At 40.4% G+C, this 42,619-nt stretch carries 36 protein-coding genes (1 of these 36 cut by a window edge); 18 read left to right on the top strand and 18 right to left on the bottom strand.

Features of this window, described 5'->3' with window-relative positions; genetic code table 11:
- The 7 genes from ACOQO5_RS19845 to ACOQO5_RS19815 form a co-directional block, all read left to right on the top strand.
- Positions 1–472, top strand: a 472-nt coding sequence (locus ACOQO5_RS19845; RefSeq protein WP_420583427.1) for a hypothetical protein, incomplete at its 5' end; no start/stop codon positions are given.
- Between the two features lie 59 nt (positions 473–531).
- On the top strand, positions 532–882 hold the full coding sequence (locus tag ACOQO5_RS19840; protein ID WP_420583426.1) for a nuclear transport factor 2 family protein: 351 nt from the start codon (positions 532–534) through the stop codon (positions 880–882).
- An 81-nt stretch (positions 883–963) separates the two neighbouring features.
- A complete protein-coding gene (locus ACOQO5_RS19835; protein ID WP_420583425.1) occupies positions 964–1,386 on the top strand; it encodes a hypothetical protein in 423 nt (140 codons plus the stop codon).
- Positions 1,387–1,668: 282 nt separating this feature from the next.
- Positions 1,669–3,051 (top strand): hypothetical protein, encoded by a 1,383-nt coding sequence (locus tag ACOQO5_RS19830; RefSeq protein WP_420583424.1) that lies wholly within the window; start codon positions 1,669–1,671, stop codon positions 3,049–3,051.
- Positions 3,052–3,235: 184 nt separating this feature from the next.
- A complete protein-coding gene (locus ACOQO5_RS19825) occupies positions 3,236–4,312 on the top strand; it encodes a DKNYY domain-containing protein (protein ID WP_420583423.1) in 1,077 nt (358 codons plus the stop codon).
- Between the two features lie 729 nt (positions 4,313–5,041).
- Positions 5,042–10,090, top strand: coding sequence for an ELWxxDGT repeat protein (locus ACOQO5_RS19820; RefSeq protein ID WP_420583422.1), 5,049 nt, complete (start codon positions 5,042–5,044; stop codon positions 10,088–10,090).
- Between the two features lie 3 nt (positions 10,091–10,093).
- Entirely contained in the window at positions 10,094–10,528 is a 435-nt protein-coding gene (locus ACOQO5_RS19815; protein ID WP_420583421.1) for a hypothetical protein, read from the top strand.
- 10 nt (positions 10,529–10,538) lie between these two features.
- On the opposite strand, the gene ACOQO5_RS19810 is transcribed toward ACOQO5_RS19815, so the two are convergent.
- The 3 genes from ACOQO5_RS19810 to ACOQO5_RS19800 form a co-directional block, all read right to left on the bottom strand.
- Positions 10,539–11,537: a metal-dependent hydrolase gene (locus ACOQO5_RS19810; RefSeq protein ID WP_420583420.1), complete on the bottom strand. Its 999-nt coding sequence runs from the start codon at positions 11,535–11,537 to the stop codon at positions 10,539–10,541.
- Between the two features lie 13 nt (positions 11,538–11,550).
- On the bottom strand, positions 11,551–12,018 hold the full coding sequence (locus tag ACOQO5_RS19805) for a hypothetical protein (RefSeq protein WP_420583419.1): 468 nt from the start codon (positions 12,016–12,018) through the stop codon (positions 11,551–11,553).
- A gap of 329 nt (positions 12,019–12,347) precedes the next feature.
- A complete protein-coding gene (locus ACOQO5_RS19800) occupies positions 12,348–13,397 on the bottom strand; it encodes a S66 peptidase family protein (RefSeq protein WP_420583418.1) in 1,050 nt (349 codons plus the stop codon).
- A 73-nt stretch (positions 13,398–13,470) separates the two neighbouring features.
- Between ACOQO5_RS19800 and ACOQO5_RS19795 the strand changes: the two genes are divergently transcribed.
- Positions 13,471–14,169 (top strand): SemiSWEET family transporter, encoded by a 699-nt coding sequence (locus ACOQO5_RS19795; protein WP_420583417.1) that lies wholly within the window; start codon positions 13,471–13,473, stop codon positions 14,167–14,169.
- Positions 14,170–14,223: 54 nt separating this feature from the next.
- Here ACOQO5_RS19795 and ACOQO5_RS19790 read toward each other — a convergent pair whose 3' ends face one another.
- The 3 genes from ACOQO5_RS19790 to ACOQO5_RS19780 are packed head-to-tail and all read right to left on the bottom strand — an operon-like array spanning position 14,224 to position 17,893.
- The gene (locus ACOQO5_RS19790) at positions 14,224–15,060 is read right to left on the bottom strand and encodes a DUF4625 domain-containing protein (protein ID WP_420583416.1); all 837 of its coding nucleotides are present in this window, start codon (positions 15,058–15,060) and stop codon (positions 14,224–14,226) included.
- A 45-nt stretch (positions 15,061–15,105) separates the two neighbouring features.
- Positions 15,106–17,463 carry a TonB-dependent receptor gene (locus tag ACOQO5_RS19785; protein WP_420583415.1) on the bottom strand — a complete coding sequence of 786 codons (2,358 nt, stop codon included), beginning with the start codon at positions 17,461–17,463 and terminating at the stop codon, positions 15,106–15,108.
- A 4-nt stretch (positions 17,464–17,467) separates the two neighbouring features.
- Positions 17,468–17,893 carry a Fur family transcriptional regulator gene (locus ACOQO5_RS19780; RefSeq protein WP_420583414.1) on the bottom strand — a complete coding sequence of 142 codons (426 nt, stop codon included), beginning with the start codon at positions 17,891–17,893 and terminating at the stop codon, positions 17,468–17,470.
- Positions 17,894–18,060: 167 nt separating this feature from the next.
- On the opposite strand from ACOQO5_RS19780, the gene ACOQO5_RS19775 reads away from it, so the two are divergent.
- The 4 genes from ACOQO5_RS19775 (at position 18,061) to ACOQO5_RS19760 (ending at position 21,123) form a co-directional block, all read left to right on the top strand.
- The gene (locus ACOQO5_RS19775) at positions 18,061–18,438 is read left to right on the top strand and encodes a BlaI/MecI/CopY family transcriptional regulator (RefSeq protein ID WP_420583441.1); all 378 of its coding nucleotides are present in this window, start codon (positions 18,061–18,063) and stop codon (positions 18,436–18,438) included.
- Positions 18,428–19,678: a M56 family metallopeptidase gene (locus tag ACOQO5_RS19770; protein WP_420583413.1), complete on the top strand. Its 1,251-nt coding sequence runs from the start codon at positions 18,428–18,430 to the stop codon at positions 19,676–19,678. Before ACOQO5_RS19775 ends, ACOQO5_RS19770 begins: the two co-directional genes overlap by 11 nt.
- 142 nt (positions 19,679–19,820) lie before the next feature.
- Positions 19,821–20,618 (top strand): hypothetical protein, encoded by a 798-nt coding sequence (locus tag ACOQO5_RS19765; protein WP_420583412.1) that lies wholly within the window; start codon positions 19,821–19,823, stop codon positions 20,616–20,618.
- Positions 20,608–21,123 carry a hypothetical protein gene (locus ACOQO5_RS19760; RefSeq protein WP_420583411.1) on the top strand — a complete coding sequence of 172 codons (516 nt, stop codon included), beginning with the start codon at positions 20,608–20,610 and terminating at the stop codon, positions 21,121–21,123. Before ACOQO5_RS19765 ends, ACOQO5_RS19760 begins: the two co-directional genes overlap by 11 nt.
- Here the strand turns inward: ACOQO5_RS19760 and ACOQO5_RS19755 are convergent, their stop codons facing one another.
- From ACOQO5_RS19755 to infC, 6 genes are all read right to left on the bottom strand, one after another.
- Positions 21,124–21,768, bottom strand: a complete 645-nt coding sequence (locus ACOQO5_RS19755; RefSeq protein ID WP_420583410.1) for a hypothetical protein — start codon at positions 21,766–21,768, stop codon at positions 21,124–21,126.
- Positions 21,769–21,772: 4 nt separating this feature from the next.
- Positions 21,773–22,408, bottom strand: a complete 636-nt coding sequence (locus ACOQO5_RS19750) for a DUF998 domain-containing protein (protein WP_420583409.1) — start codon at positions 22,406–22,408, stop codon at positions 21,773–21,775.
- Positions 22,409–22,473: 65 nt separating this feature from the next.
- Positions 22,474–23,331, bottom strand: coding sequence for a TolB family protein (locus ACOQO5_RS19745; RefSeq protein ID WP_420583408.1), 858 nt, complete (start codon positions 23,329–23,331; stop codon positions 22,474–22,476).
- A 145-nt stretch (positions 23,332–23,476) separates the two neighbouring features.
- Positions 23,477–23,821 (bottom strand): 50S ribosomal protein L20, encoded by a 345-nt coding sequence (gene rplT / locus ACOQO5_RS19740; RefSeq protein ID WP_420583407.1) that lies wholly within the window; start codon positions 23,819–23,821, stop codon positions 23,477–23,479.
- 100 nt (positions 23,822–23,921) lie between these two features.
- Positions 23,922–24,116 carry a 50S ribosomal protein L35 gene (gene rpmI / locus ACOQO5_RS19735; RefSeq protein WP_420583406.1) on the bottom strand — a complete coding sequence of 65 codons (195 nt, stop codon included), beginning with the start codon at positions 24,114–24,116 and terminating at the stop codon, positions 23,922–23,924.
- Positions 24,117–24,136: 20 nt separating this feature from the next.
- Positions 24,137–24,697 carry a translation initiation factor IF-3 gene (gene infC, locus ACOQO5_RS19730; protein WP_420583440.1) on the bottom strand — a complete coding sequence of 187 codons (561 nt, stop codon included), beginning with the start codon at positions 24,695–24,697 and terminating at the stop codon, positions 24,137–24,139.
- A 315-nt stretch (positions 24,698–25,012) separates the two neighbouring features.
- On the opposite strand from infC, the gene ACOQO5_RS19725 reads away from it, so the two are divergent.
- From ACOQO5_RS19725 to nadE, 4 genes are read left to right on the top strand one after another with little or no spacing between them, the layout of a single operon-like run.
- Positions 25,013–25,249 (top strand): acyl carrier protein, encoded by a 237-nt coding sequence (locus tag ACOQO5_RS19725; RefSeq protein WP_084373960.1) that lies wholly within the window; start codon positions 25,013–25,015, stop codon positions 25,247–25,249.
- A 32-nt stretch (positions 25,250–25,281) separates the two neighbouring features.
- The gene (fabF, locus tag ACOQO5_RS19720; RefSeq protein ID WP_420583405.1) at positions 25,282–26,535 is read left to right on the top strand and encodes a beta-ketoacyl-ACP synthase II; all 1,254 of its coding nucleotides are present in this window, start codon (positions 25,282–25,284) and stop codon (positions 26,533–26,535) included.
- A gap of 23 nt (positions 26,536–26,558) precedes the next feature.
- Positions 26,559–27,275 (top strand): ribonuclease III, encoded by a 717-nt coding sequence (gene rnc, locus ACOQO5_RS19715; protein WP_420583439.1) that lies wholly within the window; start codon positions 26,559–26,561, stop codon positions 27,273–27,275.
- An 18-nt stretch (positions 27,276–27,293) separates the two neighbouring features.
- Positions 27,294–29,156, top strand: a complete 1,863-nt coding sequence (gene nadE, locus ACOQO5_RS19710; RefSeq protein WP_420583404.1) for an NAD(+) synthase — start codon at positions 27,294–27,296, stop codon at positions 29,154–29,156.
- Here the strand turns inward: nadE and ACOQO5_RS19705 are convergent.
- On the bottom strand, positions 29,153–29,647 hold the full coding sequence (locus ACOQO5_RS19705) for a hypothetical protein (protein ID WP_420583403.1): 495 nt from the start codon (positions 29,645–29,647) through the stop codon (positions 29,153–29,155). The genes nadE and ACOQO5_RS19705 overlap by 4 nt on opposite strands.
- 148 nt (positions 29,648–29,795) lie before the next feature.
- On the opposite strand from ACOQO5_RS19705, the gene smc reads away from it, so the two are divergent.
- Positions 29,796–33,344, top strand: coding sequence for a chromosome segregation protein SMC (gene smc / locus ACOQO5_RS19700; protein ID WP_420583402.1), 3,549 nt, complete (start codon positions 29,796–29,798; stop codon positions 33,342–33,344).
- On the opposite strand, the gene ACOQO5_RS19695 is transcribed toward smc, so the two are convergent.
- Positions 33,286–34,542: a hypothetical protein gene (locus ACOQO5_RS19695; RefSeq protein ID WP_420583401.1), complete on the bottom strand. Its 1,257-nt coding sequence runs from the start codon at positions 34,540–34,542 to the stop codon at positions 33,286–33,288. The two genes, smc and ACOQO5_RS19695, sit on opposite strands and share 59 nt — an antisense overlap.
- Positions 34,543–34,720: 178 nt before the next feature.
- Here ACOQO5_RS19695 and ACOQO5_RS19690 point away from each other — a divergent pair, with 178 nt between their 5' ends.
- Positions 34,721–37,084 (top strand): family 20 glycosylhydrolase, encoded by a 2,364-nt coding sequence (locus ACOQO5_RS19690; RefSeq protein ID WP_420583400.1) that lies wholly within the window; start codon positions 34,721–34,723, stop codon positions 37,082–37,084.
- A gap of 14 nt (positions 37,085–37,098) precedes the next feature.
- Here the strand turns inward: ACOQO5_RS19690 and ACOQO5_RS19685 are convergent, their stop codons facing one another.
- From ACOQO5_RS19685 to ACOQO5_RS19670, 4 genes are all read right to left on the bottom strand, one after another.
- On the bottom strand, positions 37,099–37,647 hold the full coding sequence (locus tag ACOQO5_RS19685; protein WP_420583399.1) for a hypothetical protein: 549 nt from the start codon (positions 37,645–37,647) through the stop codon (positions 37,099–37,101).
- A 150-nt stretch (positions 37,648–37,797) separates the two neighbouring features.
- On the bottom strand, positions 37,798–39,309 hold the full coding sequence (locus ACOQO5_RS19680; RefSeq protein ID WP_420583398.1) for a M28 family peptidase: 1,512 nt from the start codon (positions 39,307–39,309) through the stop codon (positions 37,798–37,800).
- Between the two features lie 72 nt (positions 39,310–39,381).
- The gene (locus tag ACOQO5_RS19675; protein WP_420583397.1) at positions 39,382–40,134 is read right to left on the bottom strand and encodes a sulfite exporter TauE/SafE family protein; all 753 of its coding nucleotides are present in this window, start codon (positions 40,132–40,134) and stop codon (positions 39,382–39,384) included.
- 89 nt (positions 40,135–40,223) lie between these two features.
- A protein-coding gene (locus ACOQO5_RS19670) for an ABC transporter permease (RefSeq protein WP_420583438.1) crosses the window boundary here: on the bottom strand, positions 40,224–42,619 show its 3' portion. Its footprint extends 16 nt past the window's final position; 2,396 of the gene's 2,412 nt are visible here — the last part of the coding sequence; its start codon lies beyond the right edge, outside the window; its stop codon occupies positions 40,224–40,226.

The following is a 42,619-nucleotide window of genomic DNA, read 5'->3' as shown; positions in this document are numbered from 1 at the left end:
CAACGCTACTTTCGATCATCTGGATGAACACGACCTTTGGCACGATCGCCTGAGCCTGAAAATCTCCAGAAGAAAAGTAAACAAACCCATAGACGAAGCTTGTGCCTATCTGTACGGCGGCAGCTGGGGCTTAAGCTGGGAAGAAATATTTGATCAGTTCTACGAAAAAGTAGCCAGCAACAAGAAAACAGATTGGACTTCACTCAAAGAAGAACCTCTGAACTTCGCAGCCACCCGAGCCGAACATCTGATGGCCGATTATGTAGTCAATGCCCTCATCGTCCAGCAAATAGAAAATGAAAAAGGTTTTGACGGCGTGTGGGATTTTCTCAACTGTGGTCCTTTCGAAAAAGGAAACACCAACTACTATGCCGCACTGGAAAAACTAACTGGCATCTCACAAAAAGACTATAACAAAGCCATCTGGAAGTTGATCGACCAACAAAATCAATTGACCCTGGCGAACAACTAAGCTGAGATTCAATATTTATCTCATAGCTTTATAGTATTCATCAAATCAAAAGCTGTGACATGAGACCTAAAGAATTAATCAATCAGTGGATCGATCTATTCAACCAAGGAAATGCAGAGCAACTAGCTGAGCTCTATCATCTGGATGCAGTCAATCATCAGGTAGCCAACGAACCTGTAGAAGGTAAGGAAGCCATTCAGGCCATGTTTGCCGCAGAGTTTCAGGCGGCCGAAATGACCTGCATTCCTGAAAACTTGTTTGAAGATGGCGACTGGGCCATCCTCGAATGGAAAGACCCTATGGGACTGCGCGGCTGCGGCTTCTTCCATATCATTGACGACAAGATCAAGTTTCAGCGTGGCTATTGGGACAAGTTGTCTTTCATGAATTTGTACAATCCAAAAAATTGAAAACTTGATGCAACCTATTTGGGGGCATGTGCATCTGGGCTTTAGTTTTCAATTTATCCTATTCATAAAAACTCAAAAATTATGACGACTAACCTCACACCCCCCAAATGGAGACAACACATCATGCGCGTACTATTCTTACTGATTCTGGTAGGTTTAGGGCCTGACCATTGGGTGGCCGTATTTTCTCCTAGCCAAGTGCCAGACCCCATGTCCGGCGTTACGATAAGTTTTTATGCGGCCTTCGCATTTTTATGTCTTTTGGGGATTCGGTTTCCCTTAAAATTTATTCCCCTCCTCTTGATCCAGCTGGTGTACAAATCGGCGTGGGTCATAGGCACCTACTTACCCGCCAAAAACGCCGGCCTGCTCGACGACAACTACGAATCCTGGTTTTGGTCGATGGCTCCAGGCATTGTGATCGATCTGTTGGTTATTCCATGGGGGTATGTCTATCAGGAGTACCTCAAAGACTTTTTTGTTTGGAAAAAAGTTGCTGCATAGGGCGAATCATTCGCTTGCCTTATTGCTACACATTTACTACTTTGGGCATCGGTCTGGTCAGCAGCCAGTCGATGCCTGTTTTTTTTATTGCAGGTGATGAATACGCTAGCCTAACCGCAGCCATTCTGAGAAATAAAAATAAACTTTAAAAAAAGGCTTAACCGTTCTTTTTATTTGGATTGAGCTATGATTTTAAGCAAAATCAAATGATCAAAAACATAATATGGATAACACACATTGTGTTAGCCGCATGTTGTGCACCATCGAAAATTTTAGAGCTAAATGAAAAATATTGCGGGAGTAGGTTTTGAAATCCCAAGTGAAGATGATGATTATATCAGATTTGATGATACGACCTCTCTCTCAGATCATGACATTATTATTTTCTCTCCGAACATGGAGGACACATATTACAACTATGACCATGATGATTACGAAGGAAAGAGTTTGTACAATAAATCTTCTTCTTCAAGAATAATTGATCAAACAAAACATTGGCATAAAGAACTTAATAGCTTCCTTAAGAGTGGTAAAACACTATTTGTAATTCTTAAAGAAAAAAGGGACTTTTTTATTTATAGTGGGGAGAAAAGCTTTAGTGGTACAGGTAAAAGTCAAAGAACCACATTTCATGTCAGACCGCATTCCAATTATTCATTTATCCCATTCAACCTTAAAGTATCCAATGCTTCGGGAAAATTGATAAATGTAGAAAATTCGGTATTCACACCCTTTTTCAATGACTTTAAGGAATTTATAAATTACGAAGCATATATCGAACAAGAAGGATTAAATCCATTGTTCTCAACAAGAAACAAAGACAAAGTCCTTGGTGCTTATAGCAATGTTGAAAATGGGTTAATAATCTACTTACCTCATTTAGACTTCAATTCCGATTCCTTAACAAAGAATAACGAGGAATTCGAAGAAGAATGGAATTCGAAAGGATTGCAAGTTGGCAAAAGATTTATTCAATCGCTGATTAAGATCGAGAAATCCTTAAGAAAAGAAGAAGAAAAGACTCCAAAACCGACTTGGGTTGAAAATAAATCTTTCGCATTAAAACAGGCAGAAAAAACTAAAAAGCAAATAAACAATAACAATGAGAAGATTAAGATCCTTGAGAAATCTAACCAGAAGCTTCAAAAGGAATTAGAAGAACAAGAAAGTCTTAAAGACTTATTGTATGAAACTGGTAAACCACTAGAACAGGCAGTGATTAAGGCCTTAAAAATTCTAGGGTTTGAGGCCGAAAATTATGATGATGGAACTCTTGAGCTTGATCAAGTTATCATTGGCCCTGAAAACATAAGATACATTGGGGAATGCGAAGGAAAGGATAAAAAGGATATTGATATTGGGAAGTTTAGACAACTTCTTGATGCTCTTAGTGAAGATTTTGAAAGAGAAGAAATCGAAGAAAAAGCCTTTGGATTACTTTTTGGAAATCCTAAAAGGTTTACTGAACCTGACAAAAGAGGTTCGGGTTTCACTACTAAATGTATTACAGGTGCAGAACGGGAAAAGATTGGGTTAATAAAGACCAGCTCATTGTTTGATGCATGCAGACGAATTATCGAACAAAAAGATGATGGTTACAAGTTGAAATGTAGAAATGCAATATTTGAACAACTTGGTGGACTCATTGAGTTTCCTAAAAAATAAAACGGTGCCCCCACTGGCGCAAGTTTAGCGAAGCGTAACTTGTGACTTTTCACTTCATACGGCATCTCTCCACTAACTCTAAGGTGAGTGAAAAAAACGAATAAGAAGGCTACTTGAAGCCATCCCTTTCTATAAATTTGACGCTCTAGTCAAATACATACCCATCACAATAAATCAACCACATATGTCAACCTTTAGCATTGGAGTTATCATCACTGTAGTCATCGCCGGATTGCTGCTGTTTGTAGCCTGCAGACCTTTTTCAGGACCGGTCGATGAGGCTCTTTCGGACAACTACTACTACAATCGTGACAAAAGTGCGGTCCAGTACAGCCCCATGGGCAACTGGTTTGAGCTGGGCAATACCAAGATGAATGCTGATGTGGCTTCCTTTCAAGTACTTGGGCGAGATTATGCCAAAGACAAGGACAAAGTGTATTACAAAGACGAGGACATCACCGCTCAGGTCGACCATGCTACCTTTCATGTCGACGACTACCTGGGCTTTGATAAGGCTCATGTCTATGTTCCGCAAGAAATTGCTCACGGGCGAATGTCCGACCAACCCATGCCCAAAGAAACCATGCTCAGGATAGAAGGTGCCAACCCTGCCACCTTTGAACTGATTGATTATGACTGGAGCAAGGATGATCAAATGTACTTTTACAACTACCGACCCATAGCAGTGGACTATGCGTCCTTCGAAGTGCTCAATAACGTATGCAGCAAAGACAAAAACGAAGTCTTCTTGCACAAGCAACATGAGATTATTTCTTCTCCCATAGATGTCGCTAGTGCGCGGGTGATAGACGACCACTACGTCGCGGACAAGGACTATATCTATTCGTTTAAGAATTGGATCGAAGACATGGACGACGCCTTGATCAAGATACCTGTGAAGGATCTTGAAACCATCAAAGTCTTGAAGCATGATTACTTGCTGGTAGATGACAAGGTATATCATGACAACAAGCTCATGCCTATGGCAGATAGGGCTACTTTCAAGCTTTGGAAGGACACTTATTATGCTGCCGACAAAAACTACATTTATTATTCAGACCACCCCATGGAAGGAGCAGATGTAGAGACTTTTTATGTGTATGATTATCCAGCGTACACCAAAGACAAAAACCAGGTATATTTCGATGGCAAAGTGTTGGAAGGGGTTGATCTGGAGACATTCGGTCCTAAGGATGAAGATGGCTTTTTGTTTAAAGACAAGAATCATGTGTATAGAGGAGGCGAGGTTGTGACGGATTAAATCTACTGCAATGATGCAAACTCTTTTCTTTCAACCTCATTGATTAAAATGGGAATAGAAAACTTTGATGATCAACATATAATTTTCCTAACCGAAGCTTTCCGTTCATTTCATCTTTGATGAAGAAACGAATCAAAGAAGTCAAGGCATTCATTTCTTAACGCTTTTCTCAACTCAAAATCAGGGAATAAAAGAAACTCGCCCAAATCAATTGATAAATGAAACACTACTTGATTGATGGTCTCAGACAGCCTTTTATTTCTTTTCTAATTATGAGTTGAGAAAAACTAAAATGAATGAAAGCCGACCTACCCAATACAAATCCACTGTTTAAGCGAAGCGACGACCCGCCGAAGCAGTTTGGATTTAAGTGCAGTAAAAAGCTGAATTTTAGCAGTTTATCCGTTCACCACTGAGATCACAGCCTAGGTTTATTTTCCCAAAGTATTCTGAAAAATGAGGCTGTAGCAAGTATCAATTCAAAAAATGGTTCGTAAACTATTTAGTGTAATTCACAAAGTTTTTCACTCCATTCATAAAGAATCAATCATTTAATGATTCTGCTACTAGTAACTTCAGTAGATCTACAGTACATCTAATGGTTGAATTGGATTAACCACCAAAAGCACCATTAATCGATCCACTCAAAGCAGAACTTACCAAAACTTCAGCAGGTGCGGTCATTTCAGTGTTATTCGCCTATGGTCAGATGATGAAATCAAAATGAAAATGAAAAAAGCACAGGTATTCTCAGCAACAGCAGCAATTATAAACTTGAGGAAAGTAGATAAGCACAAACCATTCTCCAATCGAGCATTGAAGGTGATCATGGGGTTATTGATTCTCTACTTTCACACGCCATTCTTGGCATCGGCTCAGCTCTCTTTGTTAAAAGACATCAATCAAACACCAAACACTACACCTTACTCAATCGCCGATATTTCGAGTAGTCCTATGAAATTCTTTGAATCTGGTGGGTGGATTTATTTTACAGCGATCGGCTCTGAAGGGAGAGAGCTTTGGAAAACGGACAAGACTCCTAATGGAACAGTCTTGGTCAAGGACATTAACCCTGGCCCAGCTCCATCCGACCCAAAAGGATTCTTTGAATTTGGTGGTGAGGTATACTTTTTAGCCAATGACGGCATCTATGGTGTGGAATTGTGGAAAATGGACGGAACTACTGATGGAACCACATTGGTGAAAGATATCAACCCCGGTATCGCGAATGGGCCTGTATATTGTGATTACTGTGGCGATGCCAAGTCATTTATAGAAATGAACGGAAAATTTTATTTCACTGCCAACAATGGAGCACAAGGGAATGAACTGTGGGAGTCTGATGGTACTGAATCGGGAACTCAATTGGTCAAAGACATCAATCCAGGATCTAACAGCGCGAGTCCATCTCAATTCGTCTTTTACGACAATAAGATTTTTTTTACAGTCTATTTGCCATCCACTGGAAATGAACTTTGGTATTCAGATGGAACAGCAGCAGGAACGCACATGCTCATGGAAATGGTACCGGGATCTAGTGGAGGTAATCCTAATCATTTAACCGTGGTAAATGGTCAACTCATTTTCACGGCATCTGATAGTTCCAATGATTACGAGCTCTATAAAACTGATGGTACTCCAGAAGGGACAGAACTAATCCTAAATATCAATCCATCCACCTCTTCTTCTCCAAATTTCTTCACCCCGATGAACGATGTATTGTATTTTTATGCCAATGATGGCACCCATGGTAACGAGCTTTGGAAAAGTGACGGTACCACTGCCGGCACCGTTCTGGTCAAAGACGTCGAACCAGAAGCCAATAGTTCCTATCCAGATAAATTTGTGGTATCAAACGGTACCTTGTATATGCGAATCCATACCTCTGCCCACGGCAGTGAACTATGGAAAAGTGACGGCACGGAAGCCGGAACTGTTTTGGTCAAAGACATCGTAGCTGGTCCTGGTACTTCAAATGTGCAACAAGTCGCTGCAGCCGATGGTATCGTTTACTTTTCGGCATCGGTATCAGGAGCTGGTATTGAATTGTGGAAGAGCGATGGAACAGAGGGAGGTACGGTTCAGGTAAAAGATATCAATCCAGGCAACGATAACTCTTATCCTTCTTCATTTCTTGCATCTGGTAGTTCAGTAGTATTCTCGGCACAAGTCGACGATTCGGGCTATGAGCTTTGGATATCTGATGGCACTGAAGGTGGCACTCAGATCATCAAAGACATATTAGAACCCAGCGAAGGTTCTTTGACAGGTTTTCACAAGAGAGTGGGATCCAACGTTATTTTCACCGCTGATGATGGAGTCAATGGCAATGAACTATGGATCACTGATGGAACAACAATCGGTACCACCATGATTAAAGACATTTCCCCTGGCGCTAGTTCGTCTTCCTTCAATCAGTTTACTGAATTCAACGGGCTCTTATATTTTCATTGTAACAATGACCTTTGGCGATCCGATGGTACCGAGTCCGGCACTTACGAATTGATAAATGGGGGTATTGGATATAGCATGGCAGGCGCGTCAGGTTCTATATTCTTCGCCAGGTATGACCCAACTAATGGCAATGAACTATGGAAAAGTGATGGCACAATTCCTGGCACTGTAAAAGTGAAAGACATAGATGCTACAGGCACGAATTCTTCGCCAAATAATCTGACCAATGTCAACGGAACTCTTTTCTTTACCGACAATGATGGCGTAAATGGCACGGAACTTTGGAAAAGTGATGGTACGGAAGAGGGAACTCAGCTCGTTAAAAATATTAACCCAAGTACTGGAAGTGTTTATAGTTTCAGACTGTTTTCAGCCATTGGCAATACATTATTTTTCTATGCCGACGATGGCGTCAATGGTACTGAATTATGGAAGAGTGATGGCACTGATGCAGGTACTGTTCTGGTCAAGGATATTTATCCAGGTTCTTCTGGTTCATTCTTTTCACACCGACATGCAGTTAAGGATGGTAAATTATACTTCGGTGCCAATTCTCCAGGTAAAGGGCAGGAATTGTGGGTAACAGATGGAACATCCGATGGTACCGCTTTAGTCAAGGATATCGTACCCGGTGGCACCGCCTCCGGACCTGACTTGTATATGGAATTAGGAGGGCAATTGTATTTTGTAATCAACAAACCAAATGGTCAGAATTATCTATGGACGACAGACGGCACAACAGACGGTACGGTTGAAATCACACATTTAGGAGTCAGATATATGCAATCACTAATTGTAGGCAACAATGTGGCCTATTTTGTAGGTGAACCTAACTTCGCTTGGAGAACTTGGCGAACCGATGGGACAGTAGCAGGTACTTTTGGTGTTTCAGATGATGAAGCGTATACCATGGATATTATCAGTGGAGATGAGGCTTTGATAAATGTGGTAAACAAAACCAAAGGAAGGGAGCTTTACAAATACACTCCCGAACCTAAGATACCAGAAATAACAATATTGAGAACCTATGACGAGCTACAAACCTCAGACAGTTACGATTATGGAACGGTTGAGACATTGTCCAACGAAGGTGGTGTTGGGTTTGCCATAAAAAATTCCGGAAATGCCAACTTATTAATTAGTGATATTTCGATTTCAGGGACCCATGCCGCTGATTTTACGCTAAACCAATCACAAACTGCTGACAAAATACACCCGGGTGCAGCCACAACGTTCTCTATCTCATTTTCACCTCAAGCATTAGGCGCCAGGAACGCCAAGGTGACCATCCTTTCTGACGATGACGATGAAGCTACATTTGAAATTGATTTGTTCGGTGAAGGAATTCCTCAATCTCAAATCATTACTTTTTTGCCGCTCGATGAAAAAAACTATGGCGACGCCAACTTCAATCTAACAGCCACGGCCTCTTCCAATTTAGCAGTAACCTATGTCAGTAGCAATGAAGCTGTGGCCACGGTGGTAAATCAGACTGTAACTATTGTCGGTGTAGGAGAAACCAACATTACTGCTTCTCAAATTGGAGGTGGTATTTATTCCGCAGCCGATGATGTAATACAAAAGCTGACCGTCAATAAACGTGACCTGATGGCCAAAGCGAATAGCACAAGTAAAATTTATGGAGAAGCTAACCCAACATTTACAATATCCTACACTTCATTTGTAAATGATGATGATGCCGCATCTATTGCCGTACCTCCGCTGATATCCACAAGCGCGGACGAATTAAGTTCGGTGGGTGAATATGACATCAATCTATCGGGTGGTAGCGACGAGAATTACAATATTATCCTTGAAGAAACAAAAGGTATTTTGACGATAGATAAGAAAGAGCTCCACGTAAAAGGTCAAGATGCCAGTAGAATCTATGGAGAAGATGATCCTGAGTTTGAATTAGCCTACACTGGTTATATCAATGACGATGATGAAGATGATCTGGAAGAATTACCAGTAGCCTACACACTCACAGATGCTACAACCTCTGTGGGCGACTACGACATTTTAATTTCTGGAGGGTTAGACAATAACTACACTATAGTTCAGGACATCAACACTGGAACACTATCCATTGAGCAAGCGAGTCAGGAGATTATGTTCGCCGAATTGCCTACCAAATACCTTAGTGACCCAGATTTTAATTTGACTGCCACCTCAACTTCAAGTCTTAATGTCACATACAACAGCAGCAATTTGGCTGTAGCCACCATCACCAATGGAGTAGTCCATTTGGTGGGACCAGGTATCACAACGATTACCGCTTCACAGGCGGGTAACCAGAACTTTTCTGCAGCCACAGACGTAATGCAGCAACTGAGTGTAAGTGTATTACAAACCATAACATTTAATGAATTAGAGTCAGTGACTTTTGGCAAGGAGCCATTTTCACTTGAGGCCAATGCGACCTCTTCCCTCGAAGTAGTATTCACAAGCGAAGACCCCACTGTAGCCAGTATATCCGGGAAGACAGTCACTATCGTAGGTGCCGGTACAACCACGATCACTGCCAGTCAACCAGGCAATGAAGACTACGAACCGGCAGCCGCTGTAGCACGCCAATTAACGGTGAAAAAAGCTGAACAAACAATTACTTTTGACCAGACATCAGATCAGCTAGAAGGTGGTTCAGATTTTAATCTATCGGGTTCTTCCACGTCAAATCTTACATTGGCATTTAGCTCTCCATCGGATAAAATCACCATTGATGGCGATATTGTAACTATACTCGCTCCAGGAAGGTTGACAATTACAGCTAGCCAACCAGGTAGTAACAATTACCTGGCAGCCGAGCCCGTAGAACAATCCATATGCATCAACCCTCTTGCGCCGACCATATCAACTGACCTATCCGACATCACAGCTCCGGTACTTACCTCCAGTGCAACATCCGGAAACCAATGGTATTTCAACAGTGAACCCATCTCTGGAGCTACTTCTTCATCCTTAATTGTTGATGCAAGAGGCGTTTTTCAAGTTTTATATGCTGTAGATGATTGTATGAGTGAATTGTCTGAGGCCAAATCTTTCATAGTTACCGAGACCCCACCAAACAAACCCATGCAAAAAGAGGTTCAATTATTCCCTAATCCGGTTGATGAGGTCTTGTCCATAGCTCTCAACGGATTTGATACCAGTTCAGAAGTACAGATTAATATTCTGGATGGAACAGGTAAACTTAGGCAAGCAATAAGAAGTAATGGAGGCCTGGTATTGTCTTTAACCATACATGACTTTGCCCCCGGCCTGTATATGGTTCAAATGTCTCAAGGTCAGCATTTTCAGCAAGTCAAATTTTTAAAAAAATAACCTATGACTAATATTTTCAAAACATATTTATTGATAGCCACCCTGCTAATCTGTAGTGTATCTTGTACTGATGAAGAACTTTCGAAAGAGGAAATAACCAAGCAAAAATTAACTGAATCGCCTTGGGGGGACCCGGTGGTGTTGGTTGATGGTGTAGACGAGTCAGCCACGTATCTTGATTTCAGCATTGATTTTTCCGATGGAACTTATACCAGCGAAAATGGCGAACCCATCTGGGCGAGCTCCGGTACTTGGGAATTTAAGGACAACACCGGGAGTGTAATGATTTTAGATGGAGATCTTGAAGTCACCGTGAATGCCGTAGATGCAGAATCACTTGAACTAGCCTTGCAATGGGAACAAACCACATTTGAATTAGAAGGAAGAACCCGTTCAATTTTCGGTAGACATCTTTTTTTTATGAGAAAAATGAGATAATGAAATGGTTTTAATTCCCTTTCATTCGCTTCCACAATTCAGCCAGTAGTTTTTTGCCATCCCGTTTACTTTTAGGCACTTCGGTAAATGTGACCTGACCAGACTTGGCTACTTCGATGCGATAACTAAATACGAAATCTTGCGCTTGAGGCTGTAGACTTAAGAGACCAAATCGTAAATCATTGAAATATAACTGTCCTTCTTTTTGACTGATGATGTACCACCCTTCGGAGATGGCAATCATTCGCTGAACGGGTGCTTCGTCTATCAATTCCCCTAATAGCTGATGATTTTTTGGATAGGATTCAAAGGTGATCGGCTGTGAGTCAAGTAAGGAATAGTTTGCCAACAGATAAGCGTCTTCCGTTTCTACATTGGCACTCCACAGGATCGTATTCATGGGAGATGGTCTGGTGTCTAATTCGGCGTAGTCAATGTGCTGCGCCTCTAGTGCTACTTCAAACTGCCTATAGGCCAACCCCTTCAGTAGAAAAGTAAGCAGCAGGTAACCCGAGCTCACATACAGTCCCATCCGATTGTAAAACTGGCGCTTAGGATTCGTTCGTTTTTGAATCATTGCTAAAATCAAAAACACCAAGAAAGGCAAGGTGTACAGAGGATCGATTACGAAGATGGTTTTGAATGCCAGTCTCAAATCGAAAGGCCAAAACAGCTGAGTGCCCCAGGTGGTGTGTGCATCGAGGATGGGGTGAGTGATAAACGCCCAGAAGAATAGCCAAGACCAGCTTTTGTAATCCTTTAGCTTTTCATAGCGAGACAACAGCCACCCAAAAACGGGTGCGAAAACCACAGAAAACACTATGGAGTGCGTGAACCCACGATGAACGGCCAGTGCAGTAACCGTATCCGTAACATGCGAAGCCAGTACATCCAGGTCCGGTATGGTTCCGGCGATGGCACCATAGAGCATGGCTTTGTTGCCTACCTTTATTCCTAATACCGCTTCGCCTACGGCCGCCCCTAATACGATTTGAGTTACTGAATCCATGAGTTAAAATTCTTTAGGAACCTGAAGAATCCTTTTTAGCAATGGCCAAGATCAAAAACAGCAAAGACAAACATTCTATGACGATCCTGCCCCAATGCCAATTGGCCCAGGTGACCAATTCATTTTTTAATTCTATTTCGCTGAAGGCAGACTGAAAGAAGGCTTGATTTGTGGATTTGAAGTAGATATAAAAACAGGAAACAAACAAAATAGCCAGCACAGTGGAAACCATGGCAAAGCGGAATCCTGGAGATTGGGTTTTATAAAAGTAAATGGATATCCCAATAGGAATCAAAAGCGCGATAATTGTCAGAATGGTATAAAAACGATTGATCGTCGGGCCAAATGTCTGATAGTAGTCGTAAAAATCACTCGAGGACATGGATTGCCAATATGGCACCAGTAGTGCGCCTTCTGTAACTTGGCTTCCTACAAATATTGAAAATACGGTTACAAGAAGGTAATTAGTTTGTTTTTTCATAGTTCGCATGAGCTATTGTTTGTTGTAAGAATGAACCAAGCAAGTGTATAAAACCCATACGTCTATTTATTGACCGCTATCAAGGTATTCATTATTACCTTTTCAGGTAATAGGTAAACTCATTTGCAATAGAAGCACTTTTGATGAAAACCATCCTGTGTAAAAGCAACAATATTTCAAAAAATTGGTTGATTACGGGTATTATATGGCATATAATTAAACCCGTCAGGCCCGTGGACTTAGAATTTAAGCAAGGAGAACCTAAGCATTATACATAAGGGGAATATCATATTCCGCTGTGCTACATTCGCAATGACCACTTGATCGAATCAATGTACCCCACTCTCCAACAACTTCAAACTCCCTTTTTCGACATCCAACTCGGCCTGTACACCAAAAGGCAATGTAGCATTGTCATCGATATGGCCAATAGGCAAACCATAACTTACAGGTATCTTAAAATTGCCAAACCTGTCTTTCAAGACATTTTCAAGACTGGTGGACAACGCAAAATCAGGATCGGTGGGTTTTGTTTCACAACCTCGGAATACACCCATGGCTATACCCCTGGCATTCGCCAGCTTGCCGGAATTAAGCAGCTGCGTCAGCATGCGATCCACACGATAGGGTGACTCCCCTATTTCTTCTATGCATACAATTTTGTCCCTAAAATCAATATCATAAGGTGTGCCCATCATGGAACACATGAGACTGAGGTTGCCGCCAACCAGGGCACCTTGAGCCACTCCACTAACCATAGGCAAATATTGAAACGCAGGATCCTTATTTTCCTCCCACGCCTTAGGTCTTTCAATCTTTGGTGCTTTGCCTTTCATCAGTACCTGCTCAAATCCCTTTTCGGTAAATTCTGAATATTCTGAAGCCCCAACAGGGCCATGAAAACAAACCAATCCTGTCTTTTGGTGAATACCATACAGCAAAGCGGTGATGTCACTATAGCCGATCATTACTTTCGGGTTGGCTTTGATTAGATCATAATTGATATCGGGCAACAGCCGACCGGAACCATAGCCACCTCGGGCGCAGACGATCCCATCTATGTTTGGATCTTCGAACATTTGGTGTAGATCGTTGAGTCGCTGCTGATCGGTGCCGGCTAAAAAGCCTTTGCGCACACTCATATTGTCCGTGTACTGCACTTCAAAGCCCAAGTTCTCCAGATTCGCCACCGCCTTTTCAAAGGCTTGCCTGGTCACGGCACTCGCCGGGGTGATTAGCCCAATTGTATCTCCTTTTTTGAGCGCTTTGGGTTTAATTAATGATAGCCCCTCATTGGTTTCAGCATTTGCTGCATTTAAGGTCAGCATAGTAGCCGCAGAGGCCACTGCTGATTTTTTGACAAAACTTCTTCGATCCATGGGATCGAAAATAAGGAAATCAGACAGCATTTGGTCATATATTTTACAATAAGAGAATGAAATATAAATTCTTATGTCAGATTTGCGTCACATCATTCTTATTGATTTCATGATAGATATTTCACCGCTTTTTGGTTATGCTGCTGTAGCACTTACGATTTCTAGCTTTGTTCCTCAAGTTTGGCAATCATTGAAAACCCGTTCTGTGGAAGATCTTTCACTGTGGACATTGATCATTTTCGTATGTTCGTCTAGCTGTTGGTTGACCTATGGTGTTCTCATATTCGATATACCTATTATCCTGACCAATACCATTGTATTCACCTTACAAATGGCTTTACTAGTTTTAAAATTGAAGCACAATGGGCCTCGCCAACCTAAAACAAAAATTGAGCATGTGGCCATATGGGTAAAGGATTTGGAAATAATGAGTGCGTTTTATTCAAAATACTTTCAAGCAGAAAAGGGAAATAGATATGAAAATCCTTCTAAAAATTTCTCGTCTTACTTCCTTCGATTTGATCATCGAAAGACCCGCATCGAATTAATGCACAACCCTGAATATTTGCCAAAAATTGAGGAAGGATATAAATTCAATGGTCTGGCGCACTTAGCTTTTTCAGTTGGCAATAGACAACATGTAGACGAACTAACTAATCATTTGAGAGAAGACGGCTATACCGTACTTGGAGAACCCAGAACTACAGGTGATGGCTACTATGAAAGTGTAGTTGCCGATCCTGAAGGAAATGCCATTGAGATTACGATCTAAAAAAAAGAGGGCTATGAGCCCTCTTTTTTAACCTAACCGTATAAAAACGATCATTTAATCAAAATGAATTTCTATAGCATTTCGGCTGATGTTTCCATCTTCATCTGTCGCGCGAACGATCAAATACAAATGCTCTCCTTCTTCTAATTCGTCCAGATCAGATTGACTTACAACGATAGATTCGTTTGCCAACAAGTCCTGCAACATAACAGATGTCTCTCCCTCTACTTCATATTCTTCTTCAAAGATTTCATCTTCGAGCACACGGCCATGGTCATGTCCTTCATGATCACTTTCTTCTTCCATATGACCAACTACAACTTGAACATGATCTAATTTTCCAGACTCACTTTCTACCTCGCCATAAATGGCTAGAGCTTCACCCACTACGCCTTCTAGTTCTTCAATTTCTATGTCACTGTCATCAGTAAAATGAATATGAGGGGCATCTTCACTCGTAATCCATATTTCAATTTCAACATTAGAATCATCTTGAAATGATGTAGCATTTCCAGCTGCATCAATAGCTTGCACGATGAAGTGATAAGGTCCGGCAGTGGCAGTTGCTGGAATTTCAATTTCCTGATGCATATGTACATCTGTACCTTCTGTCTCATAGCTTTCGCTAAAATTGAATTTTTCTAAAGTTCTGCCATGTGCATGCCCATCAAAATTATCATGTATTGTAATACTATAAGTAGCCAAATCCACATCATCTTCCAGGTCTCCATGTACTTCCATGGTGCTCCCAGCTGCAATAGACTCTCCACTAACAGGGTCTTCTAAAGTAATAACAGGAGCTGTTGTATCTACTACATCATTATCATCTTCACAAGAAAACAACGCAGGCACAATTAAAATGGCCATCAGCCAAATTTTCATCTTTTTCATTTGAGTATTTTATAATGCAACAATATTGCAATATTAATACTAATGTTACTTAATTGCAAAAGGTATTTGAAAGGAAATCACAAAGTTTCTGCCCTGCTCGGGTAAGTTGAGCAAACGATACCGGCTCAAATGGTTGAAATACTTTTTGTCCAATAAATTTTGCGCTGAAAACGCCAGTTGACCTATCGTATTTTCGCCTAATCGGAGTCCCATGCCTACATTCATCCCTAGCAACCAATAACCAGGCGTGGTGTTCTCATTTCTATCCACTCGATTTTGGTCAAACACCCATTTGACATTGGTTCCCAAATGTATGTCTTCAAAGAAAGAATGATTTATTTCAAAGCCATATTCCAACTCAGTATAGAGCGATCCAGGAGGTGTAAACGGTAGTGGCAGTTTAGTATCCAGATTGTAATTGTAGACAAATTCATAAGCTGCTCTCCAGTGCAAAGCTTCAATTGGGTGATACTCCATGGCAATTTCTGTACCTGCAAAGAACGCATCATTCTGTCGATACTGATAAATCTGACCACTTTCAGCAGGCAAAAAAGGATTGAAGCCCGATGAAAACTGAGTCGTGGCTGCGAGGTAGATAAAGTCCTTGAAATAAGAAGTAAAAGGAGTAACAACTAAGCTAAAATCTCTTTCTTGATAACTTAAACTAAAGTCAAACTGCACCCCTCGCTCAGTAGTCAAATTGCTATCTCCCAGTTCATACCTGAACGTACCATGATGCAATCCATTAATAGAGAGTTCATTAGGCGACGGAACGCGATAGCTGGTGCCCAGGTTCGTTTTCAGATTGAGCTGTTCGCTTGGATAATAGGACAAACCCAGTGCTCCGGAAACATTAAAATACGTTCGATTAATATCTTCATTGTACTGAAAAAAATCCGTGCCGTCGGACTCACTATAATCAGTGATATCTCTGATGGCATAGTCTACTCTCATCCCCCCAGTAGCAGTGAAGCGTTTGGCCCAGCTATATTCTTCATACAAAAACAATCCAAAATTGCTACTTCTGAACTCAGGCAATAAAAAAGCAAAACCGTCCCAGTCGTGCCACTGGTACTGTCCCTGAAGACCAATTATTCTAGTATGTGATTCAGAAGCTTGCCAGAAATAACGAGAATTGACACTTAGAGTCTGCAGGTCCAAGCCATGCTCCAACGTACCGTCCGGCCCTTCTTCCTGACCGTGAGCAGTTGGGTCAGAGTGCTCTTCCCGCTGGTTTCGTTGATAGCCCCAATCCATTTCAAGCCACCGCTTGCCAATCAGTATATTAGAATTAGAAGCCACCTTCAAGTGATTAGTTTTCTGATAAGGGATATCGATATTTCGATACGAACCATCATGCTCCAATTGATAAGACCTTGGGATTCCTACGGCACCTACAAACAACCCAGCTCTTTGATTGAAATTGCTCACCGTGAGTGTAGAATACCCCCAATTCTTTTTGATCCCCGACATCAAGGTGAAGTTTCTTTCCTTACCTGCAGTATTTTTTAGGCGTTCATTGTAAATAGGAAGGGTATATCCATTGTAGGTAAATTGGTCAGCTGGCACTTTATAATCACCAAAATCTTGCGTACTAAATCTTCCACGGTACACCCAATCATTCTTTTTGCCTTGTACCACCGTAGATGTACCAAATAGGTGGTTGTTAGATTTGTATATTCCTTGTATGGAGCCTTCTATTTCCTTGTCTTGCGGTATTGCCGGTGGGAAAATATTTATAACTCCTCCCAAACCATCGGATCCATACATCAACGAGCCTGGCCCTTTGATCACCTCCACCCTTCCCGGTTCGAACATGTCAATTTCCAGTCCATGGTCAGTTCCCCATTGTTGGCCTTCTTGTTTCACTCCTTTGTCGTTTACTATCACACGATTGAAACTCATCCCTCTGATCACAGGCTTGGAAATACCTACCCCGGTATTGATTGCGCTGATACCTGGAATATCTTCTAAGGAATTAACGAATGTTCCTTTTCTATTTTTTGCCAAAAACTCCGCATCCAATATCTCCATGGCCAGCGTTTGCTCTTTCGGTCCGGTTTTATAGTGATTAGATTCAACGACAATCTCGCTCAATTCCAAAGTCGTACTCTCGAGATATATGGTCAGGTTTTCATTCTGTCTCACACTTTTGACCATAGTGCGAGCTTTAAATCCCATGTAGCTAATATGCAAGTGGTAAGTAGCCGGACGGATACCTTCAAACAAAAACTTCCCATCGATATCCGTGACTTTAGTGACGTCCAGTTCATGGATGCTCACAATCGCTCCAGGCAATGGTTCCTTATTTTCCGTATCATACACCACTCCAGTCAACTGCACCTGAGACCAGCCAGCTGTTTGGATCATCAGCCCTACAATCAACCCAAAAACATATTTCATGATCTTACCCCGCGTTACAAGTTCCACAAACGCCATTGACTATAACGTCTACTGCACCCATCTTATAATCTTGTGGAAGGTGGATATTGGGCAATGCTATAGACTCCTCAATGCATTCCAATTGACCACATGAATTACATTTGAAATGGAGGTGGTCATGATGATGTTCGTCGGGGCTACAGGTATCGAAACAAATTCCATAGGATGCAATGCCGCTGTCACTGGGGATTTTATGCAGAACACCACTATCAATAAAACTATGAAGCGTTCGATAGAGCGTTACGCGATCGTAGGCAGTCAATTCCTCTTCCAAATCCCTTTGTGAAAGTGCCTGCTTCCTGTTGATAAACAGATCCAACACATCCAAGCGACAGTCCGTAACCCGCAATCCGTGTCTTTTAAGTATTTCCTTACGTCCCTTTGTTTCCATGTATGCAAAGATAGCTTACTTGCAATTCAATTGCATTACTGAAATAAATATTTTTAAGCCTGTTTACACCTCCTACAGGACTAAAACCAATACTTTAGTTAAATAATTATCTTTTTAGTTGTATAACTAATTATATAGTTATAAGATTGTGAAGAAATTAGAATATGATGAAAGAACTCACAAAAGCAGAAGAACAAGTAATGAAAGTACTCTGGCAGATAGAACGTGGAGTAGTGCACGATATCATTGCCAAGCTTCCAGACCCTAAGCCAGCTTACAATACGGTTTCAACCATTGTAAGAATTCTCGAAACCAAGGAATTTGTGAATCACAAGGCCTACGGTAAAACTTATGAATACTTCCCCATCGTAGCTAAAAAAGACTACTCTAAGTTCTACTTGTCCAACTTTATGGATGGCTACTTTGGAGGTTCCTTTAAGAATTTGGTATCCTTCTTCGCTGAAGAGAACAATTTGGATGTGAATGAATTAAATGAGTTAGTTGAATTAGCAAAAAAAGACACTAAACCTGGCCATGATAAATAGTATACCCAACTATCTGTTTGAATCAAGCATTGCACTAGGTGTATTTAGCTTATTCTATCTCATAGCACTCCAACGAGAGAAGTCTTTCAAATTCAATCGCTTCTATTTATTAGGTAGCGTTGGCCTTTCATTAATCATTCCATTGATCTCCTTTAGCTTTGAAAGCTTACCATCTTCTTTCGTAGCAGGTACAATTTTTCTAGATCCAGTAGCCATGGGGGCTAACTCTACCTCCCAAGGGTTGAATTTCCTCTCCTACTTACCTTGGATATACATTTCTGCTTCAACCATTCTACTGGCCAAATTGATTGGAAGGACCACAACGCTATTATTGAACAGGCATCAATCACAAAAGAAAGATCAGTTACGTCTACGAATCGTTACAGACAGTGCTGAAGCCTATACTTTTCTCGATACTGTTTTTTTAGGCAGTCAACTTTCCACCGATGAGCAAAACGTCATACTCAGCCATGAGAAAGTACATGCCAAGGAATGGCACTCCTTAGATATTCTATTCTTTGAATTGATTACTGCCCTGCTATGGATCAACCCGTTTGTATATATCATCAAGAAATTAGCACGAATCAATCATGAATATCTAGCAGATGCCCAAGCGATCCAAAACGCGAATAGGGAGTCCTATATTCAAACCCTGGCGGCACATACCATCCGATCACAAGGCTATGAATTGGCACACACCTTTCACACCTCGTCGACACTAAATAGAATTAAAATGATAAATCAACAAAACAATCAAACTATGAAAATCAAACAAATAATCCCTTTCGTCTTAGCATTAGGGTTAGTACTGACCTTTGGATGCGAAGATGCTGTAGAACAGCTCAGTGAAATGAATGATCCAGAAGCAGCAAAAGCCATCGCACAAGTTCAAACATCGACCGTAAAAAAAGCAGAAGGTCTGGAGGGAGTATATGACCAAGTGGAAGTCCTACCCGATCCCAGCGGCGGTATGACTGAGTTTTATCAATGGGTCGCTGAGCATATGGAATACCCTACACAGGCCAGAAAAGAGGGCATAGAAGGCAAAGTGTTCATCCAATTCATAGTAGACGAAACTGGACAACTCACTGAAGTAAAATCTATCAAAGGCATTGGTGCCGGCTGTGATGCTGAGGCTGTACGAGTCATGAAATCTGCTGCAAAATGGGCCCCAGGTCAGGTGGATGGCAAGCCAGTAAAAGTACGTATGATACTGCCTGTAACATTCAAATTGAGTTAATTCTCCTGACACAGTAAAAATTGAGGCTTTGGTCCGACCAGGATCAAAGCCTTTTTTATCCCTTGCCTTATTTCTCGTCATTTTGAATCAAAAACCCGACCTTATATTTTGAATTAATTATCACTGTATTATCATTGGCACTGTGAAAGGATGGAAACTTCTGATATGGGTGCTTGTGATACTGTTTATCAATAAATCAGTGATTATATCCCTGTGGAAAGAAACATCCAATTTTGCTCTTACATCCTGTGAAGAAATCAGCTACACAAGTAATCAGAAGATTCAGCATCAACGTGCTTGGGAAGATCGAAAATACCAGATGGACTATTGCTTGTCCTATGAAATAGGAAATCAGCAGCACGAAAAATCCTCACAATTCAAAAACGATCTATCCGATCCAAAGGCACACTCCTACCCGCAATTCTGGGGTAAAGTCTACAGGCAATTAGCCGAATCCGATCAAGTTTATCTAGAACAAGTAATAGATTCTTTAAGTCTATTATCAGAATCAGATTCATTAGACTATTCGTCCTTTGCCCATGCCGTCGTAAAAATGGTTCAGGATATCCCTTACCAATATATTGTATCTGGTCCCTGTACAAACGAACATAAGGATCACCCCTGCTATAGCAACCAACGCTATGGCCTAACATCCCCAGTCGAATTCTTATATACGCTAAAAGGAGATTGTGATTCCCGAACTGTATTGATATATACATTGCTCAGACACTTTAATTATGATCCTGTCATTCTAATCAGCAAAGAATACAGGCATTCTATGCTTGCATTGAATATTCCAGCAGCTGGAGAGTTTCTATCCATTGCAGGCGAAAAATACTACTTTTGGGAGACCACGGCAACGGGCTGGGAACCCGGAATCATTCCACCTGGAATGGATAACAAAAAATATTGGGATATAGCTTTAAAACATGAACTCTAACGTATTCTTTTTAGGTATCATAGAAATTCTCTCAGCTATCAGTATGGGGCTGGTCATTTTATCTACGACCTACAAAATCCTCAAATGGTATGGAAAGAAAAGGTTCAATATTGGACATAACAACTTAGCCTATAGCATTTTCATAGCCAGTGTACTATTTGGCATGGGCTTGATGGTAAGTGGCACCATCGAACCTATTGTTTCTTCCTTTAGATTGTTATCTAATTCTGAAGAAAGCAGTACCCAGCTATTTCTCTCTTTTTTATTTAGAGGTGGACTTTATATCCTAATTGCTTATTCTGCCGGACTAGCCATAAGTTTGATGGGTATTATGATTTATTCAAAACTAACACCCATCGATGAGTTCGTGGAAATGAAAAACAACAATATTGGTGTTGCGATTATTTCCAGTGCTATTATTATTACTTTAATTCTTCTCACAAAAGATGGTGTAGCACTGGTCATAGAATCCCTAATCCCTTACCCTGAGTTACCACCCCGGTAGTTAATTTTGTTGATCAACGAAAAGAAGTGTATCTGAAAAGATATTGTTAGCTATCAGTCGGCTAAATTCATTAGTCGTCCATTGGACTTCGAAATAATCTTCTTCATTGTTAGAAAGAATAGGATTAATGTCTTGTTCAATCATGGCGTCTATGTTTGGATAAGTGACTACTACTTTTTGTTGTTCTGTCACTCCCATCAAAAATAATTCCCACCAGTCATTGTCACCTTTCACATTGAGCACAAACTGATCCCCCACTTGTCGAAGAAATGCCTTCCTTCCAAGTTGGACTTCTAAAATTTCTCTGATTTCATAATAAATAGAATCATTCTTAATCTCAAACGTGGTACCAACTCCTAAGATCTGTTGCCTAATAGAATCATACGGATATACTTTATCCCCAATAAATAAAGCATATGCGGTTGTATCTCTTTTAGTATAGGGCAAGGACAACGTACTATATTCTATGTTGGCAAAAAAATACTTAGCCACTATCAATGAATCTTGCCCATCCGTCCAAACTCCTTGAAATGGCTCTGGAAATGCATATATATTTCGTGCATTAATCGGCTGAGGTCGGTCAAAGTATTGTTGACTACATGCCGATGAAATTACCAAAAGAATAATCAATAATTTAACATACATAGTATCAAGATTTATGACTATCAGCCAAAATTGCCCCGCCTTTTGTCAACCAAGAAAAACCAAAGGCAATTAAAGCAGCTGTTTCTGCCCAGAAAGTATATTCGAAATCCGACTCTGGCCAGAGCATACTAAATAATGGGATACTAACGATACAAAAAATAATGGCCCACCCACAAAATCTATAAATCCGATCTCGTGACTTCTTTTCAGGCGTTCTGTTTGAATCATCATCATCCTTGGTCTTGGTAAAGAGCACCAAAGAGAAAATAGCAAAAGTGAGAAACAATGAAGCCGCACAGGCATAATGAACCCAACCTATCGCGTCAATATCCCCAACCTTTGTTGTGGGAAACCATGCCACACCAATAGCAAAGACTCCAGCGCAATTGCCTGCCCAATCATCTCTCCAGTCAAATCCAGTATAGAAAAACATAAAAAGAGCTACAGCACACAAAGCACCAATAAAAACACGGCCCATGGTAGAATAATAATAATGGCTGATAGATTCCCATGAATTACCATCCAAAACATGCGTTCCAATAAGCAGTATAAATGGTAATAAGACACCTATCCATCCAACGGTTTTGCGCAAAGCAAGATAAGAATACGTGTGATCAAGGTACTTTTTAGGAGTAGACATGGTAAGTTAGGTTTGGTTGTAGATAATGGAAGTTAGAAAAACTAACGATAACTAACAACCTCTCATTAATTCAACTCCACCACCACAATCTCATAATTACCTCCTCGATAGGCTGTAATCAAAAGCTTCTTTCCATCTGGCGACCAATTCGGCAAAGTATCTCCTTCCTCATTATAGGTGATTTGTCTCGCATCCGAACCATCTGCATTCATTAAAAAAATCTCAGGTCTACCATCTGGAATGGATTGTGCATAAGCAATTTGTTTTCCGTCTGGTGACCAACTGGGGCAAAAATTATGTGCTGGCCAATGAGTCAGCCTTTTTAAATTCATCCCTTCAATATCCATGGTATAAATCTCATCGTCTTCATTATTGGTTTCATGTCTCGAAAAAAATAACAGTTGAGATCCATCTGGCGACCAGCGAGGATAAAAAGTTCTTAAACCGGTATCCATTATTACATTTTGTTTCCCTCTCTCTACGTCAAGTGTTATCAATTGACTTGATGTTTCACTCATTCTTAGTGCATAGGCAATTGATTTTCCATCTTGTGAGTAACTGGCAAATATCGGAGTTCCTGTCGTATTGGGAATTTCAATTTGTTGAATACTCAGATCAGCCAGTTCAATTTGAAAAAGCTCAAATTTTCCAGACTGATTTGATTCAAAGAGCACATAGCGTCCATTAGGGTGCCAAGAAGGGCGACGCTCATCAAAATTTTCTGTGGTTAATTGTCTTACATGATTTCCATCCGCATTCATTAGGAATACATCCCAATTGCCATTTCTGTTTGACGCAAACAATATCTGCGTCCCATCTGGAGAATAACTGGCATACCGATCATCAGCAGGGTGATTAGTTAAATTATCTTCTTTGGGCTCCTGATAAAAAAGAAATAAAAGACAGATTAAAATACTGTTCATAATTTTCCTAATACTTCATTTATACAAAAAAGATTACAGCAATTAATCAGTCACTGTTTCTAACCATCGAACAGTAAATATTAGGCAATAAAAAACCCTGACGTCCTTTCGGAGCCAGGGTCTTAATTTCTATTAAGTAGTCAGCTTATTTCAACTGATCCACTACTGCTTTGAAAGCTTCTGGGTGATTCATTGCTAAATCAGCCAATACTTTTCTATTTAATTGAATATCAGAGGCAGTCAATTTGCCCATGAACTGAGAGTAAGACAAACCGTGCTCTCTTGCACCAGCGTTGATTCTCTGAATCCACAATTTTCTGAATTCTCTTTTCTTAACTTTTCTGTCTCTGTATGCGTAGTTGAGACCTTTTTCAACGGCGTTTTTAGCAACCGTCCATACATTCTTTCTTCTTCCGAAATAACCCTTGGCTAATTTCAGAACCTTTTTTCTGCGAGCTCTACTCGCTACTGTGTTTACCGATCTTGGCATAATTTTTAACTTTTTTGATTATTGGCGACCTCACTTCCGTCAGATACTTATGAACCAATACTCTGGTGAAAATTTGAACCTAACCTCGTCCTTGACGTGATTAAATGTTTAGCATAGCTTTTACATTAGCTTCATCTGACTTGTGGACTAAGCCCATTTTAGTCAAGTTTCGCTTCTGCTTGGTTTCTTTCTTAGTCAAGATGTGGCTTTTGAAAGCGTGCTTTCTTTTGATTTTACCAGATCCTGTCAGCTTAAACCTTTTTTTAGCTCCTGCTTTAGTTTTAACTTTTGGCATTTGTATATATTGATAAAAAATTAATTCTTCTTTTGAACCTTTGGAGAAAGCATCAAAAACATTCGTTTTCCTTCTAATTTTGGAAGCTGCTCCACCTTGGCATGTTCTTCGAGAGACTGAGCAAATTTCAATAACAAAATTTCTCCTCTATCCTTGAACACAATAGTCCGGCCCACAAAGTGTACATAGGCTTTCACCTTTGCACCCTCCTTCAAAAACTTGATGGCATGCTTTAATTTAAAATTAAAATCATGGTCATCAGTATTAGGACCGAATCGGATCTCCTTCAATACGCTTTTGTGCGCCTTGGATTTGATCTCCTTTTGTTTCTTCTTTTGTTCGTACTTAAACTTAGAATAATCGGTAATCTTACAAACTGGAGGATCAGCGTTAGGTGAAATCTCCACTAAGTCCAACCCCTGATCTTTCGCCATGTTAATGGCTTGTGAAGTCGGATATACATCGACCTTTACATTTTCACCTACCACCCTAACTTCTCTGGCAGTGATTCGATCATTTACTTTGTAGGGTTCTTCGACACGACCTCTAAAGCCACGTCTTTGGAATCTTTGTTTAGCGATTTTTACTTAAGTTTTAGATTAACAAAATTTTTCGAGGTGCAAATATCGACATTATTTATAGAAAAACAATAATGACGCTTTGTATTCACACATTTATTTACATCTATGATCAGTAATTCAGACCATATTTTCAAATATAACTCCTCAGGCCTTATACACCTTATTGTAAAGCACAATTTTTCAAATCAATTTTCACCCCAAAAACAGCGGAAATTCTCCCCCTTTTTACCACTTTTTGAGATTGCTAAAATTAGTTTGGCATTAATACTTTAAATATCTTTCTTTGCACAGATTTTTAAACCAAACAATAATAAAATGTCTGATATAGCACAAAAAGTTAAATCAATTATTATCGACAAGTTAGGAGTAGAAGAGTCTGAAGTAAGCAACGAAGCGAGCTTCACAAACGACTTGGGTGCTGACTCTTTGGACACTGTCGAATTGATTATGGAATTTGAAAAGGAATTCAATATTTCTATTCCAGACGATCAAGCTGAAAATATCGGTACTGTAGGACAGGCTATCGAATACCTAGAAGCGAACGCAAAGTAATTTAAACATACCTAAACAGGGAACTAACATTTATGCAATTAAAGCGAGTTGTAGTTACCGGCATTGGAGCTCTCACACCTATAGGGAATACCGCCGCAGAGTATTGTCAAGGACTTTCTAAAGGTGTGAGCGGCGCTGCTCCCATCACCCGTTTCGACGCGGAAAAATTTAAAACCAAGTTTGCATGTGAAGTGAAAAATTACGACCCGAACGATCACTTTGATCGTAAGGATGCCCGTAAGATGGATCTATTCACACAGTTTGCTCACATTGTAGCAGACGAAGCTGTTTTAGACGCCGGACTTGATCTGGATAAACTAGACAGTAACAGAGCTGGTGTAATATGGGGAGCTGGCATTGGTGGACTGAAAACTTTTCAAGACGAAGTGATGAACTTCGCTGGAGGTGATGGAACACCTAGATACAACCCTTTCTTCATTCCGAAGATGATTGCTGATATAGCCCCTGGTATGATTTCTATTAAGTATGGCTTTAGAGGGCCAAACTTCACTACAGTGAGTGCTTGTGCCTCTGGAACTAATGCCATCATCGACTCATACAACTACATTCGATTGGGAATGGCAGATGTATTTATTACCGGCGGGTCAGAAGCTGCAGTATGCGAATCTGGTGTCGGTGGATTCAATGCATTGAAAGCATTATCCGAAAGAAATGATTCTCCAGAAACAGCCTCAAGGCCATTTGACAAAGACAGAAATGGATTTGTATTGGGTGAAGGTGCTGCGTCATTAATATTGGAGGACTATGATCACGCCGTAGCGCGTGGCGCAAAGATCTATGCCGAATTGATCGGAAGCGGTATGTCAGCTGATGCCTATCATATGACTGCCCCACACCCTGAGGGAATTGGCGCAACCAACGTTATGCTGAATGCATTGAAAGATGCGAATTTAAAGCCGGAAGATGTTGATTACATCAATGTTCATGGTACTTCGACCCCACTTGGTGATGTGAGTGAATCTATGGCAATACAAAATGTATTCAAAGAGCACGCCTACAACTTAAACATTTCATCTACTAAATCAATGACTGGTCACCTGTTGGGTGCAGCCGGTGCCATTGAAGCGGCAGCATGTGTGATGGCTATTCAAAATGGAGAAGTTCCTCCTACCATCAACCATTTTACCGATGATGAAGCATTCGATCCTAAGTTGAATTTCACGTTTAACAAATCCCAAAAAAGAGACGTAAAGGTAGCACTAAGCAATACCTTCGGATTTGGAGGTCATAATACTTCCATCATTTTCCGTAAATTTGAAGGGTAATTTGTAAACTAATTTAAGAGCCGCTGGTATTATTCAGAAACGCTAAAGACCGGAAGTTTGCCGTTTTATTAAAACGAATCATTGGATTTAATCCATCCAACCTGAAATTGTATGCCCTAGCCATGAGGCACAGTTCTGCGGCGCAAGAAAGTCGTAAAGGGTTCTTAGAATCTAACGAACGCCTGGAATATTTGGGAGATGCTGTTTTAGGAATGGCTGTGGCTGAATACCTATTCAACAAATATCCATTTAAGGATGAAGGGTTTCTCACTGAGGTTCGTTCCAGAATGGTCAATCGTGAACATTTGAATCAGCTGGCTCGAAAAATTGGTCTAGCTGATGTCATCAAATACAATGGCCAGCTCAAAGCCAATGGACAGTCATTCAAATCTATTTATGGCGATGCTCTGGAAGCACTAGTTGGGGCAGTTTATCTCGACAAAGGTTTTGCAGCAACCAAACAATTTATCTTCAAAATGTTGATCATCCCACACATAGATTTGGATGAAATCATCAACAACAACACCAACTTCAAAAGTAAAATCATAGAGTGGTCACAAAAAGAAAACAAAGACCTTCGTTTTGAAGTAGAAGAACAAGACAATCAAAAACATTTCAAGAAATTTGAAGCTAAGGTATTTGTGGGAAAGAAGGAAATCAGCGTCGGTCATGGGTTGAGCAAGAAAAAAGCTGAACAGAACGCTGCCGAAAAGTCCTGTCAAGTACTGAAAATTGAATAGAACTTTCGAAATCGACTCATGAGCCATACCCGAATCGCTGGCGCCTGCCTCAACCAAACTCCAATAGACTGGGTCAATAATGTCACCAACATTAAGAATGCAATCAAGGAAGCTCAAAAAGAGCAGGTAAAAATACTTTGCCTTCCAGAACTATGCATTACTGCTTATGGCTGTCAGGATCTTTTTCTCAGCGAATGGCTCATAGAAGAGGCTGTCAATCAATTATTGACCATTGCTCCAATTTGCAAAAACATCGCTGTCGCTGTTGGACTTCCTATCAAACTTGATCATAAAACGTACAACACCACCTGCCTCATCCAAAATGGAGAAATTCTAGGCTTTTATGCCAAACAAATATTGGCCAATGATGGCATTCATTATGAGACAAGATGGTTTTCTCCATGGCCTAGCGGAGTAGAAAAAACTATAACAATTAACGAAAAAAAATATCCTATAGGGGATTTGACCTTTCAAATAGAAGGCATCCATGTGGGTTTTGAAATCTGTGAAGATGCCTGGAACGAGACCAGACCTGCCTGTAGACTCTATGAAAAAGGTGTAGATTTAATCCTGAATCCGAGTGCGAGTCATTTTGCTTTTGGAAAACATAAAGTCCGGGAGAATCTCATTGTATCTAGTAGTCTCAATTTTGAATGTCATTACCTATATACCAATCAGCTGGGCAATGAATCCGGCAGAGTCATTTATGATGGAGATATTATTTTGGCGAGTCATGGGCAGTTATTAGCCACCAATAAAAGGCTCTCCTTTCTCCCCTTCCAATTGATGACTTTTGATATTGACGTCAAAAACAAAAAGTACAATCAGACCGACCATGTAGATGAAATTGACAATAACCGTGACTTTGCCAAGGCCGCCTCTTTAGGCTTATTTGATTATCTCAGGAAAAGCAGAGCCAAAGGCTATTCTTTGTCTTTGAGTGGCGGTGCAGATTCCTCATCTATAGCTGTGTTAGTGGCTGAACTAGTTCGAAATGGGGTGAAAGAACTTGGTGCAGAGTCGTTTACTAAAGCAGTCGGGCAAGAAATTGAGGAGGTTCAGAGTCTAACAGAAGAGGTCGCCGTCAAACACCTGGTAAACAAAATTCTAATCACTGCGTACCAAGGCACGAAAAACTCTTCTGAGGATACTTTGAATTCCGCCAAGTCTTTGGCGGAATCGATTGGTGCCCAGTTCAAACAGTGGACTGTAGATGATGTGGTAGCAAACAATCATGATATCATCGAGCATGCCATTGGTCGGAAGCTGACTTGGGAGCAGGATGATATTGCCATGCAAAATATTCAAGCCCGCACCAGATCTCCATTGATCTGGATGATCGCCAATATTACGGGTACCATTCTACTTACCACCTCCAATCGTAGTGAAGGCGATGTGGGATACACCACCATGGATGGAGACACCAGTGGAAGTTTGGCACCTATTGCTGGAGTGGACAAACCCTTTTTGTTACAATGGCTTAAGTATGCAGAAAAAGAATTGGGTTATTCGGGATTATCTCATGTAAACAGCCTGACGCCTACCGCCGAATTGCGCCCCAAAGAGTATACTCAAACTGATGAAGATGATCTAATGCCTTATCCAATCATGGTTCAGATAGAAAGGCTGGGCATCTTTCAAAGAAAATCTCCTTTAGAAGTATATAAAACGCTGGATCAAGAATTGAGCATTGATTCAGATTTACTAAAAAGCTACATTAAAAAATTCTACAAGCTCTGGTCGATCAACCAATGGAAACGAGAACGTCTGGCTCCATCCTTTCATCTGGATGACTTCAATGTAGACCCTAAAACATGGTGTAGGTTCCCTATTTTATCAGGAAGCTTTTCAGAAGAGTTAAAAGCGCTTGACGAAATTTAATACTTTCTATCTAATACTTCTTTGAGCACCATTGCCTTACGAACACCATCGTAATCAGAAAGCATTTCTTCAATATCTCCAGCCATACCTTCTTCCTCCTCCTCTTCTACAGCAAAGTGAATATCTCTTTGAAATTCTGGCTTTTTCCTTTCCAATGGTTTGTGAGGCACAATATCAATGAAATCATCTTCATCCAGTGCTTCGATGTTTTTCTTTTGATAATCCACAAGCTCCGTAGCCAATACAGGTTCTGGTGCAGGCTTCAGAGGCTCTGCTTTTTCTTCTTTAGTAAAAGCCGGTGTTTGCTCTCCCGTTAGTTCTTTTAGAATATCTTCAAAAGTTGGTGCAGGCTTTTTAGGAGGTTTTGGTGTATCCAATTCCTCGTATTGATCCACTTCAGCCGGAATATCCTGATTTTTCTTCTTGCCAAATAGTTTTGATAAAACGTAAATAGCGCCTAAAACCAAGTAGTACAGTATCGAATCGTCCATGGGTCAAATGTAATTAAAATTCATCGATTGCAGACCATTTTCATCCTGTTGAAAATGTGGTTTAATTGTTAATAAGTTTGATATTCCCTCCGATTGACCTTTCGGAAATAATTCTAAATTTGTTGGTTCTGAAAAAAGTGTATACTGCATGCAACTGACCAAGTTAGAGATTAAAGGATTCAAAAGTTTTGGTGACAAGGTGGTTATCAACTTTGATGAAGGCATTACGGGAATTGTGGGGCCTAATGGCTGTGGAAAGTCTAATGTAGTAGACTCCATTCGTTGGGTTTTAGGAGAGCAAAAGGTAAAGTCCTTGCGATCCGAAAAAATGGACAACATCATTTTTAACGGAACAAAAAACCGTAAACCCACCCAGCTCGCAGAAGTATCTCTTTCATTTAAAAACACAAAAAACCTCCTTCCTACCGAATATTCAAATGTGACTATCACCAGACGATACTACCGCTCTGGAGAAAGTGAATACCAACTCAATGGAGTTACCTGTAGACTAAAAGACATTACCAGTCTATTCCTCGACACGGGTATAGCCTCTAATAGTTATGCCATCATCGAACTAGGAATGGTAGACAACATTTTGAATGACAAGGACAATTCACGCCGTGGATTGTTCGAGGAAGCAGCCGGAATTTCTAAGTTCAAGATTCGCAAAAAAGAAACGCTAAGAAAACTCAATGACACCGATGCCGATTTGGATCGTGTGGAAGATTTGCTTTTCGAAATAGAGAAAAACCTCAAGTCGCTCGAGCGCCAGGCTAAACAAGCTAAAAGGTACTATCAAATCAAAGAAGATTATAAAACCTATAGTGTAGAATTGGCTAAAACCACGCTACAGCAACAAAAAGAGAAACTTGAAAACTTAAAGAAGGCCACTGGAGAAAACAACGACAAAAAAACCAGCCTCAACAAACAGTTGGCTGAAAAAGAAGCTCAAACTGAAAAGTCTAAAGCAGATTTGGTGAGCAAAGAAAAAACGCTCGCCTCCAGGCAAAAAACACTCAACGAACATGTCAACAAAATCAGACAATACGAGAGTGAAAAGAAAATCAAAAACGAGCGCCAACGCTTCTTAAATGATCGAAGTGACAACCTCAAAGAGATCATCGAGCAGGATAGAAAAAGTAGTGAACGTGCCTCATTCTCTATCTCCAGCTTAAGCAAAGAAAAAATTACGTCTGAAAAAATTCTGAGTGAGATTTTTCACAAGCTTGAATCGTTGAAACAAGACTTCGAAGGTGAAAAAGAAAAAAACGAAGCGCTCAAAAATCAAGGAGAAGAGCTCAATCAAAACTTCATCAACAAGAAAGAAGAAGTTTATCAATTGATCAAATCACTTGAAATCAAATCGATTCAAGTAAGCGCACTCAAGCAAGAACTAGAAAAGGCTGCTACAGATACCTCTACAAAGACAGAAAATCTTCAGAATTTCGAAAAACGAATTGGTGAGATTGAATTAGAGAAAAAAGAGAAGCAAGAGCAATACGACTATCTTAAATCCAAAGATGAGGAACTCAAAAATCGAATTGCTCATTCAGAAAAAACGATTGAAGTCATCCGAGAAGAAATGACTCAGGTCAATAGAAAACTGGATGCTTCTCAGAATGAATACAATTTGACCAAGTCTCTGGTTGACAACCTGGAAGGATTTCCTGAAGCCATCAAATTCCTAAAAAAGGAAACCAGTTGGAGCAAGAACGCCCCACTCCTCTCGGATATACTTACTTGTCCAGAAGAATATCGAGTCACGGTAGAAAACTACCTTGAATCGTATATGAATTACTACATCGTAGAAACAGAAGCAGAAGCCTTCAAAGCCATTAACATTCTAAGTGAAGCATCTAAAGGAAAGGCACATTTCTTCATTTTGGATCGTTTTGAGAAATTTAAGCCTACTCAAACGGACTTCATTGAAAATGCTGTAGCTGCTACAGAAGTAGTAGAATACGACCCAAAATACAAGAAGCTCATTGGGTACATTCTCGATAATGTATACATCAGTAGCTTTGAAGATCCACAAGGCACCGATCATCGTGATACGGTTCTCATTACCAAAAACGGCAAAGCCATTGACAGACAATTCAGTATTTCTGGTGGATCTGTAGGCTTATTTGAAGGAAAGAGAATAGGTCGAGCGAAGAATCTTGAAAAGCTTTCCACTTCGATTAAGAAACTGACTACCAAACTCAACGAAGTTAAATCCAACCTGGAAGAAAAAGTCACTGACCTTAACCGACTTAAAGAAAACAACTACGAGGAGCAATTAGAACAAGTACAAATTGAACTGGCACAAATCAAGGAAGAGCACGTGTCCTTTGCCACCAAGCAAGAGCAATTTTCTAACCTACTGACTGAAAACACTAATAAGAGTGAGGACATTCTAGAAAACATCAATGCGCTCAACGAAGAAATAGCAGAACTCACACCAAAAAAGGAAACCGAACAAAAGTTGCTTGACGAACTAGAGCTAAAAAATACGAGTTTCAAAGAAGAATTGGTTTCTTACAACGAGCTCCTCAATGAAAAGTCAGCTGCTTTCAATCAGGAGAATATTCTCTATCATCAGCAGCAAAATAAGGTGGCAAGTATCGCTCAAGAAATCGCTCACAAAGAAGCCAACCTCGATTCGGCCAAGGAACGCATAGAGAAGAATCAATCGGAACTAAAACAGACCGATGAAGAAATTCGACAACTGGTAGAAAAATCCGACTCCAACGATGATCAGCTCATCGAAATGTACGAAGAAAAGGATTCCATCGAAACGGCAGTAACTGAGGCGGAAAAAGACTACTACGCCGAAAGAGAGCTGATAGAAACTGTAGAAAAAGAAGCTCGAGAAGTACAGCGCGAGCGCGAGCAAACGGACATGAATATCATGGAAGTCCAAAACGAGTTGAACGAAACTCGTCTTCAGCTTTCGAGCGTCAAAGAACGACTCTCCGTTGAGTTCAGCATTGACATTGATCAGTTGTTGATCGATGGCAACGAAGATGAAGAAAAGACTTCAGCGCTTAAAGACATGAGCGAAGAAGAACTCCGAGCTCATGTAGAAAAAATGAAAAGTCGCATGGATACCATGGGACCTATCAACCCAATGGCCATGGAGGCTTATGAAGAAATCAAAGAACGACATGATTTCATCATTACGCAAAAGGAAGATTTGCTCAAAGCGAAAGAGTCACTCATGGAAACCATCAGTGAAATCGATGCTGTAGCGAAGGAGACTTTTGTCGAAGCTTTTGAAAATATCAAGACCAACTTTATTCGTGTTTTCCGTTCGTTATTCACAGAAGAGGATCAATGTGATTTGAGGTTGTCAAACCCAGACGATCCTTTGGAATCTACAATTGAGATCATGGCGAAACCAAAGGGCAAAAGACCGTTGAGTATCAACCAGCTTTCTGGTGGGGAAAAGACGCTTACAGCCACTTCACTACTTTTCGCGATTTATCTATTGAAGCCCGCGCCATTCTGTATTTTTGATGAGGTAGATGCTCCATTGGATGATGCCAATATTGATAAGTTCAATAACATCATCCGTGACTTCTCAAGCGAATCTCAGTTTATCATTGTGACGCACAATAAACGTACTATGATCTCCACTGACGTTATTTATGGAGTAACTATGGTTGAGCAGGGGGTTTCGCGTGTGGTTCCTGTAGATCTAAAAGAGTTGGCTTAAAGAAAGTCGCTATTAACAGTAAAAATATCCCTAAGGCCATTATTCCTGAGAGGATAAACAGAGCAAAATAGGGATGCCACCAGCCCAGACCGCTCAATACCAAGATACATTCGGTACTTAAAAAACCGGAAACAATCAGCAGAACTCCAACTTTCGACAATGAATTTTCAGGAATCCACTTTTTGATTAGCAACCAGCAAAGGAAAAAGAAGGTCAGCACTCCGATCAAGCTTAGGTGCATAAAAGCCATCACTATATTCCTACTGAAAAAAGCCAATTCCTTCATTTGAGGCAATACCGAAATGCCTTGCAGCATGGTTTTCAATAAAAAGCTAAAAAATGAAATCAGCAATAAACAACGAACCCAAGAGCTCTTTTGCTTGAATTCCAATTGATAGATGGATAGAGATGTTGGCACAAAATAAACCAGGGCCATTCCTTGAAGTATAGCGGCAATAGCCGCGGGAACTCTCGCCCAATCCGAAAAGCTCATCCCCAGCAAAGACAAACCATAGGCTGGGACTACAGCCAATAACCATAAATAATAAAACCTGTTATTCGCCTTTATGTCAAGTTTAATCCCAGAACGTTCGATGAAAGAATAAAATAGTCCAATAGCCACAAAAACAAACCAACCGTTGTACTGAAAATGCAGGAAGAAATAGATCAGCGCATGGTAAAGCTCAGTTCCAGCCATACCTTTGGCTGACACTACCCCAATAAACCAAGGTGCAATAGACGAAACTATGCCCAACCACAAACCCGTTTTTATCCATTTCAAAGACAATACATGTGGGCCTGTTTTTTCTACGTCGATGAAAAATCTGTACGTAAACCAATAACTCAGCAATTGGAATAAGGAGGAAAATAAAATGGAGAAAAAAGCATAGCCCTGCAATGCAAATGACACAAGGATACCGACTATCACCAAACAGGTCATGCCAATCAACCATTGATACTTGTGTGATTTTATCTTTTGCCTGGGTATATACTCATGAGTAAGTATGACTACGAGCAATGTGTATATCCACCCTTGAAAAGCCACATGAGAATGTGAATGACGCAAATGTTCATAAGAAAAGGGAAGTTGTAAAAAACTAGCTCCACGTAGCAAAGCACCTATTACAGCGATGATTAAGAGAAAAACTAAACTCACTCTACTCCATCGTACAATTTCTGCATATTTTGAATTTGACACCTTCAAAAATATGCGTGTTATGAATCATTACAAAACCAAATTGGCATGAAGTTTCAGCTGAGATGGGATTAGGATATTAAGTGTATTATTCCCTCTTAGCCCTTATTATTCACCATTCAGCTAAATAAATTCAGTAAAATGCTTTTTGTCTATAGTCTTATAAGAACATTTAAAATACGTGGAAAGACAAAAGATGAAGATTCGTTACTTTTTGACCCTTACCTTACTGGTTTTTGCAGTTGTTTCTTGTAGAGAAAAATATACTCCGGCTTCGTACAATGAGGGTATAAATATTACTCCCAAGCCTCTGGCCTTGACTACAAACCAAGGTTCATTTACTATAAATGAATCCACTTCATTTGTAACAAACGGAGATGACAATATCATTTCAATAGCTGACTTCTTTTCTTTAAAACTAAAGCAATCAACTGGGCTGGACCTTATGTCTCAAAGTGAGATCAAGGATAACAATTTCATCTTATTGGCAATAGACCCCGAGCTAAAACTCAATGAAGAGGGGTATACATTGCACTCAACCAATAAAGGCGTTTCAATAAAAGCTACTTCTCCAAAAGGTATTTTCTATGGCTTGAGCACTTTGATGCAGCTCCTACCAGCGGAAGTAGAATCAAAATCATTGATCAATAATGTAGACTGGACAATTCCAGCAGTAGAAATAAAAGATGAGCCTCGGTTTTCCTGGCGTGGTTTTCATCTCGATGTTTGTCGCCATTTCATATCTCTTGATGAAGTAAAGAAGCATATCGACATGCTTTCCATTTTCAAAATAAACAAGTTTCATTGGCATTTAACAGAGGATCAAGGTTGGAGGATTGAAATCAAAAAATACCCTAAACTCACATCCATTGGAAGTACACGAACCGAGGCCGATGGTTCTACTCATGCTGGGTTTTATACACAAGATGAGATCAAAGAAGTAGTGGCCTATGCTGCTGAAAGATACATCGACGTGATTCCGGAAATAGAAATGCCTGGCCATGCTTTGGCTGCTTTGTCCGCCTATCCGGAACTATCATGTAATGAAGGTACTTATACACCAAGAATCATATGGGGAGTAGAAACGGATGTGTTCTGCGCAGGCAAAGAAGAGGTTTTTACGTTTCTTGAAGATGTAATTGAAGAAATCATCCCATTGTTTCCTTATGAATACTATCATATGGGCGGTGATGAGTCTCCAAAAGATCGATGGAAAACTTGTTCCAGATGCCAAAATAGAATGAAGAAAGAAAGCCTGCACGACGAGCATGAACTACAAAGCTATTTCATGGCCAGAATGGAGAATGTCCTCAAAACGCATGGTAAGAAAATGATTGGCTGGGATGAAATCCTTGAAGGAGGAATTTCAAAATCAGCCAATGTCATGTCCTGGAGAGGCGAAGAAGGTGGTATTGCCGCAGCCAATGCAGGCAATGACGTCATTATGGCGCCTGGTGCCTGGATGTACCTAGACAAGTACGAAGGAGATTATAAAATTGACCCTGTAAGTATTGGTGGCCTACTACCGATCGAAAAGGTTTACAACTATGAGCCAATTCCTGCTGATATTGACTCATCGAAAGCTCATCATGTGTTGGGAGCTCAGACTACTTTGTGGTCCGAGTATATCTACCAAGAAGAGTTGTCTGAATACAGAATGTACCCACGGGCACTTGCTTTGGCGGAATTGACCTGGACGGCTAAGGATAAAAAGGACTACACAGATTTTGAGCGACGACTCAACAACCAGATGGTGCGATTGGATGGCCATGACATGGATTATTACATCCCAATGCCAGAAGGGCCTACCTCGCAAATCGCATTCATAGATAGTGCAGTTTTAGAATTTAATACGCCACGTCCGGTAGACCGAATGGTGTACACGACGGATGGAAGCGAACCCAATCTGGCATCGCAGGTTTACCAGAACCCCTTAGTATTCGACACTGACGCGACACTCAAAATTGCCTCCGTATTACCACAAGGTAAAATGAGTAGAATCAGAACGATAGAAGTAGAAAAACAAGCCCTTGCTCCTGCCTTAGAAACAGCGGATGTAAAGCAGGGATTGACCACCAAAACAGCCTATGGCAACTTTTTGAGCACCACTGACCTAGAAGAGGTCGATGAGTGGAAAGAAAAACCATTGGACTCATTGGCTCAAGCTAACACAACCTTGTATTGGGGCTTTGTGATCGATAAAGAGCGATTCAGAGCTGAAATCATAGAGGGCTACATAGACATTCCTGAGGATGGGGTGTATTTCTTTGCTAGCAACCAAGACCAGGTTTGGATCGATGACGATTTGGTGATCAACAACGATGGTTATGTGAAAAGATTCTCTCAAAACGATGGATCAAAAGCCTTGGCCAAAGGACTACACAAATTGAAAGTAATCTATCTCAACAATGTGTACAGAGGTTGGGCTTCGGACTGGAATACCATTGAAGTGCAAATCAGAAAATCTACACATGAAGATTTTCAACCCATTACGGCAGATATGACTTTCACTAAAGGAAATTCAGAATTGCTGACTAGCAACTAAGCAAGCTTCTTCTACTATTTAGCTGCAGGCTCAAGTGCATCAATGATATCCTGCATTTTGTTTCTGGTATATTTACCAGAAGTGGTATAGATGATCTTTCCTTCAGGATCCAACACATAGAAATAAGGCACATCGTTACCATCGAAGTTCAAAGCCTTTTTGTACTCCTTAAGTGTTCCTTTATAAAATAAAACCAAATGTTGAAGCTCAGGGGCTACTGTTTCCTGCACCTTTCTCATGGTACTTTTATAGGCTGCTCGCTTGGCTCCTGTAAACATTGGAACAATGTACATGTTCAGGTCATATTCGAAACTAAAAAGAGCGTTTGGATCAGGCTCTGTCAAGAATTGATTGTACAATGGATTGAACCATGAACCTAAATCTTTCTCTGATTTTTTTGAAAAGGCCAAAGCAATCAAACTGTATTTACCATTGAGATCTGATGGGATATTGACCGTATCATATCTCAGACTCTCTCCTTCCATATCAGGAAAGACATCGCCCACCTGTGCAAAACCGATACTTGCGCTAAATATTAGTAGGACTGCTAGTAAATCTTTCATTGAATTCATCTTTTAGTTGGATTTCACTAATCTAATCATTCCTGTCACTTCTATTAGTAGAATTTAGATATAAAAAAGAGGCAGACTCAAAAGTTAACCGTCATTGCGAACAACTTTTGAAACTACCTCGTCAATTTGAGACTTCTGGGCTTATTTGCTAGCCTTTTCGTCTAGTGCTGGTCTATTATCTCTATTTACTAGTTCCCAAGCGGTATAGAATACCAAACGTGTTCTTTTTAAGTACACCTCTCTTTCTATTTTCTCGACAGTATCTGTTTCTTTGTGATAATCTGGATGAGATCCAGTGGTATAAAAAATCACTGGGATACCATTTTTAGCGAAGTTCCAGTGATCAGATCTGTAATAGATTTGCTCTGGATGATTTTCATCGTTGTAAACGTAATTCAAATCCAAATCAGTATAAGTGGCATTCGCTTTTTCACTAATCTCATGAAGCTCAGTAGAAAGTTTATCTGAGCCCACTAGGCAGACATAATCTTTGCCATTATAGTTCTCTTCATCATTTCTGCCGATCATATCCATATTGAGGTTGGTCACCGTATTTTCCAAAGGAAACACAGGATTATTAGCATAGAACTCAGAGCCTAAAAGCCCCTTTTCTTCTCCTGTAAATGCTAAGAACAACATGCTTCTTCTCGGTCCATTTCCATCAGCTTTGGCCATGGCAAATGCTTCGGCCATTTCCATCACTCCGGCAGTACCTGAACCGTCATCATCAGCACCGTTGAAAATTTTATCTCCTCTTCTACCTAAATGATCATAGTGTGCAGTGATTACCACCAATTCATCTTTCAAATCAGATCCTTCCAAATATCCCATCACATTTTCAGATTTGATTTTTTTCACTTCTTTGTCAACGGAAATCGTAATCTTACCTTTTTTAATTTTTTCAAATCCTGCATTATCGGCTGAGAATGCAATCTGACTTAATTTGTCGTAAGGTTTTCCCATTACTTCTTTCAATAGGCTAGGTGCCAAAAAATACATTCCTAAAAACTCATTTTGCTCTATGCCAGTATCTACTGACATACGCCCTGCTTCAAGATATCCTCGGTAAGATATAAGCAACTGATCCAGTATCTCATCAGTCTCCGTTCGTACAGCGATCAAAGCTTTGGCTCCATTGGCAGCAGCGATTTTGCTAGCTTTCAACGTTGCTCTATAGTTGTTGTCTCCGATCATCAAGACAAACTTTCCTTTCACGTCAAGAGATGCATATCTTTCTGCAGCACCATTTCCTACAAATATCACTTCTTCCATTGATTCTCCTGAAGTCACTCCAGTACCAACGAAGACATTTTTGTTGAAATTTTCATACTTCTGTTTTCCTATTTTTATATAGGCATTTTTCGTTTTTGAAGATACCAAAGGCACATTTTGATAGTAGCTCATTTGATCACCTTGCTTTACTGGCGCCTTCAATCCTAGACTTTGAAAATGATCGCTCAATAATGCAGCAGCCATTCGCTGTCCTCTCTCTCCAGTTTCTCTTCCTTCTAATGCATCAGACGCTAAGATGCCCAATTGATCCATTAGATCTTTCTCCGTAATGGTGTTGGCATATTTTACAGCCAATTCAGATTTTTGAGCCTGAATATTCAGTGCTGCAAGGGTTAATAAACCAAAAAATACTTTTCTCATATAAGTCGATATTTAATAATAAGGCGAAGATATAAAATGCAGATTGTCTGAATTCAAATTTTATACCAGTGGTCAAAACATCATAAAAACGGCAGCGAGTGCTGTCATGAACATGATAAACCATCTATACCCCTGATCGGATATTTTCTTAATCACATGGATACCCAAATAGGCTCCAATGGCTATCATCGGTAGCACCATCAAATCCAGAAGTACGGAATTCAAATCAATAGTTTTCCAGCTCCAGATATGAAAAGGGACCTTAAACCAATTCACTATCATAAAGAACCAGGCAGCCGTGCCTATAAATTCATTCTTTGGCATACGCATAGACAGTAGGTAAAGGGCCATCGTACTACCAGCTAAATTCCCTACCATGGTTGTAAACCCTGCAGCAATTCCAAGGAGCATAGCAAACCACCAATAATCAGGTATTTTATCTTTATTGACGCGTTCCAGCCAAATCATTATTCCTAAACTCAGAAAAATGATCATCCCCATAATGGTCCGAAATAGCTGATCATCTATATAATTGCCTGTCCAGGTGCCTAACAACACCCCAACTACGGCCCATGGAAACAACTTAATCAAGTACTTCCATTCTGCATGACGGTGATAATAAGCCACTCCAAAAATATCTGCCATAATCAGCAGTGGTAACATCAGTCCGCTGGACTCCTTGCCACCAAAAGTTGCAGCCAATAAAGGCACTGAAATCATTCCCATACCATGAACGCCGGTTTTCGACATACCGACCAGTACTCCTACTAGAAGGAAGGTGAAAAAAGAGAAGTACGAAAGCTCGTAGGAAAATAATGTGATCAAATCCTTTTTGCTGCGAATATACCAGATTTGATGTCAACCTTAAGAAAATAGCATTCTCAAGTTATGCTTTGAGAATGCTATTTTAAATATTATTCAGAATTTAAGTTTTCTGCAGGATTGGCACGAGCCGCCTGAACGGATTGGGCTCCGACAGTCACCCACGCGATGAGGAACACGAGAGCACATGACCCAAAGATTAGCCCGATTCCAATATCCGTACGATAAACAAATCCTTCAAGCCATTTACTCATGAGGTAATATCCCAAAGGCACGGAAATCACAATGGCTATGGATAAAAGCTTTGAAAATGAGGAAAACAACATTCTCACCACATTGCTCACAGTAGCTCCTAAAACCTTACGAATACCAATTTCTTTCTTGCGTTGCTCAGCAGTAAAAGAGGCCAAAGCAAATAACCCCAAACAAGCGATGATAATTGCCAATGAAGAAAAGAAACTAAATATGGTTCCCAATCGACGTTCCTCTTCCAGCTTAGCCTGATATTCTTGATCCATAAACGAATATTCAAAAGGCTGACCTGGGGCATGTTTCTTCCATACCTCCTCCACTTTAGAAACTAATCGGAGGGGGTCATCCGATTTGTATCTGATAGCCATAGAATAGTTCGCATCAGTGTTTAGAAAAAACACTAATGGCATTATTTTTTGTTTAAAAGAATCAAAGTAAAAATCTTCAACCACTCCAATAATGGTGATTTTATTCTCTTCTGACACGCGTTTGATCTTTTTCCCTACAGGATCTTCATACCCTAACCGTTTAGCCATGGATTGATTGATCACGACAGACGCAGTATCAATAGCTCTACTATCATCAAAATTTCGTCCGCTCACTACCTTCATGTCCAAAGTAGGAATATAACGATCATCCACTTGCCAAACCTGAGCCGATATAGCATGCTCAGCTCCACTATTCTCCTCTCTATTGAATGGATAATCACTACGGCCTCCACGTGTAGGGAGGAAGAAACTTGCGGTTGCATTTTCTATTTCTGAGTCATTGAGCAGCTCATTTCTGAAAGCGTCAAGCCCTTTTTCCATGGTATAGGTATTATTCACGATCATGACCTGTTCCGTGTTGTAACCTAGACGCTTGTTTTGGCTATAACGCAACTGTTTATACACAACTGCAGTCGCCATGATCATGATGATCGAAATGGAGAATTGAAAAACTACTAATAGATTTCTCAACTTTCCACTTTTCATTCCTGTGCTGAGATTGCCTTTCAATACGGCAATCGGTTGAAATCTGGAAAGAAAAAAGGCTGGATATGTACCTGCTAAAAAACCAATCGAAAGACTACTAACCAATACATATGGCCAAAGATTCAGCACACCAAACAATGGGTCTACAACCTCTTTGCCTGTAAAGGCATTGAAATGAGGCAATACCAAGTACACCATTACAATGGCTAGTGCAAACGAGATTAAACTGATAACCGTGGATTCAGTAAGAAACTGAGCGATCAAAAATCTTTTTCTCGACCCCATTACTTTTCTCATCCCCACCTCCTTGGCTCTGCTGGCAGATTTGGCCGTAGCCAAATTCATAAAATTGATACAAGCCAATAGCAGGATAAACAACCCAACAGCACTGAAAAGGTAGATATTATCTATACTTCCATTGGCTTCGATCTCTGCTCCAAGGTTAGAATGCAAATGGATATCTGTCATGGGCATCAGCGTATATTCGAGTATATTACCTGATGCTTCGAATTCTTCCATCGATATTTGCGCCATTTCTTGAAGTCTAGGACTGAAATAGGTCTTCAATATTTCTGGAAGTTTTCTATTGACCTCCTGATAATCAGCACCATCTTTTAGCAAAAAATAATTAGAGTAGTTATTGGACAACCAGACCGTGTTTTTGCTATGCTCATAGCCCTCCATGGAAAAAAGTACATCGAAATGAAAATGAGTTTGATGTGGTAAATCTTCATATACTCCATCTACCTGATACAAGGTACCGTCACTAGACTTGACCGATTGCCCAACTGGGTTTTCATACCCAAAAAATTTCTCGCTTGTACTCCGAGACAGCAACACAGATTCTGGTTTTTCTAATGCCGATTCACCTCCTCCATGAATAAAATGAAGTTTAAAAATATTGAGAATAGAAGCATCTGCAAAAGCCACATTTTCCTGTTTGATAAAGTAATCTCCTTTTTGCAAAAGCACTGGGACGTTGGTTCTAAATCTACCTGACTCGATAATTTCTGGAACATCAGCTTTTAATGCGTCTTTCATTGGAGCAGGAGACTGCGCCATTCTAAATTCGTTGCCATTGAATAGCACGTGCGACGAAATCCGGTAGATGTTTTCATGATTATCAAAGTGCTTGTCGTAGTTGAGCTCATCTTTAATGAAAATTCCGATAATCAGACAGCAGGCGATGGCTATGGCCAATCCGGAAACATTGATAATAGAATAAAATCGCTGCTTTTTTAGATTGCGAAAAGCAATCAGAA

The organism is Reichenbachiella sp. (assembly GCF_965223055.1).
In the GTDB taxonomy this organism is placed as follows: domain Bacteria; phylum Bacteroidota; class Bacteroidia; order Cytophagales; family Cyclobacteriaceae; genus Reichenbachiella.
The sequence above is the reverse complement of the archived record's forward strand: the minus strand, read 5'-3'. Positions and strand labels throughout refer to the sequence as shown.

Excerpts from the sequence above, each read along its gene's own strand:
- ACOQO5_RS19840 (WP_420583426.1), top strand. The coding sequence starts at position 532 with ATGAGACCTAAAGAATTAATCAATCAGTGGATCGATCTATTCAACCAA.
- ACOQO5_RS19835 (WP_420583425.1), top strand. The coding sequence starts at position 964 with ATGACGACTAACCTCACACCCCCCAAATGGAGACAACACATCATGCGC.
- ACOQO5_RS19830 (WP_420583424.1), top strand. The coding sequence starts at position 1,669 with ATGAAAAATATTGCGGGAGTAGGTTTTGAAATCCCAAGTGAAGATGAT.
- ACOQO5_RS19825 (WP_420583423.1), top strand. The coding sequence starts at position 3,236 with ATGTCAACCTTTAGCATTGGAGTTATCATCACTGTAGTCATCGCCGGA.
- ACOQO5_RS19820 (WP_420583422.1), top strand. The coding sequence starts at position 5,042 with ATGAAAAAAGCACAGGTATTCTCAGCAACAGCAGCAATTATAAACTTG.
- ACOQO5_RS19815 (WP_420583421.1), top strand. The coding sequence starts at position 10,094 with ATGACTAATATTTTCAAAACATATTTATTGATAGCCACCCTGCTAATC.
- ACOQO5_RS19810 (WP_420583420.1), bottom strand. The coding sequence starts at position 11,537 with ATGGATTCAGTAACTCAAATCGTATTAGGGGCGGCCGTAGGCGAAGCG.
- ACOQO5_RS19805 (WP_420583419.1), bottom strand. The coding sequence starts at position 12,018 with ATGAAAAAACAAACTAATTACCTTCTTGTAACCGTATTTTCAATATTT.
- ACOQO5_RS19800 (WP_420583418.1), bottom strand. The coding sequence starts at position 13,397 with ATGGATCGAAGAAGTTTTGTCAAAAAATCAGCAGTGGCCTCTGCGGCT.
- ACOQO5_RS19795 (WP_420583417.1), top strand. The coding sequence starts at position 13,471 with ATGTCAGATTTGCGTCACATCATTCTTATTGATTTCATGATAGATATT.
- ACOQO5_RS19790 (WP_420583416.1), bottom strand. The coding sequence starts at position 15,060 with ATGAAAAAGATGAAAATTTGGCTGATGGCCATTTTAATTGTGCCTGCG.
- ACOQO5_RS19785 (WP_420583415.1), bottom strand. The coding sequence starts at position 17,463 with ATGAAATATGTTTTTGGGTTGATTGTAGGGCTGATGATCCAAACAGCT.
- ACOQO5_RS19780 (WP_420583414.1), bottom strand. The coding sequence starts at position 17,893 with ATGGAAACAAAGGGACGTAAGGAAATACTTAAAAGACACGGATTGCGG.
- ACOQO5_RS19775 (WP_420583441.1), top strand. The coding sequence starts at position 18,061 with ATGAAAGAACTCACAAAAGCAGAAGAACAAGTAATGAAAGTACTCTGG.
- ACOQO5_RS19770 (WP_420583413.1), top strand. The coding sequence starts at position 18,428 with ATGATAAATAGTATACCCAACTATCTGTTTGAATCAAGCATTGCACTA.
- ACOQO5_RS19760 (WP_420583411.1), top strand. The coding sequence starts at position 20,608 with ATGAACTCTAACGTATTCTTTTTAGGTATCATAGAAATTCTCTCAGCT.
- ACOQO5_RS19755 (WP_420583410.1), bottom strand. The coding sequence starts at position 21,768 with ATGTATGTTAAATTATTGATTATTCTTTTGGTAATTTCATCGGCATGT.
- ACOQO5_RS19750 (WP_420583409.1), bottom strand. The coding sequence starts at position 22,408 with ATGTCTACTCCTAAAAAGTACCTTGATCACACGTATTCTTATCTTGCT.
- ACOQO5_RS19745 (WP_420583408.1), bottom strand. The coding sequence starts at position 23,331 with ATGAACAGTATTTTAATCTGTCTTTTATTTCTTTTTTATCAGGAGCCC.
- rplT (WP_420583407.1), bottom strand. The coding sequence starts at position 23,821 with ATGCCAAGATCGGTAAACACAGTAGCGAGTAGAGCTCGCAGAAAAAAG.
- rpmI (WP_420583406.1), bottom strand. The coding sequence starts at position 24,116 with ATGCCAAAAGTTAAAACTAAAGCAGGAGCTAAAAAAAGGTTTAAGCTG.
- ACOQO5_RS19725 (WP_084373960.1), top strand. The coding sequence starts at position 25,013 with ATGTCTGATATAGCACAAAAAGTTAAATCAATTATTATCGACAAGTTA.
- fabF (WP_420583405.1), top strand. The coding sequence starts at position 25,282 with ATGCAATTAAAGCGAGTTGTAGTTACCGGCATTGGAGCTCTCACACCT.
- nadE (WP_420583404.1), top strand. The coding sequence starts at position 27,294 with ATGAGCCATACCCGAATCGCTGGCGCCTGCCTCAACCAAACTCCAATA.
- ACOQO5_RS19705 (WP_420583403.1), bottom strand. The coding sequence starts at position 29,647 with ATGGACGATTCGATACTGTACTACTTGGTTTTAGGCGCTATTTACGTT.
- smc (WP_420583402.1), top strand. The coding sequence starts at position 29,796 with ATGCAACTGACCAAGTTAGAGATTAAAGGATTCAAAAGTTTTGGTGAC.
- ACOQO5_RS19685 (WP_420583399.1), bottom strand. The coding sequence starts at position 37,647 with ATGAAAGATTTACTAGCAGTCCTACTAATATTTAGCGCAAGTATCGGT.
- ACOQO5_RS19680 (WP_420583398.1), bottom strand. The coding sequence starts at position 39,309 with ATGAGAAAAGTATTTTTTGGTTTATTAACCCTTGCAGCACTGAATATT.